At 72.1% G+C, this 57,671-nt stretch carries 49 protein-coding genes (1 of these 49 running past the window's edge); 16 read left to right on the top strand and 33 right to left on the bottom strand.

Annotated elements, in window-relative coordinates; translation table 11 throughout:
• Positions 1-451, top strand: the 3' portion of a protein-coding gene (locus ACFWYW_RS08465; protein ID WP_379613451.1) for an extradiol ring-cleavage dioxygenase. It extends 371 nt beyond the left edge of the window; 451 of the gene's 822 nt are visible here — the last part of the coding sequence; its start codon lies beyond the left edge, outside the window; the stop codon is at positions 449-451.
• The gene (locus ACFWYW_RS08460; protein ID WP_379613453.1) at positions 448-750 is read left to right on the top strand and encodes a hypothetical protein; all 303 of its coding nucleotides are present in this window, start codon (positions 448-450) and stop codon (positions 748-750) included. The genes ACFWYW_RS08465 and ACFWYW_RS08460 overlap by 4 nt, the downstream gene beginning before the upstream one ends.
• Here the strand turns inward: ACFWYW_RS08460 and ACFWYW_RS08455 are convergent.
• The 20 genes from ACFWYW_RS08455 to ACFWYW_RS08360 form a co-directional block, all read right to left on the bottom strand.
• Positions 747-1,685, bottom strand: a complete 939-nt coding sequence (locus tag ACFWYW_RS08455) for a winged helix DNA-binding domain-containing protein (protein WP_379613455.1) — start codon at positions 1,683-1,685, stop codon at positions 747-749. The two genes, ACFWYW_RS08460 and ACFWYW_RS08455, sit on opposite strands and share 4 nt — an antisense overlap.
• 317 nt (positions 1,686-2,002) lie before the next feature.
• Positions 2,003-4,108, bottom strand: a complete 2,106-nt coding sequence (locus tag ACFWYW_RS08450; RefSeq protein ID WP_379613457.1) for a DUF3488 and transglutaminase-like domain-containing protein — start codon at positions 4,106-4,108, stop codon at positions 2,003-2,005.
• A gap of 371 nt (positions 4,109-4,479) precedes the next feature.
• Positions 4,480-5,559, bottom strand: a complete 1,080-nt coding sequence (locus ACFWYW_RS08445; protein ID WP_379613459.1) for a DUF58 domain-containing protein — start codon at positions 5,557-5,559, stop codon at positions 4,480-4,482.
• 1 nt (position 5,560) lies between these two features.
• A complete protein-coding gene (locus ACFWYW_RS08440; RefSeq protein ID WP_379613461.1) occupies positions 5,561-6,556 on the bottom strand; it encodes an AAA family ATPase in 996 nt (331 codons plus the stop codon).
• Between the two features lie 16 nt (positions 6,557-6,572).
• Positions 6,573-8,744 carry a fibronectin type III domain-containing protein gene (locus ACFWYW_RS08435; RefSeq protein ID WP_379613463.1) on the bottom strand — a complete coding sequence of 724 codons (2,172 nt, stop codon included), beginning with the start codon at positions 8,742-8,744 and terminating at the stop codon, positions 6,573-6,575.
• Positions 8,745-8,839: 95 nt separating this feature from the next.
• Positions 8,840-9,367, bottom strand: coding sequence for a hypothetical protein (locus ACFWYW_RS08430; RefSeq protein ID WP_379613465.1), 528 nt, complete (start codon positions 9,365-9,367; stop codon positions 8,840-8,842).
• Positions 9,364-9,870 carry a hypothetical protein gene (locus ACFWYW_RS08425; protein WP_379613467.1) on the bottom strand — a complete coding sequence of 169 codons (507 nt, stop codon included), beginning with the start codon at positions 9,868-9,870 and terminating at the stop codon, positions 9,364-9,366. Before ACFWYW_RS08425 ends, ACFWYW_RS08430 begins: the two co-directional genes overlap by 4 nt.
• Positions 9,867-10,454: a hypothetical protein gene (locus ACFWYW_RS08420; RefSeq protein WP_379613469.1), complete on the bottom strand. Its 588-nt coding sequence runs from the start codon at positions 10,452-10,454 to the stop codon at positions 9,867-9,869. Before ACFWYW_RS08420 ends, ACFWYW_RS08425 begins: the two co-directional genes overlap by 4 nt.
• Positions 10,451-11,044, bottom strand: a complete 594-nt coding sequence (locus ACFWYW_RS08415) for a hypothetical protein (RefSeq protein ID WP_379613471.1) — start codon at positions 11,042-11,044, stop codon at positions 10,451-10,453. The genes ACFWYW_RS08420 and ACFWYW_RS08415 overlap by 4 nt, the downstream gene beginning before the upstream one ends.
• 13 nt (positions 11,045-11,057) lie before the next feature.
• On the bottom strand, positions 11,058-11,636 hold the full coding sequence (locus ACFWYW_RS08410; protein ID WP_379613473.1) for a hypothetical protein: 579 nt from the start codon (positions 11,634-11,636) through the stop codon (positions 11,058-11,060).
• Complete coding sequence (locus ACFWYW_RS08405) at positions 11,615-12,853, bottom strand: MlaD family protein (protein WP_379613475.1); 1,239 nt, start codon at positions 12,851-12,853, stop codon at positions 11,615-11,617. The genes ACFWYW_RS08410 and ACFWYW_RS08405 overlap by 22 nt, the downstream gene beginning before the upstream one ends.
• The gene (locus ACFWYW_RS08400) at positions 12,854-14,128 is read right to left on the bottom strand and encodes an MCE family protein (protein ID WP_379613477.1); all 1,275 of its coding nucleotides are present in this window, start codon (positions 14,126-14,128) and stop codon (positions 12,854-12,856) included.
• Positions 14,128-15,294 (bottom strand): MCE family protein, encoded by a 1,167-nt coding sequence (locus ACFWYW_RS08395; protein ID WP_379613479.1) that lies wholly within the window; start codon positions 15,292-15,294, stop codon positions 14,128-14,130. The genes ACFWYW_RS08400 and ACFWYW_RS08395 overlap by 1 nt, the downstream gene beginning before the upstream one ends.
• Positions 15,291-16,361, bottom strand: coding sequence for an MCE family protein (locus ACFWYW_RS08390; protein WP_379613481.1), 1,071 nt, complete (start codon positions 16,359-16,361; stop codon positions 15,291-15,293). The genes ACFWYW_RS08395 and ACFWYW_RS08390 overlap by 4 nt, the downstream gene beginning before the upstream one ends.
• Positions 16,349-17,374, bottom strand: a complete 1,026-nt coding sequence (locus ACFWYW_RS08385) for an MCE family protein (RefSeq protein WP_379613483.1) — start codon at positions 17,372-17,374, stop codon at positions 16,349-16,351. Before ACFWYW_RS08385 ends, ACFWYW_RS08390 begins: the two co-directional genes overlap by 13 nt.
• Positions 17,371-18,687: an MCE family protein gene (locus ACFWYW_RS08380; protein WP_379613485.1), complete on the bottom strand. Its 1,317-nt coding sequence runs from the start codon at positions 18,685-18,687 to the stop codon at positions 17,371-17,373. Before ACFWYW_RS08380 ends, ACFWYW_RS08385 begins: the two co-directional genes overlap by 4 nt.
• A 10-nt stretch (positions 18,688-18,697) precedes the next feature.
• Positions 18,698-19,507: an MlaE family ABC transporter permease gene (locus ACFWYW_RS08375; protein WP_379613487.1), complete on the bottom strand. Its 810-nt coding sequence runs from the start codon at positions 19,505-19,507 to the stop codon at positions 18,698-18,700.
• Positions 19,507-20,277 (bottom strand): MlaE family ABC transporter permease, encoded by a 771-nt coding sequence (locus ACFWYW_RS08370; protein WP_379613490.1) that lies wholly within the window; start codon positions 20,275-20,277, stop codon positions 19,507-19,509. Before ACFWYW_RS08370 ends, ACFWYW_RS08375 begins: the two co-directional genes overlap by 1 nt.
• Before the next feature lie 3 nt (positions 20,278-20,280).
• Positions 20,281-21,246, bottom strand: a complete 966-nt coding sequence (locus ACFWYW_RS08365; protein ID WP_379613492.1) for an ABC transporter ATP-binding protein — start codon at positions 21,244-21,246, stop codon at positions 20,281-20,283.
• 260 nt (positions 21,247-21,506) lie between these two features.
• Positions 21,507-22,901, bottom strand: a complete 1,395-nt coding sequence (locus ACFWYW_RS08360) for a hypothetical protein (protein ID WP_379613494.1) — start codon at positions 22,899-22,901, stop codon at positions 21,507-21,509.
• A 259-nt stretch (positions 22,902-23,160) separates the two neighbouring features.
• Between ACFWYW_RS08360 and ACFWYW_RS08355 the strand changes: the two genes are divergently transcribed.
• The 7 genes from ACFWYW_RS08355 (at position 23,161) to ACFWYW_RS08325 (ending at position 33,280) form a co-directional block, all read left to right on the top strand.
• Positions 23,161-23,916, top strand: a complete 756-nt coding sequence (locus tag ACFWYW_RS08355) for a hypothetical protein (RefSeq protein WP_379613496.1) — start codon at positions 23,161-23,163, stop codon at positions 23,914-23,916.
• Between the two features lie 8 nt (positions 23,917-23,924).
• Positions 23,925-24,683, top strand: coding sequence for a hypothetical protein (locus ACFWYW_RS08350; protein ID WP_379613498.1), 759 nt, complete (start codon positions 23,925-23,927; stop codon positions 24,681-24,683).
• A gap of 104 nt (positions 24,684-24,787) precedes the next feature.
• The gene (locus tag ACFWYW_RS08345) at positions 24,788-25,972 is read left to right on the top strand and encodes a helix-turn-helix domain-containing protein (RefSeq protein ID WP_379613500.1); all 1,185 of its coding nucleotides are present in this window, start codon (positions 24,788-24,790) and stop codon (positions 25,970-25,972) included.
• 95 nt (positions 25,973-26,067) lie between these two features.
• Positions 26,068-27,267 carry a hypothetical protein gene (locus tag ACFWYW_RS08340; RefSeq protein WP_379613503.1) on the top strand — a complete coding sequence of 400 codons (1,200 nt, stop codon included), beginning with the start codon at positions 26,068-26,070 and terminating at the stop codon, positions 27,265-27,267.
• Positions 27,268-27,305: 38 nt separating this feature from the next.
• Positions 27,306-28,616 carry a hypothetical protein gene (locus tag ACFWYW_RS08335; protein ID WP_379613505.1) on the top strand — a complete coding sequence of 437 codons (1,311 nt, stop codon included), beginning with the start codon at positions 27,306-27,308 and terminating at the stop codon, positions 28,614-28,616.
• A gap of 266 nt (positions 28,617-28,882) precedes the next feature.
• A complete protein-coding gene (locus ACFWYW_RS08330; protein WP_379613507.1) occupies positions 28,883-31,918 on the top strand; it encodes a chromosome partitioning protein ParA in 3,036 nt (1,011 codons plus the stop codon).
• A 66-nt stretch (positions 31,919-31,984) separates the two neighbouring features.
• Positions 31,985-33,280, top strand: a complete 1,296-nt coding sequence (locus ACFWYW_RS08325) for a threonine/serine exporter ThrE family protein (protein WP_379613509.1) — start codon at positions 31,985-31,987, stop codon at positions 33,278-33,280.
• A 441-nt stretch (positions 33,281-33,721) separates the two neighbouring features.
• On the opposite strand, the gene ACFWYW_RS08320 is transcribed toward ACFWYW_RS08325, so the two are convergent.
• Entirely contained in the window at positions 33,722-35,089 is a 1,368-nt protein-coding gene (locus tag ACFWYW_RS08320; protein WP_379613511.1) for a citrate synthase, read from the bottom strand.
• A gap of 71 nt (positions 35,090-35,160) precedes the next feature.
• Here ACFWYW_RS08320 and ACFWYW_RS08315 point away from each other — a divergent pair, with 71 nt between their 5' ends.
• Entirely contained in the window at positions 35,161-36,381 is a 1,221-nt protein-coding gene (locus ACFWYW_RS08315; protein ID WP_379613513.1) for a LeuA family protein, read from the top strand.
• A gap of 3 nt (positions 36,382-36,384) precedes the next feature.
• Here ACFWYW_RS08315 and ACFWYW_RS08310 read toward each other — a convergent pair whose 3' ends face one another.
• The 3 genes from ACFWYW_RS08310 to ACFWYW_RS08300 form a co-directional block, all read right to left on the bottom strand.
• Entirely contained in the window at positions 36,385-37,704 is a 1,320-nt protein-coding gene (locus ACFWYW_RS08310) for an NAD(P)/FAD-dependent oxidoreductase (RefSeq protein WP_379613514.1), read from the bottom strand.
• 89 nt (positions 37,705-37,793) lie between these two features.
• Positions 37,794-38,666, bottom strand: coding sequence for a 5'/3'-nucleotidase SurE (gene surE / locus ACFWYW_RS08305; RefSeq protein ID WP_379613516.1), 873 nt, complete (start codon positions 38,664-38,666; stop codon positions 37,794-37,796).
• A 163-nt stretch (positions 38,667-38,829) separates the two neighbouring features.
• Positions 38,830-40,101, bottom strand: coding sequence for an MFS transporter (locus ACFWYW_RS08300; protein ID WP_379613518.1), 1,272 nt, complete (start codon positions 40,099-40,101; stop codon positions 38,830-38,832).
• Between the two features lie 33 nt (positions 40,102-40,134).
• Between ACFWYW_RS08300 and ACFWYW_RS08295 the strand changes: the two genes are divergently transcribed.
• Entirely contained in the window at positions 40,135-40,257 is a 123-nt protein-coding gene (locus ACFWYW_RS08295) for a hypothetical protein (protein WP_379613520.1), read from the top strand.
• Here ACFWYW_RS08295 and ACFWYW_RS08290 read toward each other — a convergent pair.
• Together ACFWYW_RS08290 and ACFWYW_RS08285 are read right to left on the bottom strand one after the other, a co-directional pair.
• On the bottom strand, positions 40,247-44,494 hold the full coding sequence (locus ACFWYW_RS08290) for an AAA family ATPase (protein ID WP_379613522.1): 4,248 nt from the start codon (positions 44,492-44,494) through the stop codon (positions 40,247-40,249). The genes ACFWYW_RS08295 and ACFWYW_RS08290 overlap by 11 nt on opposite strands.
• Positions 44,495-45,604: an exonuclease SbcCD subunit D gene (locus ACFWYW_RS08285; RefSeq protein WP_379613524.1), complete on the bottom strand. Its 1,110-nt coding sequence runs from the start codon at positions 45,602-45,604 to the stop codon at positions 44,495-44,497.
• A 215-nt stretch (positions 45,605-45,819) separates the two neighbouring features.
• Between ACFWYW_RS08285 and ACFWYW_RS08280 the strand changes: the two genes are divergently transcribed.
• Positions 45,820-46,461: an alpha/beta hydrolase family protein gene (locus tag ACFWYW_RS08280; RefSeq protein ID WP_379640938.1), complete on the top strand. Its 642-nt coding sequence runs from the start codon at positions 45,820-45,822 to the stop codon at positions 46,459-46,461.
• A gap of 8 nt (positions 46,462-46,469) precedes the next feature.
• The gene (locus tag ACFWYW_RS08275) at positions 46,470-47,291 is read left to right on the top strand and encodes a hypothetical protein (RefSeq protein WP_379640334.1); all 822 of its coding nucleotides are present in this window, start codon (positions 46,470-46,472) and stop codon (positions 47,289-47,291) included.
• Between the two features lie 9 nt (positions 47,292-47,300).
• Here the strand turns inward: ACFWYW_RS08275 and ACFWYW_RS08270 are convergent, their stop codons facing one another.
• Together ACFWYW_RS08270 and ACFWYW_RS08265 are read right to left on the bottom strand one after the other, a co-directional pair.
• Positions 47,301-48,209 (bottom strand): alpha/beta hydrolase, encoded by a 909-nt coding sequence (locus ACFWYW_RS08270; protein ID WP_379613528.1) that lies wholly within the window; start codon positions 48,207-48,209, stop codon positions 47,301-47,303.
• Entirely contained in the window at positions 48,202-49,059 is an 858-nt protein-coding gene (locus ACFWYW_RS08265) for a crotonase/enoyl-CoA hydratase family protein (RefSeq protein ID WP_379613531.1), read from the bottom strand. The genes ACFWYW_RS08270 and ACFWYW_RS08265 overlap by 8 nt, the downstream gene beginning before the upstream one ends.
• 142 nt (positions 49,060-49,201) lie before the next feature.
• Between ACFWYW_RS08265 and ACFWYW_RS08260 the strand changes: the two genes are divergently transcribed.
• Complete coding sequence (locus ACFWYW_RS08260; protein WP_379640332.1) at positions 49,202-50,608, top strand: LCP family protein; 1,407 nt, start codon at positions 49,202-49,204, stop codon at positions 50,606-50,608.
• Positions 50,609-50,629: 21 nt separating this feature from the next.
• Here the strand turns inward: ACFWYW_RS08260 and ACFWYW_RS08255 are convergent, their stop codons facing one another.
• The 3 genes from ACFWYW_RS08255 to ACFWYW_RS08245 are packed head-to-tail and all read right to left on the bottom strand — an operon-like array spanning position 50,630 to position 53,520.
• On the bottom strand, positions 50,630-52,552 hold the full coding sequence (locus ACFWYW_RS08255) for a methyltransferase domain-containing protein (protein ID WP_379613535.1): 1,923 nt from the start codon (positions 52,550-52,552) through the stop codon (positions 50,630-50,632).
• 3 nt (positions 52,553-52,555) lie between these two features.
• Positions 52,556-53,011, bottom strand: a complete 456-nt coding sequence (locus tag ACFWYW_RS08250; protein ID WP_379613537.1) for a GNAT family N-acetyltransferase — start codon at positions 53,009-53,011, stop codon at positions 52,556-52,558.
• Positions 53,008-53,520, bottom strand: coding sequence for a hypothetical protein (locus ACFWYW_RS08245; protein ID WP_379613539.1), 513 nt, complete (start codon positions 53,518-53,520; stop codon positions 53,008-53,010). Before ACFWYW_RS08245 ends, ACFWYW_RS08250 begins: the two co-directional genes overlap by 4 nt.
• A gap of 162 nt (positions 53,521-53,682) precedes the next feature.
• Here ACFWYW_RS08245 and ACFWYW_RS08240 point away from each other — a divergent pair, with 162 nt between their 5' ends.
• Both ACFWYW_RS08240 and ACFWYW_RS08235 read left to right on the top strand, forming a co-directional pair.
• The gene (locus tag ACFWYW_RS08240) at positions 53,683-54,087 is read left to right on the top strand and encodes a hypothetical protein (RefSeq protein WP_379613542.1); all 405 of its coding nucleotides are present in this window, start codon (positions 53,683-53,685) and stop codon (positions 54,085-54,087) included.
• A 45-nt stretch (positions 54,088-54,132) separates the two neighbouring features.
• A complete protein-coding gene (locus ACFWYW_RS08235; RefSeq protein WP_379640936.1) occupies positions 54,133-56,052 on the top strand; it encodes a serine/threonine-protein kinase in 1,920 nt (639 codons plus the stop codon).
• A gap of 4 nt (positions 56,053-56,056) precedes the next feature.
• Here ACFWYW_RS08235 and ACFWYW_RS08230 read toward each other — a convergent pair whose 3' ends face one another.
• Both ACFWYW_RS08230 and ACFWYW_RS08225 read right to left on the bottom strand, forming a co-directional pair.
• Complete coding sequence (locus ACFWYW_RS08230; RefSeq protein ID WP_379618938.1) at positions 56,057-56,353, bottom strand: hypothetical protein; 297 nt, start codon at positions 56,351-56,353, stop codon at positions 56,057-56,059.
• A 157-nt stretch (positions 56,354-56,510) separates the two neighbouring features.
• Positions 56,511-57,671, bottom strand: a 1,161-nt coding sequence (locus tag ACFWYW_RS08225; RefSeq protein WP_379640935.1) for a DUF5937 family protein, incomplete at its 5' end; no start/stop codon positions are given.

Genomic DNA, 57,671 nt, shown 5'->3' with positions numbered 1-57,671 from the left:
GCTGCTGCCGCTGCTGTACCTGACGCCGGAGCTGGAGGTGCCCGTGGTGCCGGTGTTCACCAACTGCATGGCGCCGCCGCTGCCGTCCGCTGCCCGGTTCTTCCGGGTGGGCGAGGTGCTGCGGCAGGCGCTTGAGGACTCGCCGGTCGACCGGCGGGTGGCGGTGATCGCCAGCGGGCACCTGGCCACGGAGGTGGGCGGGCCCCGGCACTTCGCGGGCTCGCCGTCGCGGGCCTTCGATGAGAGGGCGGTGGAGTGGGTGGCCTCGGGCGACGTGGACGGGGCGCTGGGCGAGCTGACGTACGAGCGGCTGACCGAGGCGGGGAACGTGTCGCACCAGTTCCTGAACTTCCTGGTCGCGATGGGGGTGGCCGGAGGGAAGCCCGCGTTGTCCGCCGAAGGGGCGCTTTCGCGGTTCGCCACCTCGCCGTTCTTCGAGTGGGCGCCATGAGCCGGTACGGGGTCAACGCGTTCATGCGCGAGGTCAACATGTCGCCTGACTGTTTGGCGGCGTATGTCGGTGACCCGGTGGCGTACGCGCGGGAGTGGGCAGGCGGCCCGCTGACCGGCGAGGAGCGTAACGCGCTGGCCCGCCGGGACTACGGCGAGCTTTATGGGATGGGCGCGCATCCCTACTTGTTGTGGAGCTTCACGGAAGCGGTCTGGGTGCCGGAAATTTCACGACCTGAGCTGGTTGAGCGGTTTCGGCGGGCGGCCGCCGCACACGGTTATCCCGATATTTCAACCTAAGCCAGGAACCGACGGACATCCGCGATCTCGTCGTCCAGCGGCGGCAACTCGTCAAACGGCTCGACCGCGACGGCGCTGCCCTTTCGCGTCCAGGTCCCGCGAACCCGGCCGTCCACCAGCACGGACGGGCGCAGGATGCCGCCACCGGGGAAGACCTTGCGGGCGTGCTCCGGCGCCAGGATCGGATCGCGGGACTTCCACCCCATCAGAAGCTCATCGAACGCCGGAAGCAGCCTGACCACCCGTCCGGCCGTCTCCTCCCGGGCTGGAGCCGAAGTCGCCTTCCACCCCAGACGGGCCTCCCCCACCGCCACCCCCGCCCAGGCGGCCAGATCCTCTGGCTCGGCGGGGATGTGCGAGCGCCGATACCGGACAGCCAGCTCGGCCAGCGCCTTGTCCCGATCAGGCTCGAACACGATCGGCCCGCCCAGCCAGTCGGCAGCATGAACATACGTCGGCTTCCCACCACGCAACGGCCCAAGCACCGCGAGCCCATGCGAAGCGGCCAGCCCCACAAGATGAACGATGCCCTGCCCGCGCGCACGCCCACCCAGCCGCGTTTCCAGCTCGGCCTTGGTCAGCGGCCCCTGCCCGTAGAGCGCGCCCTCGATCAGCGGCAGCAGGTCGTCACCCCGCACGCCCTCCTGCGACAGCCGCAGCAGCGACCCCGTCCGGCGGCTGGTCAGCGCGAGCAGCCAGGCCAGGTCGTCATGATGGATGTAGTGGAGCGTCCCGCGCGGCCCCCACGCCCGCACGATCTCACGCCGCTCCACGGCCGCGTCGATCTCGGCCGGGGTGACGGTGGCGGACCGCGCCCGCAGAGCCAGCTGAGCAGCCCCCACATCCTGCGCCTGTACGGCCAGCAGATGCCGCACCACCTCCCCGGCACCCCGTCCGGCCGGCCGGTGAATCAGCTGCGCCTCAACACTTCGCACCCCGAAATCCTCCCAGACCCCCACACCCCACCACCCCTCACCCAACCGCCCACCCGGCCCCGCCGCGGGGGACCAAGCCCAGGGAGCGCCATCCCGGTGGGGCCAACTGGGGAAGCCTCCCGGAGGCAGCACCACGCCCGGGCAGCACCACCCCCGGGGAGCACCACCCCCGGGGAGCACCACCCCCGGGGAGCACGACGCCCGGGGAGCACGACGCCCGGGGAGGAGGGCTCCGTGGGGGCAGCCGCTCCGGAGGGCATGCCCGGCGAAGGTACCCACCCAAGGGCGCGTGACTCCCGGGGGTGACCGGGGAGGGGTCAGCGGAAGAGGAGGCGGCGGCGGAGGCGGTGTTTGAGGGGGGTGCTGCGGCGGACCTCGGCGCGGACGGCGTCGCTGCGGCGCCATGCCTCGTCGGCGGCCTGGTCGGCGATGGCGGCGCTGTCGGTGCTGCCAGTGCTGCCAGTGCTGCCAGTGCTGCCGGTGGGGGCGTAGCGGACGAAGTTGGAAATCTCGGCGAGAGGCCGGAGATGGTGGGAGATGGCCTCGGGATGACGGGCGACCACCTCCTCGGCCGTCAGCGCCTTGTCATCCTTGAGGCCCAGGTCGTCGCATGACTGGACCCAGGCGCCGAGTACCCGGCCCTCGGCTCCGGCCGCCCTACGCCTGCGACGCCGCCGCCACCACGGCAGCGCCATCGCCACCACCGCGTAGATCACGAGGACGCCCGCCCCGGCCGCCGGGATGATCACCCACAGCGGCGGCCCCTCGCCGGTCCTGCGCGACCCGCCCGTGGACGACTTGGCCGACGGCTTCGGCTTGTTCACCCCGCCCTGCGTGAACTCGCCCTCCAGCCGTTCACTCTCCTCGATCGCCGACGACACCACGTCGTGGTCGTCCTTGGAGCCGCTCTTGCCGGGTGTCGGGTAGAAGGGCAGCCACCCCAGCCCCTCGAACTTGACCTCCGCCCAAGCCACGACATCTCCGGACATGACCTGGTAGACGCCATTCGACTGCTGCCCCGGCCGGAACCCCACCACGACCCGCGTCGGCAGCCCCAGCGTCCGTGCCATCAGCGCGAACGTCGAGGCGAACTGCTCCGACGTCCCCCGATGCGTGGTCTCCAGGAAGAACTCCAGCCCCTTCAGCGAGTGCCCCGGCGGCGCCGTCGGGTCGTTGCTGGCGGTGGTCCGCAGGTACTTCTGCAGCCGGTACGCCTGCTTGATCGGCGCGTCCGCCCCCTTCGTCGCCTGCTGCGCCAGCTTCCGGAACTCCGCCTCCTGCGGCGCGTCAGGGAAGGCGGTCAGCGCCGGATCGTTCACCGGCACCGCCCCGACCAGGTCTTCCTTCGACGGCCTGGGCACCCGCGAGCTCACCTGGTACGTGAACCCCTTGTCAGGCTTGGGCGAGACCAGCAGCGCTCCGCTGCTCGGGTCCACGCCCAGGCCGGGCACGCCGGTGACCTCGGCGGGACGCTCGGCCGCGGGCAGCCAGCCGCCGGGCAGGCCGTCGATCGTGACGCTCTGCCGTACCGTGTCGACCGTGCCCGTCCACTCACCGGCGGGCACCCGCCCGCCGGTCGGCTGGAAGCGCGCGCCCGACGTCCAGCGCACGCCGTCATAACGATCCAGTACGGCCAGCCGCCAGTTGGCCGGTCGGTCGGCCTTGACGGTGAACAGCGGGCGGTCGGGAAACTGCAGCCACGCGGACACACGGTCGAGCGGGCTGACGCTGTCGACGCGGATGGGGGGCGGCAGTTCGGCGTTCCGCCGGGGGTTGTACGGCTCCGCCGCCACGGGCAGCAGTTGCCCCGCGACCAGCGCCGCGCCCGCCAGCAGCGCCGCCGCGGGCAACCCCGCCAGCAGCCAGCGCGCGGGACGTTCGTCGCGCACCATGGCCAGCGCGGCCGTGAGCACGACCAGCGCGGCGGCCACGGGCAGGTTCGAGCCGTCGCCGTCCACGCCGAGCAGCAGGGCCAGCCCGAACGCCGCCATCGCGGGCAACGCGGCGGCGATCCGGGTCGCGCTCCGCACCACGGTCTCGGCCCCGACCGTCGCGGCCACCCAGACGGCCGCGTGGACCAGGATGAGCAGGCGTGGTTCCGGCTGGGCGGGCAGGAGGGTGGTGAGCAGGGCCTGCCAGGAGTTGGCCAGGTCCTTGACCATCCCGGGCGCGACGCCCTTGTAGAGCGGGACGGTGGCCGCGAACCACAGGACCACGTTGAGCGCCAACGCCAGCCAGAGCGGCCGGTTCCTGGTGAGCAACGCCACCAGCGGCGGCACGAGGGCAGCGGGGGCCAGGGCCAGGAGCAGAGGCTGAGCGGGAAAGACCCGATGGAACCCCCAGCCCGCCACCCCGGCCAGCCCCGCGACCAGCAGCAGTGCCACGACCAGCCGCCACCCCAGCGCCCGGCCACCTGCCGCCACACCCCGCTCCCCGGCTACACCATGCTCCCCCGCCACACCCCGCTCCCCGACTACGCCACGTGCCCCCGCCACGGCACCGGCGCGCCGCCGCCCCCGCCGCCCGCCACCCTCCGGCGAGCCGCCCTCTGACGAGCCGACCGGGAACCCAGCCTCCTGGCCGGGCCCGGGTGAACCCGAAGTCTGGCCATAACCGGGCGCGGGCCGGCCATAGCCGGGTGAAGCCGAGGACTGGCCGGGGCCGGGCGAACCCGGGTGTTGGCCGGACAGATCCGGGTGCTGGCCGAAGCCGGGCAGGCCCGAAGGCTGGCCGGGGCCGGGCATGGCTGGGTGTTGGCCGGAGACGGGCGCACCCGGGGAGCGCGGGGTGGGGGTCATCGGGCGCTCCAGGCCAGGGAAAGGGCGTTGAGGTCGGACATCGGGACCAGCGTGACGCCCGGTGTGGCCGGACGGCCGTGGCCCAGGTACACGCAGATCACGCGGTCGAAGCGGCGCCGTACCCCGGCGCACCGCCCCACCTCGGCCGGGTCGGCGGTGACGACCACGAGCGAACCCCCGCCCCGCGCCAGCCGGACGGCCTCGGTGACGCCCGAGGTTCCGGGAGCGACCAGGGCGAGCCGGTCCAGCAGCATCTCGGCGTCGGACTTGGTCTCGGCCAGCGGGCCGTCGCCGGTCAGCACCCGTACGGGGAAGCCGGCGCGGGCGGCGGCCACGGCGGCGGAGGCGGCGGCGTCGACGGCGGGCTCGGTCAGGTCGCGGGTGTCCAGGACGACGGTCGTGGTGGGCAGGCTGGCGTCGATGAGCTGGCGGACCATCAGCGTCCCGGTGCGCGCGCTGGACTTCCAGTGGACGTGGCGCAGGTCGTCGCCGACCACGTACTCGCGCAGGGTGTGGAAGGTGGCGGTGCCGCTGGGGGCGTTGTCGCTGGTGGGGCCCTCCAGGTGGTGGGCGCGTCCGGACGGGGGCACGGGCAGTGCCACGGTGCGCGGGCGGACCAGGAGGGTGGCGGCGGCGCCGTACTCGCGGACTCTGCGGGTGAGCCCGAGCGGGTCGGCGCGCACGAGCCGCAACGGACCGACGGGGATCTCGCCGCGCACGGAGGTCGGCAGCGGGTAGGAGACCATGCGCGCGCCCTGACGGGGCAGGCGCGGCAGGTCGACGGTGTGCTCGGCGGCGCCGATGCGGTCGTGCGCGCGCAGGCCGGACAGCGCCCAGCGGCCGAGGTTGCGCACGTTGAGCACGGCCACGGCGGCGTCACCGCGCGGCACCTTCAGCGGCGTCACCTCGCGGCTGACCTCCAGCCGCGGCTTGGGCGCGGTCCAGGCGAGCGCGACGCCGAGCGCGAGCAGCCCGCCGGTGGCCAGCACGACGGGCTCGGTGTAGCCGAGCAGGAATCCGGCCGCGTACAGCACCAGGGACCCGCCCAGCGTCCCCCATCCGAGCGGTGTCAGCATCTCAGACCGCCTGCGGCACCGGCATCCCGGTGAGGATCTCGCCGAGCACCTGTCCCGCCGTCAGTTCGCGCAGCTCCGCGTCGGGCGTGCGGATCAGACGATGCGCCAGCACCGGTACGGCCAGCGCCTTCACATCCTCGGGCACCACGAAGTGCCGCCCGGCGGCGGCGGCCTTGACCCGGGCGGCGCGCAGCAGCGCGAGACTGCCTCGCGGGCTCGCCCCGAGCCGGAGCGCCGGATGGTTCCGGGTGGCGCCGCACAGCGCCACGATGTAGTCGTAGACCGGATCGGCCACGTGGATGCGGGTCGCGAAGTCGATCATCCCGGCCACGTCGGCGGCGCGGGCGACGACCGGCAGCCGTTCGACCTGGGGCCCGGACGGCCCGCCCTTGAGCACCTCGACCTCGGAGGCGTGGTCGGGGTAGCCGACGGAGATCTGCATGAGGAAGCGGTCGAGCTGCGCCTCGGGCAGCGGGTAGGTGCCGTCCATGTCGACGGGGTTCTGCGTGGCGACCACGAGGAAGGGCCGCGGCACCTGGTGTGGCTCGGAGTCGACGGTGACCCGCCGCTCCTCCATGACCTCCAGCAGCGCCGACTGCGTCTTGGGCGAGGCCCGGTTGATCTCGTCGGCGAGCACGATGTTGGCGAAGACCGGCCCCTTGTGGAACTCGAACTTCTGGTAGGCCTGGTTAAAGATCGACACGCCGGTGATGTCGCTGGGCAGCAGGTCGGGCGTGAACTGGATGCGCCGCCACTCGGCGTCCACGCTGGCCGCGATCGAGCGGGCCAGCGTGGTCTTGCCGGTGCCCGGCACGTCCTCGATGAGCAGGTGCCCCTCGGCGAACAGGCAGATCAGCGCCAGCTCGATCGCCTCGCGCTTGCCCCTGATGACGTGCTCGATGTTGCCCGCGAGCAGCTGGAAGCGCTGGGCGAACTGTCCCGCGAGCTGTTGCTGCTGGTACGGCTGCGCGGTCTCTTCCAGGTGGTGGTGGCTCACAGCTGAGTCCCCCTTCTCAGTCCGTGCATTCGAACAACGGCGCCGCCGGGAAGGCGCCACGCGGTGACTCCATCAGCGTCACGCTGAGGTAGGCCACACCGCCGTTCCACTCGATCCGGTTCCAGACGTCGCTGGTTTCCTTGGTCTCGTCCTCCGTGACGGAGGCCCCCTTGACCTGGCAGATCACCGTGATGCTGATGTACTGGCCCTTCGGGATCGTCCCGGCTTCCCCGCTCTTCGACGGCCCCGGCCGGACGAGCGTGTTGGTCTGGTTGTTGTTGGCGTTCCTGTAGGCGTGACGCGGATAGGCCAGGTCGGCGGTGGCACTGGCCACCTCCTGGCTCTCCCCCGCCGCGTTCTTGGCCTTCAGCTTGAACTCGTACTTCTTGTTGTTGTCCAGCCCGTCCACGTTGAACGAGGTGCCGCTGATGGAGCTGTCCGACTTGGCCCCGGACAGCTCGTACGTGGTGCCTTCCCCGGCGTTCGACGGGGCGCTCCAGCTCAGGTCGGCGCCGCGGTTCTTGGCCTTGGCGGCGAAGTTCGACGGCGCGCCGGGCGCCACGCAGGGCTTCACCCCGGCGCTCGGCGCGGACGGCACCTCCCCGCCCTTCCAGTGGGCGACGATCGTGAAGGAGTACTCCTTGGCGCAGTCCCCGCCGCTGAACTCGAACTGGAACGGCCCGTTCGCGTCCACCGACTGCGGCGACACGCGCCCGTCGCCGCCGTTGACCTGGACGGTGTAGCGGTCGGGCTTGCCACCGGTCGACGGGCTGAAGGTGATGTCGATCTTCCCTGGCCCGGACTTGGCGCTGACCGAGCCGGGCTTGGTCGGCGGGCTCGGCGTGGGCGTCGGGGTGGGCGTGCGGGTCGGGGTCGGAGTCGGAGTCGGCGTGCGGGTCGGGGTGGGCGTCTGCTCGGGCTCCTCGGTGGGCTTCTTCGAGGGCTTGTGCGTCGGCTCCGGCTCCTCGGTCTCCGTGGGCTCCGGGTCGGCCGTCCTGGTCGGGTCGGGCTGGCGGCCGGACGCGGTGGGCTCGGGCTTCGGCGTCTGCTTGGGCTTGGGCGTGTTGGTCGGGCCGGGGACGTCGCTGTCGTCCTTGTCGACCGGGTGCTTGCGGCCCTCGGGGTCGACGACGACGGCCTTGTCGCCGTTCTCGTCGTTGGCCCACAGCAGGCCGTCCTTGACGAACATCTCGATCGGGCCGGGCTGCTCGGCCACCTGGATCGTGGTCGGCCGGCCGCCCGCCGCGCTGTCCCAGACGATGAGGCCGCCGCTGGAGCTGTCGGGGACGTACACCTTGGAGCCGAGCACCTGCGGCACGCCCAGCGCGGTGGGTTCGTCGGACTCGAGCTTGGTGGTCTGGACGGCGTTGGACGCGGTGTCGATCACCACGAGCAGCCCGTCGGGGCCGGGCGCCAGGATCGGCACCAGCGAACCCTCGGTCGCCGGCGGGGTGAGCGCGCCGCCCTTGGCCGACTGGGCGACGCCCTTGGGCAGCAGGATCTCTCCGGCGCCGCCGTCCGAGCCGATCACCACGGCGGTGGAGGCGCGGGTGTTGACGATCACGGGCAGGCCACCGGCGATCGTGACGGCGAGTTCCTCGCCGGGCTCGCCCGCCTTGACCGCCTGCTCGGCGACGCCTGCCGTGACCGGGACGACCTCGCCCTTGGCGGGTACCGGGACCCACAGCTTGCCGCCGCCGTCGATGCGCGCGGCGCCCAGCGGTCCCTGCAGTTCGAGCGGGGCGCCGAGGGAGTTCAGCGTGGCCGGGTCGATGCGTTGCACCGTTCCCTTGGGGTTGACCGCGTAGGCGGACTTGCCGGTGACCACGAGCTGCATTCCGGCGGCGCCGAAGTCGCGGCTCTGTGCGACGCTGAGCTGGCTCGGCTCGATCCGGCTGACGACGCCGGTGCGGTCGTCGACGAGCAGGACCGTCTGCCCGTCCTGCACGATGCGCAGCGGCCGGCCCGCCTTGTCGTCGAGGTACCCGTCGACCTCTCCGGACAGGCCGTTGACGTGGACGATCTTCCCGCGGACCTTGGTCCAGAGCCAGGCGCCCACGTCGGCCAGCTTCGGATTGGCGCTCGACACGCCCACGCCGAACACCGCCGCCACGACGACGAGGCAACCGGCCACCACTGCGGCGATCACAGCGGTGGCACGGTCGCCCCGGAGAATGCGGACGCGCATGCGTCACTCACCCCGTATGTACGATTACTAAGCGTTTGCCCCCGTCTTACCGGGCATCACGATAGCGTGCAGCCGTACCAGGGCGCATGCCTTGCTCAGAACGTGTCGATGTTCTCGATTTTCCATCTGTCGCCGTCGAGCACCGCGCCCACCGCGAACATCGCCGGAGCGTAGGAGGCCTTGCCCGGCTCCGCCGCCGTGCTGTGCTGATCGGCGAAGATGAGCAGCCGCGCCCGGTCGCCTTCCAGCAGCGTCACGCCGCTGTCGGTGACCGTGGTCGTCAGCACCAGCTTGTCGCGCAGCGCCTGCTCGCGGACCAGGCCGAAGATGCCCTGGTACTGCTCCACGGCCTTGCCGGTCAGCAGGTCGCGGGCCGCCAGCTCGGTCTTGGCGACATCGGCGTGGTCGTAGGAGAAGACGGTGTTCACCGCATCGATGATCTGGCTCTTGACCTGGCCGGTCCGGGTTTGATCAGTCATGGCCGTGTTCCGGGTCGTGGTCGTGTCGCGGAGGTCGTGCGCTTTCGTCGCGGCCAGCCCGGCCACCCCGCCGAGGAGCACGGTGGCGAGGGCCAGCAGCGCGGGCAACCGGCGGGTACGGGCGGCGGCCCAGGTCGTGCTCATGGCGTGAGCCGCCGCAGCAGGCCCGCCGCCACCGAGCCGGCGACCAGCCAGACGGCGGCGGCCAGGCCGTGGTTGACCAGCGCCTCCCACCGGGCGTCGGCCAGATCGAACAGGCTCGTCAGGCCCAGCGACAGCGTGCCGGCCAGCGCGTCGACGACCTGGTACCAGGTGTTGGCCGCGTTCGCCTTGAAGATCGAGAACGCGGCGTGCAGGAGCAGCACCACCGCGATCAGCCGGGCGGCCACCTTCACCGCCCAGATGAGCAGTGCCGACACGCGCCGCCAGACCGATGCCGCGACGGACAGCACCGGCCTGGCCCGCGCCGCGAACGAGACCTTCTCCACCGGCGGCATCGGCGGGAACGGCGGCTCCACCGGCCCCGGCTGCGCGGGCACGAGCACGGGCACGGGCTCCACCGGTGGCGTGTACACCAGGCTGTCGCCCGGCTGGGGCTGCGGCTCGGGGTCGCGGATCATGGGGGGCTCCTTGTCGTCGCTGGTCATGAGGTGGTTCCGTCCGGAGCCTGGGTGAGGGCGGCGAGCTTCCAGCCGCCGGAGGTGCGGGTCAGCTCGCCCACGAGGCGGCTCTTCTTGACCACCGGCTCACCCTGGGGCGGGACCACGGTGATCCGTACCGCGGCGATGATCCGCGCGGTCCCCGCGGCCTCGTCGAGCTCGGTGAGCGCCGCCTCCAGGACCTTCGCGCTGGTGGCCGTGCCCGCCTTGGCGATCTCGGCGGTGAACGCCGCACGCCCCCGCACGATCTGCTGGTGCAGCCGCGCCGCCGTGGAGTCCTCCCACAGCGCGAGGTCGCGCTCGACGGTGCGGTGGCTGAGGGTGTTCAGATTCTGTACGGCCTGCGAACCGCTGCGCACCACCTCGTCCCGCAGCCGGGAGTAGCGCAGCCCGTCATCGCCCACGGCGCCGATCCACGCCCACCCCGACCAGGCGGCCCCGACCGCCGCGAGGGCGCAGAGCGCCACCGCCACGCGCGCGACCCACCCCGCCCTCTCCCCCGCCCCAGTCTGCTCCGGGTGGCCGGACTCCAGGTCCGTGGTTTCCTCGGTGACTTCCTGGATGCTCGTCATCGCTTCGCCTTGCTGGAGGTGATCTCGGTGATGCGCCAGCGGTCGTCCCGCAGGCGCGCGCTCACGGTGAGCTGGGCGGCCACGGCCGGTCCAGCGGGCTTGCCGGAGCGGGTGGCCGTCTGGTCCAGGAAGACCAGCAGCCGCGCGGTGTCCCCGGTCAGGGTGACGACCCCGGCGCGTACCACCCGGGTGGTGAGCGTGGCCTGCTGGGTCACCACGTCCCGCCGGATCTGGGTGATCAGCCGCGTGTACTCCTCGGCCGCCCGCCCGTCCAGCGAGTCCCGCGCGGCCAGCTCGGTCGCCTCGATCTCGGCAGGCGAGTACGTGAAGATCCTGGCCAGCGCGTTGCTGACGTCACCGGCCACGCGCGTGGTGCCCGCCTGGTCGAGCAGCGCCCGGTTCCCCGCGGCGACGTCCCGGGCGGGCGCCGCGGCCCGTACCGCCACCCCGGTCACGAGCAGCACGACCGCGACCGCCACGAGCACGGCGGGCCTGCCCACCCGTAGCCGCCGTCTTTTCTCCGGTACGGCGTGCCGTCCCCGCCGTCCGGCGGCCTCAGGCTCGGCGACCAGGGTCGACTCCGTTTCCACGCGGACCTCCTCGTCACCCGCCCACGGCGGGAATCGCGGTGAACGACTTGAGCTTCCAGCCGCCGTCCGTCCTGGCCAGCCCGGCCTGGAACCGTTTGCTCTCCACCGACGCCCGCCCGCCCCGCCCCGTGAGCTCGATCTCGACGGCGGCGATGATCTGCGCGTCACCGGCTTCGGCGTCGAGGGCGGTGACGGCGGCCTCGATCACGGTGGCGCGGGAGGTGGCGCCGGAACGTTCGACGGCCTGGCGGGTGCTCGCCCGCCCGGCGGCCAGCTCGTCGCGCAGTGCCCCGGTGGTGGCCTCCTGCCAGCGGGTGAGACCGGCGTCCACGGCGGCGGCGTCCATGGTGTTGAGCACGGCGAGATGCCGCCGTCCTGCCTCCAGCGCCCGGTCCCGCTCGGCCGCGAAGGCGGCGCCCGGGTCGCCAGCCGCCTGCCACGACACCCACCCGGACCATCCGCAGAACCCCGCGGCCAGGACCACCAGCACGACGGCGACCGGCCCCGCCCACCGCCGCACCGGCAACGAGCCCCGGCCAGGCGGCGGGTCGCGGTCGGACGCGGGCGGGGTCAGCGGTCGGGGTCGGGCCACAGGAGCTCCTCCATGTCGTTCTCGGGCCCGTCGGCGGGCGGATCGGGCAGGGTGTCGTGGCGGCCGGGCAGTTCGTCGAGGCTGAACGAGCCGGGCTTGGCCGCCTCGGGCACCCCGCCCTTGGGCGCGTTGGCCGAGCCGCGCACGCCGACTCCGGTGGAGGGCGGCGACAGGCAGCGGGCGCCGGTGTTCAGGGAGGTGCCGGGGCTGGTGTCGAGGCCGTTGCGGTAGGGCGTCCTGCCGTAGCCGCTCACGCAGGGCAGCGGGTTGAAGAAGGTGTTGGTCAGGCCGAAGGTGAACGTTCCCGACCTGGCGGCGGTGGTGCCCGCGGCGACGAGTTGCGGGAGCCGTACCAGAAGCTCCTCCATGCCGCGCCGGCGCGTGAGCGTGAGGTCGGACGTCGTGAGGAGGTTGGCGACCAGGACGCTGAAGCCGGGGTCGAGCTCGCGCACGAGCTGGGACAGCTCGCGGGTGGCGCCGGGTGCTTCGGTGATGAGCGTGCGCAGGTCGGCATCGGAGTCCTTGAGCTGCTTGGCGAGCAGGCGGGCGTTGCGGCCGAAGTCACGCAGGGCCTGGCCCTCCTCGTTCTGGGTGCGCAGGACGAAGGTGCCGTCGGTGAGCAGGCGCGTGGTGGGGACGAGGTTCTCGTCCGCGGCGGAGACGAAGCTGCTCTGGTAGTCGAGCAGGGCGCGCAGGTTGGGGCCCTGCCCCTGGAACGCCTTGCCCAGCTCGTCGACGAAGGTGCGCAGCGAGTCCAGCGGCACCGAGGCGGCGAGCGCGTTGACGTTGCCGAGGATCTCGGTGACCGGCGCGGGGGTGGCGCCCTTCGCGATGACCGAGCCCGCCCGCAGGAACGGGCCGTTTGCGGTGGAGGGGCGCAGGTCGACGTACTGCTCGCCGACCGCCGACAGGTTGGCGACGACGGCCTGCAGGCGGTCCGGGATGGGCGGGGCGGCGTCGTCGATGCGCAGGTCGGCGACCAGGCCGCGCTCGGTGAGCGTCATCTCGCCGACGCGGCCGACGGTGACGCCGCGGTAGGTGACGTTGGCGTCGGGGAACAGGCCGCCGGTCTCGGCCAGCTCCAGCTTGACCACGTAGTGGCCGGGGCGGCCGAACAGCCTGCCGAGCTTGGCGTACTCGATGCCGATGAAGCCGATCACGACGATCGCGATGGCCAGGAAGATCGCGACCCGGATGCGGGTGGCGCGGGTCAGCATCTACTCCTCCTGTCCGGGGGTGGGGGTCGGTGTCGGCTCGGGGGTCGGCGTCGGGGTGGGCTCGGGCTCGGGTTCCGGCGTGGGGGCCGGTGGCTTCGTCTTCGACGGCGAGGGCGTGGGCGAAGGGGTCTTGGACTTCGCCGGGGACGGCGTGGCCGTGGGCTGCTTGCCCGCCTTCTGCTTGACCATGTCGAACGGCAGTTCCGGCCAGTCGTCCTTCGGGCCGGCGTTGATCGAGATCGTCGGGACGATCGGCTCGACGTCGGGACCGGCGGCCATCGACAGGTAGGCGTTGAGGTAGTCGCCCTTGACCGCGTTCGTGATCTCGTCGGTGAACGGGTAGGTGAGCGCCACCTCCAGTGCCTTCGGCAGGTCGCGTCCGGCGGCGGTCAGGTTGCGCAGGATCGGCTCCAGCGCGCGCAGGTCGGCGACGACGTCGTCCTTGCTGCGGTCCACGACGTCCACGGCCACGCCGGAGAGCTTCTCCAGTTGCGCCAGCATGGTGACCAGCGCGCCCCGCTGCTCCTCCAGCACCTTCAGGCCGGGGCTCAGGTCGTCCAGGACGGTGTTGACGTCCTTCTTGCGCGAGTCGAGCGTCTTGGCGAGCCGGTTGAGGCCGTCGAGGGCGTCGATTATCTCCTGTTTGTGGCGGTTGAGGTTGCCGGTCAGCGTGGAGAGCTTCTTGAGCAGGTCGCGGATCTCGGCCTCGTTGCCGCCGAGCGCCTTGTTCAGCTCGCGGGAGATGGTCCTGATCTGGGCCAGGCCGCCGCCGTTGAGCAGCAGCGACAGCGCCCCGAACACCTCCTCGACCTCGGCGTTCCTGACGGTGCGCGGGAGCGGGATGTGCGCGCCCGCCGCCAGCGTCCCGCCCGTGCCGCCCCGGGCGGGCGCGGCCAGCTGCACGTACTTCTCGCCGAGCAGGCTGGTCTGCTCCAGCCTCGCCTCGGCGTCGGCGGGCAGCTTCACCGCGCCGTTGACCAGCATGGTGACGCGGGCCGTCCAGCTCTCCTCGGGCAGGCTGATCTCGGTGACCCGGCCGACCGCCACGTCGTTGACCCGCACCGCCGCCTGCGGGACCAGGTCCAGCACGGTCTCGAACTCCGCCGTCACCGTGTAGGGCCGCTCGCCCAGCTCGGCGCCGCCGGGCAGCGGCACGTCCCTGATCCCGCCGATCCCGCACCCGGCCAGCGTCCCGGCCACGACCACAACCGCGACCACCCGCCCTCTTCCGGTACGGCCCGCCGTACGTGACCCGGCTTCCCGGTGGATGGCCATCAGCGCTCCCCCTCACCAGGTAGCTCGTCGCCGGGCGTCGGCGTCGGGTCCTTCGTCTTGGCGGTGCCGCTCGGACTCGCCGTCGGGGCGGGCGTCGTCGGGCCGGGCGACTTCGACGGCGTCGGGCTCGGCGACTTCTCCGGTGTGGCGCCGGCCGTCGGGGTGGGAGCCGGGTCCACGATCTGCTGGGGGTCGAGCGCCCTGGCCGCCGGTCCGAACATCAGCTCCAGCAGATCCCCCCGCCCCATGACCGTCCGGGTCTCCGGGTCGTAGGCGTTGACCACGTTCGTGGCCGCCAGCGGCAGGTTGTCCAGGGCCTCGGCCAGCGAGCGCCGCTGGTTCACGAGCGTCTGGGTGAGGTCGGCGAGCTTGTCCACGTTCGCGGCCAGGAGGGTGCGGTTCTCCGCGACGAACGTCTTCACCTCGCCCAGCGCCCCGGCCAGCTCGTGCAGGGCGCCGCCGATCTCGTCGCGGTCCGCGGCCAGGAATCCGGTCACGTCGGCCAGCTGTTGTTCGGCCAGCCGTACCTGATCGTCGTTGTTGCGCAGCATGCGGGAGAAGTCGGCGAGGTGCCGCACGGTGGCGAACAGGTCGCCGCTGGAGCCGGCCAGCGTTCTGGAGGCTTTGCCGAACTCGGCGACCATGGTGTTGATGTCCCGGCCGTTGCCCTTGAGGTTGGCGGCGCCGACGTCGAGCACGCGGGAGAGCGAGCCCTCCTTGTTGGCGCCGGTCGGGCCGAGTGCCTCGGAGAAGTCGCTGAGCGTTTCGTACAGCTTGTCCAGCTCCATCGGCACCGCCGTGCGGTCGGCGGGCAGGACGGCGCCCGGCGCGAGCTTCGGCCCGCTCGTGTACGCCGGGCTGAGCTGGATGTAGCGCTCGGCCACCAGGGCGGGGGTGACCACGACGGCCGTGGCGGCGGCGGGCACGTCGACGCCGTCGTCCAGCGTCAGCACGGCCTTGACCTGTGTGCCCTCGGGCGTCACCGAGGCGATCTCGCCGACCTTGACGCCGAGCACCCGCACGTCGGAGCCGGGATACACGGCGACGGCGGAGTGGAAGTAGGCGGTGATCTGGTCGTCGGGGGCCCGCGGCGGCGCGGCGGCGCCGGTGAGCGCGACGACCAGCGCCGCGGCCAGGGCGAGAGAGCGCCTCCGGTGCGCGATCATCGGTCGTCTCCGGGAGTGGTGGGGCTACCGGTCGGGGTCGGCGTGGGCTTGTGGGGTCCTCCTGGTTTGGGGGGAAGGCAGCCCTTGTCGGGCACGCCGTCCGGCAGGTAGTGCTTCGGGACGACCCCGCACAGGTAACCGTCCAGCCATCGCCCGTTGCCGATCGTGTTGCCGACCAGTCGCGTGTACGGCCCCGCCAGCGCCAGCGCCCGGTCCAGATCGCGCTGGTTGCGCAGCAGCACGTCGCTCACCCGCGCCAGCGCCCGCAGGGTGGGCGCGAGCTGCTTCCTGTTGTCCCTGACCAGCCCGACGAGCTGCGCCGACAGCTCCCTGGTGCCGGTGAGCAGCGCGTGGATGGCGGCCCTGCGCTTGCGCAGCTCGTCCAGCAGCAGGTTGCCGCTTCTGAGGAGTTCGGCGAAGTTGTCGTTCTGGGCGGCCAGCGTGCCGCTGAGCTTCTTGGTCCCGGCCAGCAGCCGGGCCAGTTCCGCGTCCCTGGAGGAGATCGTCCTCGACAGCGCGGACAGGCCGGTCACGGCCTGCTTGACGTGCGGCGGCGTCCTGGAGAACGTGGCCGAGATCGTGTCCAGGCTCTCGGCGATCCGGTCGGTGTCCAGCCGGGCGACGGTGCGGCCGAGGTCGTCGAAGGCGGCGGTCACGTCGTAGGGGGCCAGCGTGCGGGTGACGGGGATGGCCTGCGCGGGGTTCTGCGCCTCGGGGCCGAGCGGGTCGAGGGCGAGGTACTTGGCGCCCAGCAACGTCCTGATCATGATGGCGGCGGTGGTGCGGTTGCCGACCCACGCGTCCTTGACCCGGAACTCCACCCTCACTCTGCCCCGGTCGAGGGCGACGTCACTGACTTTGCCGACCTTGACCCCGGCCACGCGTACCTCGTCACCCCGGGTGAGGCCGGCGGCCTCGGTGAAGTAGGCGGTGTAGTCAGTGCCGCCGCCGATGATCGGCAGGGCGTCGGCCCGGTAGGCGGCGGTGCCGATGCCGCCGATGAGCAGTAGACCGGCCAGGCCGACCAGGATGGGGTTGCGCTCGCGCAGCCGCTTCACTGCTTGCACCTGCCTTGGGTGTTCGGGATGCCCGTGGGCGCCGGCCGGCCGTCGGTGTAGGTGACCCCGCTGATCAGGGCCTCGCACAGGTAGAGGTTGAACCAGGAGCCATAGGAGGCGGCGCGGGTGATGACCTCGGCCTTGTCCGGCAGCCGTTGCAGGAACCGCTCCACGAGCGGAGCGTCGGCGTTCAGGTTGCCCGCCAGCCTGCCGAGCTGGTCGATGTCGCGGCGCAGCGGCTCGCGGCTGTCGGCCAGCAGGCCCGCGGTGCTCGTGGTGAGCTCGCCGAGCGCGCCGATCGCCTGCCCGATGGGCCTGCGGTCGGCGGCCAGGCCGCTCATGAGCCTGCGCAGGGTGACCACGAGCGTGGTCAGCTCCTTGTCGCGGGCGTTGACGGTGGCCACGACGGTGTCGAGGTTCTTGATCACCTCGCCGATGAGGTCGTCCTTGGCGGCCAGGGAACTGGTCAGCTCGCCGATCGTGCGCAGCAGGCCCTCGACCGTGGCGCCCTCGCCCTGGAGCACCTGGATGAGCTCGCCGGCGAGCTTGTTGACGTCGTCGGGCGACAGTGCCCGCATGAGCGGCTGGAAGCCGCGGAACAGCTCGGTCAGGTTGATGGCCGGGGTGGTGCGATCCAGCGGGATCGTGGCGCCGGCGGACAGGGTGCCGCCCGCCGTACCCTCGCCCTGGGCCATGTCGATGTAGCGCTGGCCGACGAGGTTGAGGTACTTGATCGTCGCGGTGGCGGAGGCGGGCAGGCGGCGGTCGCGTTCGACGGAGAACTCGACCTCGGCCACCCGCCGGTCCACGATGGCGATCGCCTCCACCTGGCCGACGCGTACGCCCGCGATGCGGATGCTGTCGCCGGTGTTGAGCCCGGCCACGTCGGTGAAGCGCGCCCGGTACGTGGTCCGCTCGCCCAGGTCGCTGTTGGCCACGCTGATGGCCAGGGCGAGCGTGGCCAGGACCGTGACGACCACGAAGGCGATCGACTTGATCAGCGGCGCGGTGACTTCCCTCATCGGATCCTCACCTCGGCGCCCCGGTAGAGCGGTCCGGCCAGCACGCTGCTCCAGTCGGGCAGGGTGCTCGGGTCGTCGCCGTACTCCAGGGCGAGCAGTTCGTTGACGAGGCGGCTCTCGGCTCCGGAGTTGGGCGGGCCGTAGGAGCCGCCGAAGGCTTCTGCGGGGCTGGTGGGCGACGGTGTCTCCGACGGTTGGGGCGTGCCTGAGGGCGTGCCCGAGGGCGTGCCCGAAGGGGTTGGCGTCGCCGAAGGCGGGCTTGTGGGGCGGGCGCCGTCGCCGGTGTAGGGGATGGTGTAGCAGCGCGGGCCCCCGGTCGCGCTGTAGACCGGGCGGTCCTTGCCCGGCAGGTAGCGGCCCTTGCTCTGTACCGCGATCACCTTCACGTGCAGGCCGGGTTCCTTGGTGCCCTTGCCGAGCACCTTGTCCATGAGCGGGACGAAGTCGGCGAGCATCTCCAGCGTGCACGGGAACTCCGGCGAGTAGCGCGCCAGCAGCTCCAGCGTCGGGCGGCTGTGGGCGGCCAGCCGGATGAGGTTGGCCGAGTTCGCCCGCAGGAACGTGGTGAGGTCCTGGGAGGCGGCGGTCACGCCGGCGTACAGCTCGCTGAGGTTCTCACGCTGGTCGGCGATGGTCTTGCTGGTGGTGGTGAAGTCGGCCAGCGCCCGCAGGATGTCGGGCGCGGCCTCGCTGTAGAGGTGGCTGAACTCGATCAGCTCGCGGACGTTGGCGTTCAGCTCGGGCAGGTGCGGGTTGAGCCTGGTGAGGTAGCGGTCGAGCTGGACCAGCGTCCGGCCGAGCTGCTCGCCCTTGCCCTCCAGGGCCTGGGCCATCGCGTTGAGCGTCGCCGACAGCTTGGCCGGCTTGACCGCGGTCAGCAGCCGGAGCAGGTTGTTCAGCACCACCTGCAGCTCGATGGCGTTGGCGGTGCGGTCCTCGGCGATCACCGCGCCGTCGGCGAGGCGGCGTACCGACGGCTTCGCGGGCGGGATCAGCGCGACGTACCGGGCCCCGAAGACGGTGGTGGGCAGCATCTGGGCGCGCACGTCGGCCGGGATGAGCCGCAGGTGCTCCGGTTCGATGGCCAGCGTCAGCCGGGCGCCGTCGCCGTCGGCGGCGATGGTCCTGACCTCGCCGACCACGACCCCGCGCACCTTGACGTCGGCCAGCGGGTGCATCTGGTGGCCGACCGCGCTTGCGCGCAGCGTGACGAGGGCGACCTCGGCGAACCGCTTGGTGTAGACGGCCACCGACAGCCACACCAGCAGCACCGGGACCATGAGGAACGCCACCCCTGCCAGCCGTCTTCTCATCCCGTGCTCCTCATCCGGTGATCTTCACGGTCGTGGTGGCGCCCCAGATGGCCAGGCTGAGGAAGAAGTCGGTGACGCTGATCAGCACGATCGAGGCCCGTACGGCCCGGCCGACCGCCACGCCCACCCCGGCGGGCCCGCCGGCGGCGCGGTAGCCGTAATAGCAGTGGGCCAGGATCACCATGACGCTGAAGATCAGCACCTTGAGGAAGGAGAGCAGGACGTCCGTCGGCGACAGGAACACGCCGAAGTAGTGGTCGTAGGTGCCTTCCGACTGCTGGTTGACCCAGATGGTGACCATGCGCGAGGACAGGTAGGAGCTGATCAGGCCGATGCCGTACAGGGGGATGATCGCGACGGTCCCGGCCACGATCCTGGTGGAGACCAGGTACGGCAGGCTCGGGATGCCCATCCCCTCCAGGGCGTCGACCTCCTCGTTGATGCGCATGGCGCCGAGTTGCGCGGTGAAGCCGGCGCCGATCGTGGCCGACAGGGCCAGGCCGGAGACGATGGGCGCGATCTCGCGGGTGTTGAAGTAGGCGGAGACGAAGCCGGTGAAGGAGGCGGTGCCGATCTGGTCGAGGGCGGCGTACCCCTGCAGACCGACGACGACGCCGGTGAACAGGGTCATGGCGACCATCACGCCGATGGTGCCGCCGATGACGGCCAGGCCGCCGCTGCCGAAGGCGACCTCGGCCAGAAGTCGCAGGATCTCCCTGAAGTAGCGGGTGAGCGCGGCCGGGATCCAGAGCAGCGCCCGGACGTAGACGCCGAGCTGGTCGCCGAGTTCGTCCAGCCAGGTGAGGACTCTGGTGTGCATCAGCCCACCTTCGAGGGGACGACCTGCAGGTAGATCGCCGTGAGCACGAGGTTCACGAAGAACAGCAGGAGGAAGGTGATGACGACGGACTGGTTGACCGCGTCGCCGACGCCCTTGGGCCCGCCGGCCGGGTTGAGCCCCCGGTAGGCGGCCACGACGCCGGCGATGAAGCCGAAGAGCAGTGCCTTGAACTCGCTGATGTACAGGTCGGGCAGCTGGGCCAGCGCGGAGAAGCTGGCCAGGTAGGCGCCGGGCGTACCGCCTTGCATGACGACGTTGAAGTAGTAGCCGCCCGCGACGCCGACGACCGAGACGAGGCCGTTGAGCAGCACCGCGACGCCCATGGCCGCCAGCACCCTGGGCACCACCAGCCGCTGGACGGGGTTGACGCTCATGACCTCCATGGCGGCCATCTCGTCGCGGATCGTGCGGGCGCCGAGGTCGGCGCAGATGGCCGAGCCGGCCGCGCCGGACACCAGCAGCGCCACGATCATCGGGCTGATCTGCTGGAGCATGCCGAGCACGCTGGCGGCTCCGGTGAACGACTGGGCGCCGATCTGCTGGGCCAGCGAGCCGACCTGCAGGGAGATGACCGCGCCGATCGGGATCGACACCAGCGCGGCGGGCAGGATCGTGACGCTGGTGATGAACCAGAACTGCTGGATGAACTCCGCGAACTGGAACGGCCGCCGGAACATCAGCCCCAGCACGGACCCGCCCAGGGCGAACATCCTGCCCGTCTGGCGTAAGCCGCCGGTGATCGAGGCCATCGTCTACTCCTTCACACCGGGCAGGTGCCGGGAGACGATCGCGTCCCTGGCGGCGGGGGCGAGTTCGGGCAGCATGCGCATGACCCGGTCCATGCGCCGCCAGACGGCCTGGCGCGGGGGCAGCCCCGGCGTGGGGGCGAGCTGCTCGGGGATCGTCTTCCCGCCGCCGTACGGCACGGCGCTCTCCATGGCCCGCAGGGCGGCGTCCTTCTCCTCCGACATGCCGATGGGCCCACGGACGTCTCCTTTGAGAAACTGCCGGACGACCTCGTCGTCGCTGGTCAGCAGGACCTCGCGGGGGCCGAAGGTGACCAGTTCGCGGCGGTAGAGCATGCCCAGGTTGTCCGGGACGGTCGAGGCGATGTCGATGTTGTGGGTGACGATCAGCATCGTGGTGTCGAACTGGGCGTTGAGGTCGATGAGCACCTGCGACAGGAACGCGGTGCGGACCGGGTCGAGGCCCGAGTCGGGCTCGTCGCACAGGATGATCTCGGGCTCCAGCACCAGCGCCCTGGCCAGGCCCGCGCGCTTGCGCATACCGCCGGAGATCTCGCCGGGCAGCTTCTTCCCGTCGCCGGCCAGGCCCACCATCTCCATGCTGTCCAGGACGATCCCGCGGATCTGCGCCTCGCTCTTCCTGGTGTGCTCGCGCAGCGGGAAGGCGATGTTGTCGTAGAGGTTCATGGAGCCGAACAGGGCGCCGTCCTGGAACATCAGGCCGAAGAGCTTGCGGGTCTCGTAGACCTGGCGGTCCGGGGAGTTGATCATGTCGACGCCGTTGACCACGACCTTCCCCCTTTCCGGCTTGATCAGGCCGATCAGGGATTTGAGAAACACCGTTTTACCGGTGCCTGAAGGACCGAGCATGACGCTGATTTCCCCGGCGGGGAGAATCAGCGAGACGTCTTCCCAAATGGTCTGCGCGCCGAAGGACTTCGACAGTCCCTGGACCACCACTTCGATTCCCATTACCTCGCCTGATCGGTCGCGGCATTGCGTGCGGGCAAGCTACTCATCGCGACGATCGAGAGGCAAGTGACTAAAGACACGATTCCGCATCGGTCAGGTCGTCTGTCAACGCCTGATTGTTTTTGATTCGCCTTTTGTCATCGGGTGCGGGTTTTCCTGGAGAACCTGATCCGCGTTTTGCCGCACCGCGCGCACGCCTGCGTCACCACCAGGCCGATCCGTTCGATCTCGACCCAGTGGCGATGGAGGTGCATGGGGGTTCAGCCCTTCCGCGAGCCCGCCTTCTTACCGTTGATGGTTACCTCGGGCGGGCACTGGGCGGAAGGGGCGCCGGCCGTTCCGCACAGGGCGCCCTGGTTGACCTGGATCTCGTTGGCCTTGCCGGAGACCGAGGCGGTCAGCAGGCGGCTGATGTCCTCGCCGACGCCGCAGCCGGCGAACGGCGGGATCTCCACCAGCCCGCGCAGCACGCCGCCGACCAGGAGGTTGTCCTGGTAGGGCGGGTCGTACATCTCGCCGCCCCGGAGTTTGAGATCGATCGGCCTGGCCGTCCGGCACTTCGGGCCGACGTCGATGGGCCGGCCGTTCACGCTGGCCTTGAGCACACGCATGGTGACGCGCGCGTTGACCGCCACCGCCAGGTCGTCTGAGCCGTCGGAGGTGGAGGAGTCGATGAGGTGCACGTTGGCCACGCCCACCTGGGTGAGCTCGACCGTCGTGGTGGTCGGCACGAAGCCGAAGGTCAGGAAGGTGCCGGTGGCGCGGACCGGCTGGTTCTCGCCGACGTAGTCCTGGCGCTGCCACGGCACCGTGCCCGGCGGCGGATCCCTCGGCACGAACCAGCGGAAGCCGCTGAGGCTCTTCACCGCCGACAGCGACTCGACCGAGACGCCGGCGTCGAGCTTCTTGATGTTGGAGAAGCCCTTGAGCTTGGCGCAGCCCATCGCGGGCGGGATGGGCCCCGGCACCGCGGTCGGCGGCACCTCTGGCACCTCGAAGTCGGGGTTGAGCACGGTGGCGGCCGGGTTCGGCGGGCAGTCCTCGCCGGTCTTCGGGCCGCGGAAGACCACCTTGGCCTGCACGGTCTCGGTCTCCGGCGTGCAGGTCGCGATCTTGGCGCCGCCGGCGGGCGGGGTCAGGATCATGGTCAGCGCCGAGGCGGTGAACGTCGCGACGCCGGGGACGGCCGCCTTGAAAGCGTCGCCGCGCTGGCCGGCGGTCCAGGTGGCGGCGGTCAGCCGTACCTCGCCGGAGGCGGCGACCGGGCTCTTCGCCGGGCTGCGCACCTGCCGCCAGGCGAGCACGCGCGGCTCCGGGCTCTCGCCCTCGTCCGCCTCGAAGGCGGCGCCGACCTTGGGGGTGATGGTGGCGCTCAGCGAGTCCACCGGCTGGTCGGAGAGGTCGGCGAGGATCGAGCGGGGCATGACGATCTTCATGCTGAGGCGTCCGGGGCGCACGTCCACACCCACGGCCTCGGGGCTCTTCATCGTGACCGTCAGGCGGATCCTGATCCGGTGGTTCGTGGCCGAGTCGCCGACCTTGCACCCGTACGCGGTGTCCGACACGGGGCCCCGCGTCCCGGTGGCGGCGCTTCCCCCGGACCCGAACATGGTCGCGAGAATTCCGGCGGCGATCCACGGCGCGGCTGAGCGCATGGCAGTCCCTTCAGCGGTGTCCGCGGCACGGTAGGGCACAACGCATTCGCTTTTCAAGCCTTTGTCATCGGCTGACAAACGCGCCGGGCGGCTTTGTCAGCGGATGAGCACACACCGCTTGGCAGCCGGTGACTAATTCACCGCGCATTGTTTGTCACTGGCTGAGCAATACATATTTCAGGGATTCGAATTGTTGACGCCAGAACTCTCTTCTGTTTCTGTGACGTTCGTCACCACTCACCTTTCATGGAGGCACACGATGAAATCCATCGCACGGGTGTCAGCGCCATTAGCCGCCGCTGCCGTCGCGCTGATTCTGCTGCCCGGCACGGCGGTGGCGGCCGAGTCCACCCCCGTCATCCGCGCCGGTACGGCCACCGCGGCCGCGTACTCCGGGAAGATCCAGGCCCTGAGCTTCGGCGAGGTGTACTTCTCCGGCAACGCCCCCTTCATCGGCCTCGTGGACACCACGTGCCAGTACGCCCAGTTGCGCGGCGGCGTCAACTCCGACGGCACCGGCGGCTACGTCAACTACGTCCAGATCGACAACAACGGCTCCGGCGGCGCCTGCCCGAACAACCAGGGCGGAACCACCACCATCACCACCGTGAACACCAACGGCAGCGGCACGATCTACTACGACGACGATCACCTCAACAACCGCGACACCTTCCTCAAGCTGCCCGGCAACCAGCCCGGCGTGAAGATCAAGGCCGTGATCGAGATGCCGGCCGTCACCACCGAGCCGCAGACCTGCTACTACGGCCTCACCGCCGACACGCCCACCCTGGAGATCGACCTCTACAACCCGGACAACCCCAACCGTCCCGACCCGTCGCTGGCCCAGGCCCAGGGCAGCGCGCAGGGGCAGCAGTTCTACCTGATGCCGACCGAGACCAACGACGTGTACTGCCCCGAGGCCGCCGCGGCCTTCGCCAACGTGGTGGTCAAGGGCGAGTCCGTGCCCAACTCCGGCACCTACGACCAGAAGCTTTACGCGACCAAGGCCCCGTGAGGAATCCCGTGAAGGTCGCCAAAGCCGCCCTGGCCGCGCTGCTCATGTTGGGGACGCCCGCCGCGATGGCCGCCCCCGCCCAGGCCGAGGACATCCCCGCGTTCGACTTCGCCGACTGCCCCGACCTGCCCGACCGCGCCGACCCGCGGTTCTGGACGTGCAACGTGATCATCGTCAACGGTGGGAAGTTCGTGCTCGGCAAGTTCGACCAGGTCATCAACAAGCCGATGAAGATCACCTACGCCACGGGCCTCGACCCCGACACCCGCAAGCAGGTCACCGTCTTCGGCCGGCTGCGCGCCGAGCGCATGACGGTCAGGAAGGGCATCTTCGGGGACCCCATCCTGACCGCCGTCTACGCCGAACCCCAGTACGCGGGCTCGTTCGACGTCGTGCCCGGCCCGATATGGAAGATGGCGCTGAAGGTCCGCATCATCAACCCGGTCCTCGGCCACAACTGCCGGCTCGGCTCCGACAGGAACCCCCTCCGGCTGAACCTCATCCTCGGCACGACCAACCCGCCACCGCCCAACACGCCCATCTCCGGCGTGAAGCCGGTCCTGGTGTCCACGAACCCGCCGATCCAGAAGGCCACGATCGTGGACAACGCCTTCGCGGTGCCCGGCGCGGAGAGCTGCGGACTCGGCCTGGGCCTGCTGAACGCGGTCGTGAACTCCCAGGCTGGGACCCCTGCCGCCGCCGGTCGCAACACCGCGATCTTCCAGCAGTACGGATCCTTCAAGAAGTACACCGACATCGTGCCCTGACCGGTTCGATGATCAAGGAAGTGCCTGGTCTCTTGTCGGAGGCCGGGCTCTTCCCTATGTTCGTTGTGTCACATGTCACAAGGCGGATGAGGGAGGTGTGACTGTTGACGCAAACCGTTGAACAGGGTGACTTACCCGGCCCCATCCCGCCGCACTTCGCCGAGATCATGTGGCCGGAGGTGCCCAGCATCGTGGACGAGGTCCTCCTGGCGATCGGCGAGTCGATCCCCGAGTTCGCCCACCGCACCACCGGAAAGCACGGCCAGCTGCTGAGACGCGGCGTCGACTGCATCCTCACCTCGTTCATCCAGCGGGTCGCCGACCCCAGCGCCTCCTTCGAGGCCCGCGACGCCGTCTGCCGCCAGCTCGGCCGCTTCGAAGCCCGCGAGGGCCGCAGCCTCGACAGCCTCCAGGCCGCCTACCGGCTCGGCCTGCGCCTGGTCTGGCGGCGCAGCGTCGAGGTCGGCAACCGGCACGGCGTCGACCCCTCGCTCGTGGCCACGATGGGCGACTCGATCATCGCCTTCATCGGCGACCTCGCCGAGCAGTCCGTACGCGGCCACCAGGAAGAGCTGGCCCGGGCCAGCAAGGACCTGCGTGAACGCCGGGCCAGGCTGCTGCGCCACATACTCGACGGGGGCGGGGCCGTACCCGAGCGTGCCGCCCGCGCCGCCTGGACGCCCGCCGAGCAGATCACGCTGGTCGCGCTGCGGGCCGGCGCCACCGACCCCGGCGGCCCGCTCGAACCCGGCGTCCTGGCCGACTGGGCCAGCGCCGAGCCCTGCCTGCTGTATCCGGGCGAGATCGCCGGCGAGCGGCTGCGGCGCCTGGAATCCCTGCTGAGCGGCATGTCCGCCGTCATCTCCGTCACCGTGCCGCTGGCCGCCGCGCCCTCGGCCATGCGGTGGGCGCGGCGCGTCTTCGCCCTGGCCGACGAGGGGATCATCGCGGGCGCGCCGCTGCTGCGCTGCGAGGACCACCTGGTCACGCTGTGGCTGCTGGCCGACCACGAGCTCACCGAGCAGATAGCGCGCCGCGAGTTCACGGCGCTCGGCTCGTTCACGACCGGGCGGCGCGAACGGCTGCTGGAGACGCTCGGCGTGTGGCTGGCCACCCGCGGCACCGCGGCCGACATCGGCGAGCAGCTCAAGGTACATCCGCAGACCGTGCGCTACCGGATGCGGCAGCTGGAGAGCGCACTCGGCGACGCCCTGACCGAGCCGGACCGGCGCTTCGCCATCGACCTGGTCCTGCGGGCGCGCGCCGCGAAAGGCTCGTTCGGCATCTGACGCGTGGCGTCGCGCGGGCTTCGGCGTCGGTGTCTTCGGTACGGCGCGCCGCGTCCGGTGCCAGAGTGTCGGTGCGAAGCCGTACCTTAGTTCGCGTGCCTGAGCAGCCCCTGACCCTCGACGCCGCGCTCTCCGAGGAGGCGGTGCTGTCGACCTACCGCCGGATGTTCGCCGCGCTGGCCCGCGACAGCGGGGCCGTGGTCGACGACCCGGCCCTGGTCGACATCGCCGAGACGCTGTTCGGCGCCTTCGCCGAGGCGGGCGAGGAGTGGCTGACGCACGAGCAGATGCGCCATGTGTGCCGCGCCTATCCGGCCGATCAGTTCGACAACCGGCTGCGGGTGCTCAAGGGGCTGGGCGCCGTCCGCGAGGTCTTCCCCAAACCCAACCAGCTGCGCTATCGGGCCTCGTTCACCAGCGTGGTCGGGCTGATGTTCATCCGCCGCATGATGGACGACGGCGGCCAGTCCGAGATGCACCGCCTGCTGGCACTCGAAGACCTCAACGTCGCCGACCCGCGCACCACCATGGAGGAGGCCAGGCAGAGCGCCGCCAACCTCGCGCGCGCCTTCCGCCTGTGGGCCCTGGAGCTGATCACCCTCACCACCGGCACCATCGAGGAACTGCGCGAGCAGGCGCCCAAACTCTGGGGCACCGAGGAGATCGCCCGCCGCGCGCAGAGCCTGCACGGCACCATCCTCACCCGCTGGCCCGATCTCGACCGCACCTGCACCGACCTGCGCGCCGCCATCTACTCCTACAGCGACGCCAGCCGCCGCGCCGCCGGGCGCCTGGCCGACTCCGCCGGCACCACCCGCAACCTGACGCTGCTGCCCACCGAAACGTGGCGCACGTTCTCCCAGACCGCCTCCCGCGAACGCCTGGCCGCCGTCCTCGACGGGTTCGTCTTCGACGCGCCCGCGCCGTGGCACGACCCGGCCGCGATCGCCCGCGCCGTCGACGAGGCCCCGCGCCCGGTGCCCGCCCAGCCCACTCCCCCACGCTCCGACCTGCCTGACCCCGGCCCCGCCGACTCCCTCGACGGCCCGGCCGACGCCGTCGTCCAACGGCTGACGGAGGTCGCCGAGTCCCTCCTGGCCGGGGCCGCCCGCGTGCGCCTGGCCGACGCGGTCGGCGCCGACTGGTCCTCGGTACGCCGCCTGCTGGCCGACCTCACCAGCATCGACCTGCGCCCCGAGCTGCCCTACCGCCTGACCTGGTCCGACGAGCTCTCGGTCGACCCGGACCGCGAACCCGCCTGGCTCTCGCACGGCTTCCTGGAGCGCACCCCATGACAACAGACAGCGTCACACCTTCGACCGGAGCAGGGCCCGTGAGCGCCAACCCGCAGGCCAAGGCGGGGCAGGCGAGCGAGGCGCCGCAGCCGGAGGCAGCGCCCACGAGCGGCGCACGGCAAGCGGCGGCAGGGCGCGTGAGTGGCGGGTCCGCGGCGGTGGCGCATGTGCGGGCTCGCTCTGGTGGGCCGCTGCGGCTCGGGGCCGGGGCTCCGGCGCCGGTGGGCATGGTGCGGCTGACGCACCACGACACCACCGGGCTGGCGGTGCCCGTCTGGCCGGACGGGGCGACGCCGTCCCTGCTGGAGGAGCATCAGGTGGCGCCGATGCCGGTCGAGCGGGCCGGTGAGGCGCGCCGCGTGCTGGCGGCCTGCCTGAAGTGCTGCTGGAACGACCTGGCCGCCGACCCGTGGCCAGGCGTCGCGGCCCCGGCCGAGCAGGTGCTCGACACCTACCGGGCGCTGATCGGACGTTCCGACGACCTGATGCGCAACTGGGCCGTCGGCGCGCTGCGCCGCCTGCACGACTCCTCGTGGATCGTCCTTTCCGACGGCGTGGTACGTCTGGGACCCCGCTGCGCCCTCTGGCCGGTCGAGTCGTTCGCCCAGCTCAAGGAGCTCGTCCGCAGGCTGCCCGAGCCGGAGCGCGACGAGCTGACCGTGGTCGCCGACGAGGACCTGGTGGCCGGAATGCCCGCCGCCGAGCCGGGCGGGGTGGTCGAGGGCGGGGAGGCCGAGTTCGACGACCTGCTGTCCAGCTATGACGAACGACGCAGGGCCGAGCTGGTCGGCGCCTACATGGTGCTGGAGCATGCGGCGGAACCGGTCCAGGAGGCCAGGTTCGCCGCGTTGCGCGACCCCGCCATGCGGCACACGCTGGGCGAGATGCTGGGGCGGCGCGGCCGTACCCTCATCCAGCAGCACGAGCGCTGGACCTCCGGCTACGACGACACGACGGCGGCCGAGGCGGCGCGGGCCGAGGGCGGGCTGGGCGAGAGCGAGCGGGCGGTGCTGACGCTGGTGCTGGTGCACTCGGTGGCGATCCCGCGCGCGGAGGGGGCACTGCCCGAGGACACGTGGCTGTCGCCGTTCCCGACGCCGGTGGACGAGCTGCGCCGCCACACCCAGCTCCCGATCGGCGAGCTGGAGTCGGCGCTGCGCGCGTTGCGGCACGCCGGGCTGCTGGGGCAGGTGAAGGCCGGTGAGGAGGCGGGCGGGTACGTGCCGGGCCCCCAGTTCCACCGGCTCACGCCGTCGGCCAGGCGGCGGCTGCAGGAGGAGCTGATCCTGGCGGCCGGGCCGCACACGCCGCTGGCGGGAGCCGTACGGGCAAGAAGGTCCGCGTCATGACCGCGAACGCGCATCGCCCCGCAAACGCGCGCCACCACCCGGGCGAACCCCGCCACACGGACGCGCGCCGCCACGCGGATGCGCGTCACCACGCGGATGGGCATCGCCACGCGGACGGACACCGCCACGCGGATGGGCGTCGCCACGCGGATGCGCGTCGCCGCGCGGGTAGGCAGCGCCGCGTGAGCGGGCATCGCCACGTGGGTTGGGGTGTGGGTGGGTTGGGTTGGTTGTTGGATGAATCTCGGGGGTTGAGGGTGTCGCAGGTGGAGAACGTCGTCGGGGACCGGGTCCTGATCGCTGTGCAGGCGGTCAACATCTCCCGGCTTTCGACGCACCCCGTGCCGACCGTGCCGGGGACGCTGATCGTGGTGGCGGGGGCCGGGCCGAAGGATTCCAACGGGGCGGGCAAGTCTTCGTTCATCGCCTCGATCACGGCGTTGCTCGGCGATGAGCAGTGGCGGTTCGCCTCGGGGGCGAAGGCGGTGTCGGAGCTGCTGTTCAATGCCGAGCTGGCCAGCGGGGCGGGCGGCAAGCAGTGGGCCAGCGCCGACCACGGCTACATCGTCGGCGTCTTCGGCCCGCCCGGGGCCGACGCCGATCTCGCCGCGCTCGACCCCGGCGCGCCTGCCGTCAGCGACGACGAGGGCGTCTCGGGTGAGCTGATCTCGGCGGAGATGGAGACCGGGGAACTGTTCCAGGTGCCGACCGGGGGCGCGGTGACGGTGTGGCTGCGGGTCAACCAGGAGGCGCCGCACCTGGAGGTCCGCTGGCGGGAAGGGGTGCACCTGGCCGCGGCCGCGTCCGAGGCGGAGCGGGTGGCCAGGGCCGACGACATGTGGAACGCGCTGCCGAAGTCGGCCGGACGCCGCGACGTGGTGGCCCGCGACCTCACCAAGGTCCTTTACGGCGACCGGGTGCGCTGTGTGTCGTTCCTGTCGACGTCGGTGCGGAGCAAGGTCGCGACGAACCTGCTGTCGCAGCCGCTCAACGAGATCACCCCCGAGCGCGTCTTCGAGGCGATCGCCGCCCTCACCGGCCTGGACACCGAGCTGGAGCAGGAGCGCGAGGCCCGGCGCGACGAGCACGCCAAGCGGGTGCGCGCGGCCCAGGCGGGCGAACGGCTGGCCGAGTTCGAGGCCGAGTCGAAGGCGTTGCTGACCACGTTCGACCGCAGGGACCAGGCCCGGGTACGGCTCGCGGAGGCGCTGCGCTGCTGGCGGGGCCGCCAGGCCAGGAAGCTGGCCGACGCCGCGGCCAAGGACGAACTGCTGGCGGCGGAGTCGGCCCGGCACCAGGAGGCGGCCGAGAAGGCCATAGCAGCCATCTCGATGGTCAAGGCGGAGATCGCGACGCTCAAGGACGACACGCTCGACAGGAAGATGAGCGAGGCGCGCAAGGAGCTGGCCGCGCTGCAGGCCAGGGCGGCCAAGCTCGACACCGACCGGGCGGTGGCCGCCAACTCCGCCGACGAGCTGCGCGGTCAGATCCCGGCGCTGGAGGAGACGCGGCGCTTCGCCGACGGCAGGGACGTTCCGGCCGCCGAGCGGGAGGTGGGCGAGGCCAGACTGCGGCTGAACGAGGCGCTGAAGGGCCTGGGCGTCGCCGACCGCGAGGTCGCCTCCGCCCAGGCGGCGCTGGACGATGCCGAAGGCGGCCCGGCGGCGGCCCAGCTCAACGCCCTGTCGGCCGCCGGTCTCGACGCCACCGGCCTGCTCGACGCCCTCGACGTCGCCGAGCAGGCGCGCGACCACGCCCACGACCCGGGGCCTGAGGGGCTGGTTCTGGCCGGGTTGCGCGGGTGGCCGAACGAGCACGCGGTGATCGTGGACGCCGACCGGCTGGAGGCCGCGGCCGCCGCGCTGGCGGGGCTGCCGGGGTCGGTGCTGGTCTCCTCGGCCGGGGTGAGCGTGGTCGGCGCCTTCGACGGGGTCGCCACCGGGCGCGAGGCGCGGATCAAGGCCGCCGAGCATCGGCTCAACCGGGCCAAGGACACGCAGGAGTCGGCGACGCAGGCCGTACACGATGCCGAGGGGTCGGTGGCGCAGGCGCAGCGGCGACTCGAAGGCGCCAGGGCGGCGGTGCGGCTGGCCGAGATCGAGGCGCGGCTGGCCGAACGGCGCGCCAAGCTGGCCGAGCTCACGGCGGCGGTAGAGGAGGTCACGCCGAAGGTGGCCGAGACCGAGCGGCTGGCCGGATCGCTCGACTTCCGCGCGCGCACCCGCGACATGGAGATCGAGCGGATGGAGGGGCGCAGGCAGCGGCACGAGGGCGAGCGCGACCAGGCGAACGAGCAGGACCGGCGGGTGGCCGCCGACCGCGAGGCGCTGAAACTCGGCGCGCTGGCCGCCGACTGGGGCGGCACCGCCGACGGCGCGCGCGAGTGGATCGAGGCGCTGCCGGAGGAGGAGCGCCCGCGCGGCGCCGACGAGTGGTGGCGGATGGCCGAGCGCCACTTCGACCAGGCGCAGCGGGACACGTTCCCGGAGGAGGACGCCGAGGTCCCGGAGGAGCTGGCCTTCCTGCTGGCCGAACGGGCGGGCAGCACGGCGCGCGAGCAGGCGACGTTCGCCGCGGTGTGCGGCGCGCTGGCCTCCTACCTGCGCGGGCAGGAGGAGTACGAGAAGCACCAGCGCCGCCAGATCGAGGCGCAGGTCGACTCCCGGCAGCGCGACCTGGCCGCGGCCGACAAGGGCGCGGAGGAGGCGGCGCAGTCGACGGCCGTGCACCGGGCGGCGCTGACGGCGGCGATCAAGGCGCGGCTGACGCGGGTGGCGGAGGAGTTCGACAAGCTCGACACCGGCTACGGCGGTTACGGGGCGACGCTGGAGTTCCCGGTGCCGCCGCCACCCGCCGACCCGGAGCAGCGCTGGCAGTGGCGGGTCACGCCGAAGTGGCGGCGGGGCGACGGGCAGGGGTTCGTGCCGTACAACCGGCGGGCCAACACCGCGCTCATGGACGAGAAGGCGGTCAAGCTGGTGTGCGCGGCGGCGATCGCCTCCTCCGGGGGCGGGCACCTGTGCCTGGTGCTCGACGAGCTCGGCCGCAACCTGGGCAAGGAACACCGGCGGGAGGCGGTGGCGCTGTTCCGGCGGATCGGCGAGACGTACGGGATCACGGTGATCGGCGCGCTTCAGGATGACATGGAGCCTTATGCGATCGACGCGTGCGGGCAGTACATCAAGCTGCGGCGGTCGTCGGACGCCATGCCGTACAACGAACCGCCGGTGATCATCGGGCACGACCAGCACGCGGAACGCGTGCGCGCGCTCGCCTCCTACGTGGAGCGGCCCGCCTCATAAAGATCCGGCGGCCCCACGGTGTGGCGGCGGGGCGGTGGCGTGGCGGGCGGCTAGCGTCCGAGTCCGATGACGTACACCGCCTCCGATGCCGACGGGCATCGGGCCATGGCTCTGGCGCTCCGCGTCGGCGAGCTGCTGCTCGGCAGCGGCGAGGCGACCGAGAACGTCGGCGGCGCCATGCGCAGGATCCTGGAGTCCTACGGCCTGCGCAACGTGGAGGCCGACGTCAACCTGTCGGCGATCACGTTGTCGCACGTGCCCGAGGACGGCCGCGCCGCCGCCACGGCCGAGCGCAGGGTACGCCGCCGCCAGCCCGACTACGACCGGCTCATCGCCGTCCACGTGCTGGTCGGCGAGATCACGTCCGAGGGGTTGTCGCTGGCCGAGACGGAGGGACGGCTGCGGGAGATCACCCGGCGGGTCAAGGTGTACCCGGAATGGGCGGTGGTCTGCTCGCTCGCGCTCATCTCGGCGTCGGCGGCGGTGCTGATCGGCGGCGGGCCGATCGTCGCGGCGGCGGCGTTCGCGGCCACGATCCTCGGCGACCGGGCGGGCGCGTGGCTGGGGCGGCGCGGGGTGGCGGAGTTCTTCCAGCTCGCGGTCGCGGCCAGCTTCGGCGCGTTCATCGCGGTGCTGCTGATCTGGGGCGAGGTGCCGGTGCAGTCGTCGGCGGTCGTCGTCGGCGCGGTGATCGCGCTGCTGCCGGGGCGGCCGCTGGTGGCGTGCGTGCAGGACGGCATCGCCGGCGAGTACGTCACGGCGACCGCCCGGCTCACCGAGGTCGTGTTCATCGTGGCGGCGGTGATCTCGGGCATCAGCTCGGTGCTGGCGTTCGCGCTGCAGCTCGGGGTGCCGATCAGCGTGGACAACGTCCCGACGGCGCCGCTGTCGCTGGACACGCCGCAGTTGCTGGGGGCGTTCGGGGTGAGCCTGACGTTCGCGGTCGCGTTGCTCGTGCCGCCGCGGTACCTGGTGCAGGGAGCGTTGGGCGGGTTGCTGATCTGGGTGACGTTCGTGTTCCTGACGTGGCGGGGACTGTCCGCGGTGGTGGCCACGACGGTGGCGGCGGCGGTGATCGGACTGCTGGGGACGGCGTTCGCGCGCCGGGTGAAGGTGCCGTCGATGGTGTTCGTGATCCCGGCCATCGGGCCGTTGCTGCCGGGGTCGGTGCTGTACAAGGGGATGCTGGAGATGAGCCTGGGCGAGTTGTCGCGGGGGACGCTGCACCTGATCGAGGCGCTGTCGATCGCGCTGGGGATCGGCGCGGGCGTCATCATGGGCGCGGAGATCCTCCGCGCCTTCCGCGGCCGCGACCTGGCCCGCCGCATCCGCCCCGCCTCCCGCCGCACCCGGGGATATTGATCGCGATTCATCGGCCTTCTCGCGCCTTCACCCCCACGCCCGCACTAACCACTCGCCGCACCTCTATCGGGTCCGCGCGTCCGGCTCTCACCGCGCGTGCGACCACCACCATCCGTTACGGCAAGCCGCCCCCACGCCTCCCGCCGACGTCGGCGGGCGCCGATCGTCGGGCGCTTCTCACGTCGGACAACACCCCACCGCCACGACGCCCCCTTGGCCGGACCCCTGGTGTGACATGCCCCGGATCGGCGCGCTGCTCTGATCGCCCGGAGCTTTCCGCGAACCCGGGCGGTCTCCGTCGGGGCGCTGCATGGGCCCGATCGGCACGTGTTCGAAAGGTTGCGGCGGGTTTCCCCTACCGGCCCCTATCGGCGCGTTCGGGAAGTTTCCGCGCCATCACGTCAGGCGGGATCAGCGCGTTTAGTGTGGTTGGCCGGGTCTTCAGGTGGGTTGGGTTGGGGGGATTGGGGGTGGGCCGGTGTAGGAGGCTCGGAGGCGGAGGAGGGTGCCCTTGCCGTACTCCTCCATCGCGTGGGCCAGCCAGCCCGCCGTTCTCGCGATCGCGAACACCGCCTCCCCCGCCCCGGGGACCATGCCCGCCACCGCCGCCAGCGTGGCCAAGGCCATGTCGATGTTGTGTTCCGGGAGGCGTCGGCGGCGGGTCTCGGACAGGATGGCTCGGGCGGCGGCCACCCGGTCGTGGCCGGGGGCGGCGGATTCCACCAGGTCCAGGAGGGCCGCGCCTCTGGCGTCGCCGTTCTTGTACACGCTGTGGCCGAAGCCGGGGATGCGTTCGCCCCGCCGTACCCGCTCGCCGATCACGCGCGGCGCCAGGCCGGGGTCGGTGACCTCGGCCAGCATGCGTTCGGCCCCGTAGGAGGCGCCGCCGTGGAGCGGACCGCCCAGAACGCCCAGCCCGGTGAGAACCACCGCGTACGGGTCGGCCTTCGCTGAGGCGGCGACCCGGGCGGCCAGGGTGGAGGCGGCCAGTTCGTGGTCGGCGAGCAGGACCATGGCCGCGCGCAGGGCGTCCACGAGGGCGGGGGCGGGTTCGCGGGCGGTCAGCCGTGGCCACAACCGCTCAGCGATCGTCCCCGTCGTGCCCTCCCCTACCAGGGGTAGCGCGTCGACCAGGCCGGAGATGAGGCGGCGTCCGGTGGCCGCCACGGAGGCGGGGTCGAGCTGGTGCCGCAGGCTGTCCGAGGCGCCGAGCACGGTGACGATCACCTGCAGCCGGTCCAGCGGCAGAAGCTCGACCGGCAGACCCCGCTGAGCGGCCACCGCCGCCCGCAACGCCCCCGCCTCTCCTGCCCAAAACCCACCAGGCTCCGCCGCCGCCTCACCCTGCGCAACGCCCCGCCCGGCCGACTCGCTCAGACTCACGACCCGCCCAACCGGGTACGCCCCCGCACCTCGCGAAAGCGCCTCGCCCCCCGGGTCCGCTGCTTCGTGGAGGTCCCGGCCGCCCCGTGAGGCGGACGGGTCGGCGGGCCACGTACCTGGGGAGTCGGTCCAGAGGAGTTCGGCTACCGATTCGAAGGGGTGGGTGCGGGCCAGGGAAAGGGCGTCGTGGCCTCGGTAGTACGGGCGGTCCAGGCCCAGGGCGGTGATGGAGGACTCGATCACCAGTTCCGGCGGCTGGCCGCGGGGACGGCCGCGGCGGGCCAGTTGCTCGACCTCGGCGGCGTCGAACATGCTGCGCCTGCCGTCATGCCGGCGCTTCAGGACGCCCCTGCTGACATACGCGTAGAGCGTCGCGGGCTTGACGCCGAGGCGGTCGGCCGCTGTGGCGGCGTCTATCCAGTCCATGGCCGAACCCCCTCAATGTTGATGAAAATCAATATTGATCCATGTTGAGGGAGCGTGTCAACGTTGAGGACATGCCAAAGGTTCATTTCCTCGACGTCACCAACCGGGACGGCGTGCAGACCGCGCGCACGGGCCTGTCGAAGTTCGGCAAGACCATGGTCAACTTCTACCTGGGCAAGCTCGGGGTGGCGCAGTCGGAGATCGGGTTCCCCTTTCTGTTCCACGAGGTGCCCTATGTGCGGGCGCAGGTGGCGCTCGCGCAGGCCGGCGCGTTCGGGGCGCTGCGGCTGTCGGGCTGGTGCCGGGGAGTCGCGCAGGACGTGGAGAAGGCGGCGCCGCTCGGGCTGACGCACTACAACCTGTCCATCTCCACCTCGGACTACATGATCCAGAACAAGTTCCAGGGGCGCCTCGACCGGGAGGCGATCATCCGGGAGATGACGGCGGCCGTGCGTGCGGCCAAGAGCGCCGGGGCCGAGACCGTCGGGGTCAACGCAGAGGACGGCTCGCGCACCGACGACGGGTTCCTGCTGGAGTTCGCGCTGGCGGCGAAGGAGGCCGGGGCGGATCGGGTGCGGTACTGCGACACGATCGGCGGCGACACCCCCGGCCGGATCCGCGAGCGGTTCGCCCGCCTGGCCGGCGCCACCGGCATGCCCGTCGAGACCCACTGCCACAACGACCTCGGGATGGCCGTGGCCAACTCCGTCTCCGGCGCGCTCGGGGATCTGGAGGCGGGGCAGGACGCGTGGATCAACACGTGCGTGAACGGCATCGGCGAACGTTCGGGAAACGCCGACCTGCTCTCGACGATCCTGGCGTTCCGGCACGGGTTCGGGCTGGAGAAGGCGGAGATCGGCGACGAGCTCGATCTGTCGTGGGCCAGGAGGTTCGGGTTGTGGGCGGCCTACGCCTTCGGGCAGGCGCTGCCGTACAACCAGGTGGGGGTGGGGCGTAACGCGTTCGCGCACGAGAGCGGCATCCACGCGGACGGCGCGCTCAAGGATCACGGCAACTACGAGCTCTACGACGAGGCGTCGCTCGGTCCCTTCCCCGCGGACTGGCACGCGCGGGACGGGCGGGTCGTGCTGACCGGCGAGTACGGCGGCAAGGCCGGGTTCCGGCACGTCATGGAGGGGCTCGGTGCCGAGGTGGCCGAGGAGGACCTGGCGTTCCGGGTGGTGCAGCTCTGCAACGCGATGACGGGCAGGCCGCTCACCGACGACGAACTGCGCCTGATCGCGACCTACCCGCGTGAACTGTCCCTGTTGTTCCCCGGCTACACCGGTTAGCGCTCACGCCGCCCGGTCCACCTGGGCCTGGGTGGCCAGGGCCTCGTGGAAGTCCTTCTCCGGGTGCTCAAGACCGCCCAGCTGAACGGCTTCGCGGCGGAAGAACATCGCGAGCGTCCAGTCGGCCAGCACCTTCGCCTTGTGGTTGAAGGTCGGCACCCACGCCAGGTGGTACGCCCGGTGCGCCACCCAGCCGAGGAACCCGGTGAGCCTGAGCCGGTAGACCTGGGCGACGCCCTGGTGGTGGCCGAGTCCGGCGACCGAGCCGAGGTAGGCGTGCTTGTAGGCCTTCAGCTTGCGGCCCCTGACGTAGGCGACGATGTTGCGGCCGAGGAGCTTGGCCTGCCGTACCGCGTGCTGGGCGTTGGGCGCGGTGAAGGCGCCCGGGTTGGTGAGGTCGGGCACCGCCGCGCCGTCGCCGGCCGCGAACGCGTCGGCCAGGCCCTCCACGGCCAGGTACTCCGTGGCGAGGATCCGGCCGGTCCGGTCGACGGGCAGGCCGCTGGTGGCGGCGAGCGGGTTCGGGCGGCCGCCGGCGGCCCAGACGATCGTGCCGGCGTCCAGGGCGGTGCCGTCGCTCATGGTGGCGACGCCGTTCTCCGCCGAGGTGAGCCGCGTGTCGAGGCGCACGTCCACGCCGCGTTCCCGCAGCGCCTTCGCCGTCCAGACGCCGAGGTCCTCGTGGATCTCGGGCAGGATGCGGCCGGTGGCCTCGACCAGCGTCCAGCTGAGCTCCTCGCGCCGGACCTGCGGGTGGTAGCGCAGCGCGTCGTCGGCCAGCCCTTGCATCTCGGCCAGCGCCTCCACGCCCGCGAACCCGCCGCCGACCACCACGAACGTCAGCGCCCTGCGGCGCACGCCGGGGTCGTCGGTCGAGGCGGCGGCGGCCAGCTGGGCGAGCACGTGGTTGCGCAGGTGGACGGCCTCGCCGACCGTCTTGAAGCCGACGGCGTGCTCGGCCAGGCCCTTGATCGGCAGCCCTCTGGTGATCGAACCCGTGGCCATGACCACGATGTCGTAGGCGATCTCATAGGGGCGGCCCTGGGCGGGCTGGAAGGTGGCGACACGCTCGTTGTGGTCGACGTTGGTGATCTTGCCGGTCAGCACCCTCATGCGGGGCAGCACCCGGTTGAGCGGCGCCACCACGTGCCTGGGCTCGATCTGGCCACCGGCCGCCTCGGCCAGGAACGGCTGGTAGGTCATGTAGCCGCGAGGGTCGACGATCGTCACTTCCGCCTCGCCGGTACGCACCAGCTTGCGCAACCCCAGAGCGGTGTACAAGCCGACATATCCGCCGCCGACGATCAGGATCTGCTTCCTCATGACGTCCACGTCCTTCTTGAGTGGTTGTTCACCCACATAGACGGGACAGCCCTCGCGGTTGTGACACCTCCTTCCAAGATCTTTTCCCGTTACGGAGTGAGGCCGTCGAGACGGTCGGTCAGGCGCGAGGTGACCACGGGACCGGCCTCCCAGGAGGAGGTCAGCGGGGTGACGGTGACGTCGCCGCCCGACAGGAGCGTGCGGTCGGCGTCCGGGACCGGGTCGGGGGCGGTGGCCGCCAGCGGCGCGAGGCGGTAGCAGCGCGGGCACGCGTCGGTCGCGGGCAGGTAGTCGACGGTGATGGGTAGCATCCTGCCCAGGCGGGCCATCTTGACCTCGCCCGTCGGGACCGCCGGGTAGTTGACGTTCAGGGCGGTGTACGCGGGCAGCAGGCGGCCGTTGCGCGCGGTGGTGGCCAGGCGGTTGACGAGCTTGACGCCGAAGGCGATCGAAGCGCCCGCGCTGGGGAAGGCCGAGCCGGCGCGGGCCGTACTCAGGGCGACGGAGGGGACGCCCACCTCCAGCGCGGTGATCGCGGCGCCGACGGTGCCGGAGTGGTTGACGGCGGCCGCGACGTTCTCGCCCTGGTTGGGGCCGGAGACGACCAGGTCGGGCGGGTCACCGGCGAAGACCGTGCGGATGCCGAAGGAGACGGCGTCGGCGGGACTGCCGGCGATCGCCCACACCCCGGGCGACATCTCGGCCGCCTCCACGGTGGTGCCGAACCTGATGTTGATCGAGGTGCCGACGCCGCTGGAGTCGCCGGCCGGGGCGACGATCGTGACCTCGTGACCGGCGGCGACGAGGGCCTGGCGGAGCTGAAGGGTGAACGGAGCCTGGTAACCGTCGTCGTTCGTGAGCAGGATGCGCAACGACGGCGGCGGCGTGGCGGCGGTCTGTGCCTGAGCAGGGGTGGCCAGGACGGATAACAGGGCCGGTACGAGGAGGATGCGCCTGATCATGGGGGTCTCCGTTCATGGTCGTTCACCGGGGATTCACCTGCTGAGTGACTGCTCCGGATCGGGCCTTCTGAACTGCGAGCCTGCTACGCGGCACGGGGACGGGCACACCCCTAAACGGGCAGGGGTGACCGCGATTGTGCGCGCGAATTCCTGACTGCCGGGTTCACATCGTGTCGCCGGCGGTCTCCGGCAGCGCGGCCAGGCACAGGAGGCTGAGCACGGCCATCGCGCTGACGTAGCCGCCGACCGCCATCGTGCCGAACCCGCCGCCCTGCAGCGCGGTCGCGACGAGCGGAGGTACGGCCCCGCCCAGCACCCCGCCGAGGCTGTAGGCGACCGAGGCCCCGCTGTAGCGGTACTCGGTATGGAACAACTCCGGCAGGTACGCCCCCATCGGCCCGAAGATGAGCCCCATGATCCCGAGCGCCCCGGCCAGCGAGACACCGGCCGGCAGCACCGACCCGGTCTCCATCAGCGGGAACATCACCAGGCCCCACCCGATCGCGACCGCCGTACCGGCCATGAGCGTACGGCGCCGGCCCAGGCGGTCGGAGACCAGGGCGGACACGACGGTGCCCGCGCCCATGAAGACGACGCCGATCATGGTCAGCGCGAGCATCGTGGTCTTGGGGATGCCGAGGGTGGCGGTGCCGTACGCGAGGCAGTAGGTCGTGGCGGTGTAGAAGAGCGTGTACGTCACGGTCATCGCACCGGCGCCGAGCAGCACCCGCCGCCACTGGTGCCGGATGAGCCCCGCGAACGGCACGCGGGCGATCCTGCGCTGGTCCATGGCCTGCCGGAAGACCGGCGTCTCGGCGATCCTGACCCGCACGTACAGCCCGACGAGCACCAGCAGCAGGCTCGCCACGAACGGCAGCCGCCACCCCCAGCTCCCGAACTGCGCGTCCGTGAGCGTCGCGCCCAGGATGAGGAAGAGCCCGTTGGCGGCGATGAACCCGACCGCCGGCCCGAGCTGCGGGAACATCGCATACAGCCCGCGCCTGCCCGGCGGCGCGTGCTCAGTGGCCAGCAGCGCGGCCCCGCCCCACTCCCCGCCCAGCCCGATGCCCTGCGTGAACCTGAGCAGCACCAGCAGCACCGGCGCCGCCACCCCGATCGCCGCGTACCCCGGCAGCAGCCCGATCGCCACCGTGGACAACCCCATGAGCAGGAGCGAGACGACCAGCATCGACTTGCGCCCGATCCGGTCACCCCAGTGCCCGAACACCGCCGAGCCCAGCGGCCGCGACAGGAACGCCACCGCGAACGTCGAGAACGCCGCCAGGTTGCCCGCCGTCTCGTCCAGCTCGGGGAAGAAGGCGGCGTTCAGCACCAGAGCGGCGGCGGTGCCGTAGATGTAGAAGTCGTAGAACTCGATCGCCGTGCCGACGAGGCTGGCGACGGCGATCCTGGTCCTGCTGGGGGCATCTGTCACAACATCTCCCCGATTCCTTGACACACTGGGTCGATGACCGCAGACCGCCACCGCCCCGGCTACGTCCGCCACCGCCTCGGCCGGGCTCTCCTGCTGTACGCCGTCGCCCTCGTGATCGGCGCCGTCGTCGTGGCCGTCTGGTGGTTCACCCGCTGACCCCGGCCACCGACAACGTCGAGCCGGTACGCGTCTTGGTCACCCTGAGCTGCGCCGGAATCCGGGTGCGCAGTTCGGCGACGTGACTGACGATCCCGACCGCGCGGCCGCCGTTCCGCAGGCCGTCCAGGATGTCCAGAACGCCGTCCAGGGTGTCCTCGTCAAGCGTGCCGAACCCCTCGTCCACGAACAGCGTCCCGATCTCGGCGCCGCCCGCCTCCGCGGTCACCACGTCGGCCAGCCCGAGCGCCAGCGCCAGCGAGGTGATGAAGCTCTCGCCGCCGGACAACGTGGCCGGATCCCGGTCGACGCCGGTCCAGCCGTCGGCCACCCGCAGCCCCAGCCCGCCACCCGACCGGCCACGCGCCCCGGCCGTCTTGCGCAGGTCGTGCTGGAGCTGGTAGCGCCCGCCCGACATGTGATCCAGCCGGTCGTTGGCCGCCGCCACGACCTGCCGCAGCCGCTCGCCCAGCACGAACGACGACAGGCTCATGTTCCACTGGTTGTCCCCGGAGGTGCCCGAGGCCAGCGACGCCATCCGCTCGGCCAGCCGATGCGCCGCCGCGGCCGGCTCCCACCGCTCCAGGCACCCGCGCAACTCCCCGCACAGCTCGTCGAGCCGCCGGGCCCTGGCCTGAGCCTGATCCCGCGAGGAGACCAGCGCCGCGTACTCCTCCTCGGCCCGCCCCCGCCCCGCCTCCAGCTCCGCCAGATCAGGCGCCGCCTCGCCGGCCGCCGCGACCAGCGCGGGATCGGCCAGCGTGCTCGTCACCGCCGCGTACTGCGCGTCCAGCTCCCGCAGCAGCTCCGCCTTACGCTCGCGCTCCTCGTCCGGGCGCGCCGCCGCGAGCGCCTCGTCCACATCGGCGAACTCCGCCTCGGCCGCCGCCCGCTCCGCCTCCTGCCGCGCCGCATCCCGTTCCTGCGCCGCCCGCACCGCGCGCGCCGTCGCCTCAAGCGCCTCACGCAGCAACTCGGCCTCGTCCCCCAGCCGTGACAACCGCGCCGCCAGCGTGGGGTCGTCGCCGCGCGCACCGTCCAGCCGCGCCGCCAGCCGTCCCGCGTCACCGCTCAGCTCTTCTTGCCGGGTACGGCAGGCCGCCACCCGAGCGGTCACCCGCCGCAACCGTTCTTCCAGCTCGGCCCGCTCCCGGTGCAACCGCTCCACCTGCCCGGCCAGCACCGCCTCCCGCCCGGCCGACCGCCGCAACCGATCCACCTCGGCCACGGCCTCCCGCAACATGGCCACCCCGACCGCGGGCTCCCCATCGACAGCCACCGAACCCCCGCCCCCGGAGACACACGCACCCGAGGCAACACCCCCCGAGGCAGTGTCACCAGCGGCGGTGCCGTCCGAGACAGCACCCCCAGAGGCGACGCCAGCCGCGGCCCATCCGCCCGAACCCTCGGCCTCCGCGACATCGTCGCCTGGTGCGACATCCGCACGGGCGACAACCCTGGGGCTTTCCGAGGCCTCGCTCGTGCGAGCGGTATGCCCGGAAACGGTGTTGCCGGGTGTGGTGTCCGTGTCGGGAGCGGGGAGGCGGTTGATGAGGCGGGCGCGTTCTGCGGCCAGCTGGGTGTGGTGGGTGCGCTGCGCGGCGATAGCCTCGCCGACCTCGCGGGCCTGCTCCGCCGCGTGCCGCTGCTGCCCCTCGATCCGCTCGACCTCGGCGGCCAGTCCCGGCTCACGCCCGGCGACCGCACGCAGCCGGTCCACCTCCTGCTCGGCCTCCCGGAGCGCCCGCCGGGCGTCCTCCACGCTCAGCCCACGACCCTGCTCGGCGCCCCCACCAGCCGAGACGCCCTCGGCCGCCATGACGGCCCGCACGACCGGGACGTCACCGGACATCCCATCGACAGCCGCACCGGCACGCGCGGAACCACCCCCGGAAACCGGTGAGCCTCCGGAAACCGGCGAACCTTCGGAAACCGGTGAGCCTTGAGCGCCGGAGTGTCCCGCGTCGGGCGACTGAGTGTCGAGGTGCCGCCCGTCGGAGGGGCGTGGCGGAGCCCAGGGGTGGGGGTGTGCCGGGTGGGCGGCTTCTGTGGCGGTGGCCAGGCGGGTTTCGAGGGTGGCGATGGTGAGTTCGGCGGCCTCCCGGCGGCCCAGCGCGGCCTCGTGGGCGGACTCGGCGGCGAGTTCGTCGTCCGGGGAGGGAGCCGTAGGGGCCGGGGAGGCGGGGTTCGGATGGTGCGGGGAGCCGCAGACCGCGCACGGCGCGCCCGAGGACAGGTCGCGGGCCAGTTCGGCGGCCATCCCGTCCAGGCGGGCCTGGCGGAGGTCGAGCCAGCGTTCGCGTAGCCGCTGGGCTTCGTCCACCAGGCGCTGGAGGGCTTCGGTGGCGGTGTGGAGTTCGCCGGTCAGGGCGTCGCGGCGGCGGGCGGCCTCCAGGACGGCGCGCGCCGCGTCCCTCGCGGCGATGGCGGCGGGGACGGTGGCGGCCTCCGTGCGTACCCGGGCCAGCGCGTCCTTCGCCTCGGCCAGCTTTCCTGGCAGGTCGGCGGCGGCCGCCGACAGGTCGTTCTGGCGGCGGGTCAGGGTGTCGAGCTGGGCGGCCAGCCGTACCAGCTCACGGTCGGTGTCGAGAATGTCGGACACGGCGGCCCGCACGGCCTCGGCGGCGGGAACCCGCGCGGCGTCCACCCGCGACTGGGCCAGCAGCCCTTCGGCCTGTTCGATCAGGGCGGGCAGCCCGGCGAGGCGGGCGGTGGTGCTCTCGTCGTCGGTGACCAGGGCGGTGAGCTCGTCCTCGACCCGGGCCAGGTCGCGGCGGATCACCGACAGCCTCGCCTCCTCGGTCAGCAGCTCCGACAGGCGCGCCGACTCGTCATGCCGCTCCCGCTCCAGCGCCGCCAGCCGGCCGGGCAGTTCAGGATCGTCAACCCCGACCGCCCGTCGTCCCTGCTGCCCATGCCGACCGGGCAACCGCGCCTCGACCGTGCGCCCCTCCACCGCGCGGGCCTCTGACGTGCGGGCTTCTGTCGGGTGGGCGTCATCGGAGAGAAGGAGGGGACGGGCGCGGGCGAGGGCGTCGGCGGCGAGTGTGCGGGTCTTGGCGGCGGCCTCCGCGCGCTGGCGGGCCGCCGTCACCAGCGGGAGCACCCGATCGGCCCGGGTCGCGTCGTCGAGCAGCGCCTGCAGGTCGGCGCGCTCTTCCGCGCGCTCGTCAAGGGTACGGCGGAGCGCGACGGCCGCCGCGTGCCGCCGCTGCCGCTCGGCCAGTGCGGTGGCCATCTCATAGGCGTTCCTGGCCCGGCGCAGCGCCGACTCCGCCCCGGCCTGCCGATCGGCGGACCCCGCCACCACGGCCCGCGCCGCCGCCAGCAGTCCACCGGCCCATGCGAGCGGATCGTCCTCAGCGGTGAGCGGCCCGACGGCGGTGGGCGCTTCGCCAGTCGTCGGCTGCCCCACAGCCGTGGACGGCCCGACAGCGGTGGGCGCTTCAACGGCCGTTGGAGGTTCGACGGTCGCGGGCTGCTCGGTCAGTTCGAACAACGCGTCCTGTTCTCCGCCGGGCACCTCGACGGGCGCACTGGCCGGGAGCAGGAGCGGGGTCAGGTCGTCGCCCGCAGCCTCCTCGATCCGCTGGATGGCGAAGTCGACCTGCTGGCGTAGTTCCTGCTGCTCCCGCCACGCCTGCTTGCGCCGCTCGGCCAGCCACGACTCCGCCTGCGTGTAGACCTTGACGGTGAACAGCCGCTCCAGCAGCCGCCGCCGGTCGTCGCCGTCGGAGCGCAGGAAGCGCGCGAAGTCGCCCTGGGGCAGCATGGCCACCTGGCAGAACTGGTCGGCGTTCATGCCGAGCAGCCCGCCGATCAGGTCGCCCGCCTCGTCGGCCCGCGTGGTCAGCCCCGTCCAGGTGGAGCCCGACCGCTCCTGGACGATGACCTTGGCCTTCTCCTCGGTGAACCCCGAGCCGCGCCGCTTGGGCCGCTGCCAGGCCGGCGAGCGTTCGACGCGCAGCAGGCGGCCCCTGAGCGTCGCCTCCAGCGTCACCGACGGGCCGACGTCCGGCGGCGCGTGGTCGCAGCGCAGACTTCTGGCGCTGTCGCGCTGGGCGTTGGCGACCTTGCCGAACAGCGCGAAGCACAACGCGTCGAGGACGGTGGTCTTGCCCGCGCCGGTGGGGCCGTGGACGAGGAAGAGACCGGCTTCGGTCAGCGCGTCGAAGGAGACCGTCTCGGTGCCCGGGAACGATCCGAACGCGGTGAGCGTCAGCAGGTGCGGCCGCATCTAGGCCATCGCCTCCTTGATCCTCGATGCCTCGATGGCCAGCCTGAGCAGGTCTTCCTCGTCGCCGGACGCGGGCTCGCCGCGTACCTCACGGACGAAGTCGAGCGCCACCTCGGCCTCCGCGCGGCCGTTGATGGGGGCGACCGGGGTGGCCTCGGCGGCGCCGGCGGGCTCGAAGGAGAGGGCGAGCGTGTGCGGGAAGCGGGCGCGCAGCCGGTCCATGGCGGACTTGGGGCGGACCGCGTCGGTCAGCACGATCTGGAGCCAGTGGTCCTCGTAGGCGGCGTGGCGGGGCGAGGCCAGCAGGTCTTCGAGCTCGCCCCTGAGCCGGCCGATCGGGCGCGGGACCGGCGCGGGCACGAACTCCGGCTCCTCGCCCAGCGTCACCAGCCAGCTGCCCTTGACCTGGTTGACCTCGGAGAAGGAGTAGGCCAGCGGCGAACCCGAATAGCGCACGGTCTCCGACATGCGCTGGCGGCCGTGCAGGTGGCCGAGGGCGACGTAGTCGAGTCCGGCGAAGGCCGACAGCGGCACATGCGCCACCCCGCCCACGCTGATGTCGCGCTCGCTGTCGCTGGCCTCTCCCCCGGTCACGAACACGTGGGCCAGGGCCACGGAGCGCGCGTGGCGGGCGGCCGAGGCGCGGATGCGCTCCGTCGCGTGGGCCAGCGCCGCGGTGTGGCTGCGCTCGGCCAGCTCCCAGGGGCCGCGCACCAGCTCGGGCTCCAGGTAGGGGATGCCGTAGAAGGCCACATCGTCGAGGACGACGGGCTCCCAGGCGAGGTCGGGGTCGGTGCGCAGGTGCACACCGGCACGATCCAGCAACGAGGCCCCGACGCCAAGGCGACGCGCCGAGTCGTGGTTACCGCTGATCATCACAATCCGGGCACCGGCGTCGACGATCCTGCTCAGCGCCTCGTCGAACAGGGCCACGGCGTCGACCGGCGGCAACGCCCGGTCGTAGACGTCACCCGCGACTGCCACCACGTCGACCCGCTCCGCCATTATGGTCTCGACCAGGTGATCGATGAAGGCCGCCTGGCCCTCCAGCAGGCTCTCGCGGTGAAAGGCGCGGCCGAGATGCCAGTCGGAGGTGTGCAGGATCCGCATGTCGCAGGAAGCTAACAGGTCTCACCGACAAATGCGGTCCCCTGCGCCACATGAGCCGGGAGTAGGGTGGAAGATCAGTGGGCAAACCAGCGCACATGGGGAGGCCGATGCGCACAGGCCGTGGCACCTTGAGTGTTGCCGCAGGTTTGGTGCTGGTGGCTTTGGCGACCGTCGGATACGCATTGCCGCCGGCGTTCGATCCGCCGCCTTTGCAGGTGGATCAGGCGTTCCGTTCCCTCGCGCCGCAGCCGGCCGAGGAGGTCAGGCCCGTGGTGGCGGCGGGGCCGGTACGCACGACCGAGGTGACGATCTCCGCCGAGCGCCAGACGCTCTCAGGAACGGTCCGTTTTCCGCTCACCCCCGGTCTCCACCCGGGGATGGTGTTCGTGTCGGGCTCGGGCAACGGCTCGCGGGAGGAGTTCACCCCGCAGGCGGAGTTCCTGGCCAGGGCGGGCGTGGCGACGATCGCGTTCGACAAGCGGACGATCGGCTACACCTTCCGCGAGCGCGACTTCGGCCTGCTCGCCGACGACGCTCTGCGATGGGTGCGGTGGCTGCGCGACCAGCCGGGCGTCGACAAGTCGCGGGTGGGGCTCTGGGGCGTGAGCGAGGGCGGCTGGGTGGTGCCGATCGCCGCGGCCAAGAGCCTTGATGTGGGCTTCGCCGTACTCGTGTCCTCGCCGAACGTCTCGCCGCTGCGGCAGGTCGCCTGGGCGCTGAACGAGCAGTTGCTACGGCTGCGGGGGGCCCCGGGGGGGCGCGGCCCGCGGTGCCCGGCCCGGGGGGGGGGGGGGGGGGGGCGCAGAGCGCTCTGGGGCTCGGGGGGCGCGCCGGGGGGGCCCCCCGCGACCTGCTGACCAGGGCCATGGGCGGGGTCGGATTCAACTTCCTGCGCTACGACGCGATGCCCGCGCTGCGGCAGATCAAGCAGCCCGTCCTGGCCCTGTACGGCACGACGGACCCGTCGATCCCGTTCGTGGAGTCCACGCAGGCGCTGACGAAGGCGCTGACCGAGTCGGGCAACGACCAGTACACGATCCGCTTCATGGACAAGGGCGACCACGCGCTGCGGATGTCGGGCGGGCCGTTCACCAAGGGGTATCTGGAGACGCTGGCCAACTGGCTCAAGGGCCTGCCGCACACCGCCCGGCCACAGGTGCACATGGCGGGCGCGACGCCCGTGCAGCGCTTCGAGGCCGCCGACGTGCCCGCCGCGCCGTGGTACGCGGGCGGGACGATGCTGGGGCTGACGATCTGCCTGGCCGCCGTCGGCTACGTGGCCGGTCCCGTCGCCTCCATGGTGGTACGGCTGCGCGGCCACAAGCGCGCCACGGCCGAGACGAACGCCAGGCTGTGGCCCCCGATCCGGCGCCGCCTGCACCGTATGGCCTGGACGGGCCTGGCGCTGCTGATCTCGGTGGGCGGGTTCATCGGACTGCTGGTGATGTTCTCGATCAACCAGGCGGGCGCCTGGCCCGCGGTGCTGGCCGGGTGGCTGCTGGTGCGGGCGCTGGCCGTGCTGCTGCTCATCCAGGAGGTCACCGCGGTCGCCGCGGTGGTGTCGGGGCTGCGCGAGGGCTGGCAGCCGAGCCGCTGGCAGCACGTGGCGATCGCCGGGGTGGCCGGCGGGACCGGGCTGCTGCTCGTGGCCGCCGCCTACTACGGCCTGTTCTCCTTCCCCTGGTAGCCGTCCCGTTCAGTTGATGAAGGCGGCGCTCCAGCGGTCGATCTCGGCGAAGACCTGCTTGCGGGCGGGTTCGGCGGACAGCACCAGGTCGTGGATGCCGTCGGTGATGCGCACGCAGGTGACGTGGGGGCCGATCGCGGTGGCCCAGCGGGCGATCTGCCGCGGGTCCAGGACGATGTCGGCGGAGCGGGCCTCGGGTACGAAGTCGCGTACGCGCAGCCCGTTGCTCGCGGCCAGGACCAGCACCGGGACGTCGACGTCGAGTCCCTTGTGCAGGCGGCGCTGGGCGCGGCGGATGGCGGCCAGCCAGGAGGCGTGCACGGAGAAGCCGCCGAGCGGCTTGAGCTCCAGGTCGTAGTCCCATTCGCCGCCGGACGAGCGGTGCAGGCTCTGGCCGTAGGCGGTGCTGACACCGAGGGGCAGCGCCCGGTTGGAGTAGGAGAGCGGGGTCTTGAGGAGGTCCGCGGCCAGGCGGACCGGGGCCGGCACGTTGAGGTCGAGGAACGGGCTGTTGAGCACCAGCCCCTGGGTGAGGCCGCGGCCGCGTACCCGGTCGGCCCACAGGGCGGCGACCAGGCCGCCGGTGGAGTGGGCGTTGAGCGTGAGCGAGTCGTGGTCGCGCCGGATGATGCGGACCGACTCGTCGATCTCCGGGAAGTAGTCGGTGACGCTCCTGATCAGGCCGCGGGTCTGGTGCGGGAGCAGGGACCGGCCGTACTTGCGCAGGTCGAGGGCGTAGAAGTCGACGCCCTGGGCCAGGTAGTGGTCGGCGAGGTGGTCCTGGAAGAAGTAGTCGGTGAAGCCGTGGATGTAGAGAACGGCCCGGCCGGTGGGGGCCTGCGCCCTCCTGGTCAGAAGGGTCGCGATGACCTCGCCCTCGGCGTCGGGCGGGAGCGGGAGGACAGTGCTCTCATACATGTTCATCACGATACGGCCATTCCGGCAGCCCCTCGGGCAGGTCTGTGCTCACCTTCATCGGGAAGGCGGCGGGGCGTTTCTCCAGGAACGCGGTGACGCCTTCGACCGCGTCGGGGGCGCCGCCCAGCTCGGCCATGAGGCGGGAGTCGGCGGCGTGCGCCTGCCAGGGACTGTCCGCCGACAGGCCGGACCACATGAGCCTGCGGATGGCGGCGACGGAGACGGCCGAGGTGTTGCCGGCGATCTCGCGGGCCAGGGCGTGGGCGGCGGGCAGAAGGTCGGCGGCCGGGTAGAGGCGGGAGACGAGCCGTCCGCCGAGCGCCTCGGCGGCGTCGAAGATCCGGCCGGTGGCCGACCATTCCATGGCCTGGGCGATGCCGACGATCCTCGGCAGGAACCAGCTCGACGCGGCCTCGGTGACGATGCCCCGGCGGGCGAAGACGAAGCCGAAGCGGGCGGTGTCGGCGGCCAGCCGTACGTCCATGGGGAGGGTCATCGTGGCGCCCACGCCGACGGCGGGGCCGTTGACGGCGGCGATGACCGGTTTGAGGCTCGCGGCGATGCGCAGCGCGACCGTGCCGCCGCCGTCGCGCGGGTAGCCGTCGATCAGTTCCCCTTTGCCGTGGCCGAAGGTCTTGCCCCCGCCGGACAGGTCGGCACCGGCGCAGAACGCCCGGCCGGCGCCGGTGACGACGACCGCGCGTACCTCGTCGTCGGCGTCGCTCCTGTCGAAAGCGTCGATCAACTCACCGCGCATCGTAAAGGTGAAGGCGTTCAGGCGTTCGGGACGCTTCAATGTGACGGTGGCGACACCGTCCGTCACGGTGTAGTCGATCTCGGAGAATGCCATGGACCGAATCTTATTCGGTTACTGATGTTCACTCTCCACTAACGTCATATTTCGCATTCCATCCGTATGCTGCCGCCCCAAAGCGGCCTACGGTGGACTGCGCGGGGAAGCGGGGATGGGTGTGTCACGGAGCAAGGTACCGGTGAGCACCGGCGCGGTCCTGGGATGGACCTTGTTGTCGGCGCTCGTGCCAGGGGCGGGCCATCTGCGGGCCGGCTGGCGTAGGACCGGCCTGGCGTTGCTCGGCTGTTACGCGGCCGGGCTCCTCGCTCTGCTCCTCGTCGCCCTGACCGCCGACGGCGACCTGTTCGGAACGGCCGTCAACTGGCTGCGGACGATCGCGATCGGCTCGCTCGTGCTCGGGCTGGCCTGGTTCGCGCTGGTCGTGCACACGTTCATCGTGCTCAGCCCCGGGCGGCTGCCGCAGAACGCGCAGATCCTCACCGGAACGCTCGCCGGGCTGCTCGCGGTGGCGGTCATCACGCCCTTCGCCTACGCCGCCCAGACCGTCTGGACCATCCACAGCACGATCGGCAACATCTTCGCCCCCGACGAGCCCCAGGCGGACCGGCCGCAACAGCAGGGCCGCCCGGTCGACCCGTGGGCGGGACGCGAACGCGTCAACATCCTGCTGCTCGGCGGCGACGCCGACACCCACAGGACCGGCGTGCGCACCGACAGCATGAACCTCGCCAGCATCGACGTCGCCTCCGGCAACACCGTGCTGATGAGCCTGCCGCGCAACCTGGAGAACGTGCGCTTCCGTCCCGGCACGCCGATGGCCGAGCGTTTCCCGAACGGCTTCCGCCTGCCCGCCGACCCCGGCGGCGGCCGCAGCGACCTGCTCAACAGCGTCTGGGAGTACGCCGACGCGCACCCGGAGATCTTCGGCGGCCGCACCCACCAGGGCGCCAAGGTCCTCATGGACACGATCGGCCACACCCTAGGCGTCAAGGTCGACTGGTACGCCCTGGTCAACATGTGGGGCTTCGCCAAGCTGATCGACGCCATCGGCGGCGTGACGATCAGCGTGGAGAAGGACGTCGTGTTCGGCAAGTACAACGAGGGCCTGGTCAAGGCGGGCACGCGCAAGCTCAACGGCGGCGACGCCATGTGGTACGCCCGCTCGCGCACCTACTCCGACGACTACACCCGGATGCGCCGCCAGCGCTGCGTCATCGCCGCCCTGCTCGACCAGTCCGACCCGGCGACGGTTCTGACCCGGTTCAACAAGATCGCGCTGGCCACCAAGGAACTCATCAGGACCGACATCCCCCGCAACATGCTCGCCCACCTGGTGCCGCTGGCCCTGAAGGTCAAGAACGCGAAGGTGTCCAGCATCCAGTTCGTCCCGCCGCTGATCAGCACCGGCTACCCCGACTGGGACAAGATCCGCCAGATCTCCACCAAGGCCATCCGCGACTCGGCGGAGCGCCGCCCGGCCGCCGCCGCGAGCGCCACGCCGTCCGGCTCCAGCACCCCGAAACCCCGCAAAACCACCTCACTAGACCCCACAAAGAGCCTCGGCGACGGCTGCGGCGTCCTCTGACCCCCCTTTCTCCGGTACGGCTCAGCCCCTGCGGAAGGCGGCGCGCCAGCGGCGGCGTTCCCCGTCTCCGATCTCCTCGATCGCGGCGGCGAACCCGCCCTCGCCGAAGGCCGCGACCTCTGCCGGGGTCAGCGGCCACGGCGGCGCGTACACGGGCCCGCCCTCGTCCCTGGCCGAGGCGATGACCAGCAGCGTGCCGCCCGGCGCCACCAGTTCCCGCACGGCGGCGATGGCCGGCGGGTGCAGGTCCTCGGGCAGCGCCTGCACCGTCATGATCTCCACGACCAGGTCGAACGCCCCGCGCCACTCCCCCGGCAGATCCAGCAGGTCAGCAGCGGAATAATCGACGGCCGACTCGGGGAAGCGGGTCCTGGCGCCCCTGACGGCCGATTCGGAGACGTCGAAGGCGGTCGTGGCGTAGCCGAGCCCGGCCACGTACTCGGCGTCGTCTCCGAGCCCGCACCCGACCACCATGGCCCGCCGTCCGTCCCCCTGCGACCCTTGCGACCACTCGACGAGCAGCGGGTGCGGGGTGCCGGAGTCCCAGGGCACGACGGCCGCGCCGGAGGCGGCCTCGGCGTAGAGCCTCTCGAACCAGCCGGTGGCGTCGCCGCCGGCCAGGGATTCGGCCGCCAGCCGCCGGGCGTCCTCGTCGGGGTCGCGCATGTCTCCTCCGTCGCGTGCGAGCTCCACGACGTCTATCAGATGGCCGTCCGGCCCGGCCAGCTCCCGCTGCCGGTAGGGATGCTTCGCGACATATCCCAGCTTCAAGGCTTTCACCTGAAGAATCGGGAGCAGCGTGCAGACGTCGCGGTTGGGGTGAGGGCACGGAAACTGCGTGTGCCACCACCGCAGGTCCGCCGCCTTGCCCTCGCGGACCAGCGCGATCACATCGTCGTCGTCGGCGTCCCTGCCGAGCAACGTGCCGGCCGCCTCGATCACCGTCCGGCGAAGCTCGTTCGCGTTGGCGAGCCATTGGTCCCGGCCGAGGCCGGCGAGGTTCGGGGTCGCGCCGGTCCCGCGGCTGATCCCCGCGAGGAGGCGGTCGACGAACCGCCGCGGCACCTCGGTCACGACGGGAGCGTCCGCCGGTTCCGGGGCGGGCCCGTCGCTCCAGCCCAGGTCGTCCATGGCGCGGCCCTCGGCGCACGCCGAGTTGGCCCGCATCCAGTACCAGACGTTGGGCCCGATCCGCCCGGCCAGCCGGTCGTGGCGGAGCTTCCAGGAAAAGGCCTCGTAGACGTCGCCGGGTGTGCCCGGGGCATGGGCCATGAACCAGTCGAAGGCCCAGATGCTCACCAGAAACCGCCGCAGCACCGCCGCGACCGGCTCCTGCCCGGCCAGTTCGGCCCCGGCCAGCCAGTCGGTCCGGCGGATCTCCCGGACGGCCGCGACGATCTCCGCCTGCCACGGGGTCGGCTTCAGGAGTTCGTCCCCGTACAGATCCATGAGCAGGTGCTTGCGGTACGTGCCGTTCTTGAGCCGGGTCAGCTCGATGATCAGCAGGGCGCGCAGTTCGTCCTCGGGCAACTGCAGGAGCAGCGGCAGCCCGATCCGCAACCGGGGCTTGCCGTGCCAGTTCCTGGCGACGCCGGTCAATACGAAGGCGCTGATCCGGATCTGGGGTATGCGGCGGAACCCGGCCGTCCGGGCCGCGTCCTTCACCACGGCGGCCAGCCGCGGCTGCCTCCGCAGCGACAGCCGCGGGTTCTGCCAGGAGTAGCTCCTGACGCCGGCGACGCACGCGCAGAGCCCCATGGTCACCGCGAAGAGCAACGTCCACGGCCAGACCCCGGCTCCGCCGAGCCGCAGGAAGAACCAGCACCCGCCCGCACCCACGGCGACGCACGTCCACAACAGCCAGGGAATGCTGAACAGCCAGTAAGGGATCAGCGCGGAGGGTTGCGTCCTGAGCACGATCTTGAGTAATCGCCAGTTCGACACGGCTCAGACGTCCAGGGTGTAGCGGTGTTTCTCCAGCGAGCGGGCGCCCAGGCGATCGTAGAAGCGGATGGCGCCCTCGTTCCAGACCGGCGTCTGCCACTGCACATACGGCAGGCCCAGCTCCCGCGCCAGCTCCACCACCGCCGCCATGAGCAGCCGCCCGAGGCCGTGGCCCCGGCTGGCCTCGTTCAGGAACAGGCAGTCCATGTGCAGGTACTCCGACCCGGCCCACGTGGACACCTCGGCCGCGCAGGTGGCGTAGCCGACCACCTCGCCGGACGGCGTCTCGGCCACCAGGCAGCGCAGCCGGGGAACCGCGGCGCCGAACAGCAGGGCCGACAGCCGCCCGGCCAGGTCGGGCGGGGGTGGCGGGGCCTTCTCGTAGGCGGTGTGCTCGGTGGCCAGCTCGGCGACGCGGGGCAGGTCGGCGGGTACGGCCGGCCGTACACGAGCATTCAACGGACCTCCCCGGAGATCACGTCGGCGCTCCACGCGGACACCCGTCGCCCGATCGGCCCGTCACCGTCGAGCACGTGGCGCACGAACGCCTCCCGCTCGTGCGCCAGGATCGCGGCCTCCCACACGCACGGCGCCAGCCCCGCCCGGCCCGGCCGCAGCCCGGCGGGGTCGCCCGCGGGGCCGACGAAGATCGCGAGGTCGGACATGTGGCCCTCGATCCAGGTATGGATGATGACGTAGTCGCCGTCGCCTCCGGCATGCAGGATCAGCACCGACAACCCCAGGGAACCGCGCAGGGCGCCAAGCGCGAGGTGCCCGCCGGCGAGGTCCAGGCCGGTCTGCGTGTCGATGGCGCTCCGGCCCGGCTTCTCCAGCGCGTACACCTTCACCAGGTGACCGCCGGCCGCACGGACGCCGAGCGCGCGGACGGCGCGGGCGTGGTGCTCATCGGACAGGGACAGCAGAGCGGCGGCGTCCACCGCGCCGGGCAAGGTCAACGTCTCACTCATGAGCACATCATGCCGTCCGCCCCCGACAGGAAACCATCGGCGGCGGTGCCGTGTCAGGCGCCGTATCAGGACGGCGACGGCCCGGGATCAGGACGCTCGGCGAAGGTTGGGCTCATGAACGGGTCAGCGAGACCCGGCGACAGACTCGAAGGAGCACCCACCATGTCCATCACCCTCACCGACCAGGACACGCTCACCCTCCGCCTCGCCGCCTGGGGCGCCGTCTCCCTGATGTCCGCCGCGGGCGCGGCCGTCTCGGCCCACAAGGCCGCCACCCACGGCTCGCTCGCCCTGACCTCGGCGACCGGCCCGGTCGGCCACGTGATCACCAAGGCGCCCAAGGGCGTGAAGTACGGCAAGTCCGTCGCCGAACTCGCCGACCAGGTGCTACCGGCCCTGACCACGGCCGTGAACCTGCTCAAGCAGCAGGATCCGGCCGAGGCGGACAACTTCCGCCGCACCGTCGTCGTCGCCGTCGAGGCCGCCGCCCGGAGCCACCAGGGCGAGCCCGGCCCCACCATGACCGAGATGGCGCGCAAGATCACCGAAGCCCTCGACGCCGCCTGACGGATGCGCCTTCCCCTCTCTCCCGGCGGCTTGTACCGTTCGCCTGTGGGGCCGGGAGAGGGAAACTTCACGTCCGAACCGCACCCGCTGGCCGAAGGCGATCCGCTCCGGATCGCGGACTACCCGCTGACCGGCGTCCTGGGCAGCGGCGGCCAGGGGGTGGTCTACCTGAGCCGGACCCCGCAGGGGCGCCCGGTGGCCGTCAAGACGCTGCACGCCCGCATGGCCGGCGACGACCGGGCCCAGGAGCGCTTCCTGCGCGAGACCGAGATCGCCCGCCGCGTGGCCGCCTTCTGCACCGCGCGCGTGCTGGACGCGGGGATCGCGGGCGGGCGACCGTACCTGGTCAGTGAGTACGTCCAGGGCCCGTCCCTGGAGCGGCTCGTGAAGCGGGACGGGCCGCGCACCGGCGGCGGCCTGGACCGGCTGGCGATCACCACCCTGATGGCGCTGCAGGCGATCCACCGGGCCGGCGTCGTGCACCGGGACTTCAAACCCGGCAACGTGATCATGGGCCAGGAGGGGCCGGTGGTCATCGACTTCGGCATCGCCCGCGCACTCGAACACTCCACCACCGCCTCCGGCCTGGTGGGCACGCCCGCGTACATGTCCCCCGAGTTACTCGGCGGCGCCGTCGCCAGTGTGGCGTCGGACGTGTTCGCCTGGGCCGCGACCATGGTGTACGCCGCCTCCGGACACCGGGCCTTCCCCGGCTCGACCCCCGGTGCGATCCTCAACGCGATCATGACCCGCGAGCCCGACCTCACCGGCGTACCCGGCCGTCTGCGCCCGCTGCTGACCTCCTGCCTGGCCAAGGACCCCGCCTCCCGGCCCGCGGTCGCCGACCTCCTGACCGCCCTGACGCATGAGCGCCCGCTGGCGGCTCCGCGCGTGGCCGTGGGCCGCCGCCGCATGATGCGGGTGCTGGCGGCGGGCGTCCTGGTCGCCGCGGTGCCCGCGGTCTACGGCCTGTTCTCCACCACCCCGGGCCTGCCGTTCGGCAGCCTGGTCCGCCGGCCGGTCACGGGCCGCCAGCAGTGGATGCTGTCGCTCGCGCTGAGCCAGGTGAACGGCCGCCCGGTCGTGGTCAGCGGCGGCTACGACGGGACCATCGCCGTGGCGGACCTGGCCACCGGCGCCCCCGTGGGCGCGCCTCTGCAGGGCCATGAAGGACCGATCTGGTCGGTGGCGACGGGCCTGCTGCGCGACGCCCCCGTCGTGGTGTCCGGCGGCCTCGACGGCACGGTACGCCTGTGGGACCTGGCGACCGGCGCACCGATCCACGAACCGTTCGCGGGCCACCGGGGCTCGGTCGAGTCGGTGTCCGTCGGCCTGCTGGACGGCCGTCCCGTGGCCGTCTCCGGCGGTCAGGATCACACGGTACGCCGGTGGGACCTGACCGGCGGCGCACCCATAGGCGGACCCATCGAAGGCCATCCGGCCTGGGTGCTGGCCGTCGCGGCAGGAGAGTCCGTCGTGGCCTCCGGCGGCCACGACGGCAGGATCCTCATCTCCGACCTGGCCACCGGCGCGAAGGTGGCCGAACGCGCGGCAGGCCACAGCGGGCCCGTGGAGTCGATGACGGTGGGACGGCTCGGCGACCGCCAGGTGGCGATCTCCGGCGGCGGCGACGGCGACCACTCGGTACGCGTCTGGGACCTGGTGACCGGGGCGCCGATCGGCCGGCCGTTCACCGGTCACCGGAGCTGGGCCCTGGGGCTGGCGGCGGGCGAACTGGACGACGGCCGCGCCGTGGTGGTGTCCGGCGGGTACAGGGACGAGACCGTACGGGTGTGGGACCTGGCCACCGGGGCGCCGATCGGCGCGCCGTTCCTCGGCCACCGGGGGCTGATCGAGGCGGTGGCGATCGGGGTGCTGGACGATCGGCGGGTGGCGGTGTCGGCGGGGGACGACGGCGGGGTGCGGGTATGGAGCCTCGGCCCGCCGTACCCGCCGGGCTCTTGAACGGCTACGCGCGCTGACGGCCCGCTTCGACAACCCACAGGACGGTCGCGCCCATGGCGGCCATGAACTGTACCGCGATCAACGAGATCTCCACCCCGTACGGCATTTCGGCGTTCTGGACGATCACCAGCAGGGCCACGAACGCGGCCATCAGGAGATTGCCCCAGCCGCCGAGACGACTGTGGCGCCGCCTGTTCAGCCAGAAGGCCCAGGACGGCGCCCGGTCGATGATCACGCTGTGGACGCCCAGCGCGGCGTTGAGCGAGGCCAGGACGAGCAGAATCCACGCGAAGGTGATCACCCACCCATTGTCACTCACCCGCTGGGTCGCGCCAATCCCGCCGGACGTCCCACCAGGTCGCGCGAGGCTGCCCGAACGCGCCCCTGACCTGCGATCGCACGGGTTCCAGAGGCGCATCGAGCCGTTCCCCCAGCCACGGCACGTGTGCCGAGCCTGCTCAGCGCAGTACGGCCGTCAGCAGGTCGGCGCCCAGCGCCGTCAGGTCGGGGAGATTGACGGTGTAGCGGACGTACCGACCGTGCCGCCGGGCGGTGAGCAGGCCCGCGCGGCGCAGGACAGCCAGGTGGCGGGACACCTCCGGGGGTGAAAGTTCCCAGGCGTGGGCCAGCTCACCGGTGGTGTGCGGGCCGCGGGCGAGGGTGCGCAGCAGGCGCAGCCGTACCGGATGGGCGAGGGCCTCCAGCCGGAGCGTGACGGTTTCCAGCGACACCGGCTTCGATGGGCTCGCCTCGGCCACGGGGTACTGCACCACCGGCTGCCACCCGGGCGCGTGGACCGTCACCAGGTGCGGGCGGCCGAAGACGCTGGGCAGGAAGGTGACCCCGGTGGCGGTGGTCGCCTTGTCCTGCAGCTTGTCCACGACGATGCTGTCGCCGTCCGGCGACAGGGTGACGGCGCCGGAGACCGACGCGAGCGCCGCCCCGATGCCCTTGCGTTTCAGCAGGTCGTTCTTCAGGCGCAGGTCGGCGGCGAGCGGTGCGGCGACGCCCGTCCAGGCGGCGTCGAAGAAGGCCTCGGCGCACTGTTCGAGGGTGTGGCGCACCCGTGCCCGCACGGCGGCAGGGTCGGCGAGCAGCCGTTCCGCGAAGGCCTCCTGGAGCGCGCCGCGGGCCTGGGCCAGGTCCAGGGCCCGCTCGCGCGCCGTCGCGTCGGCGAGCGGCGACGGCGCGGCGAAGTGGACCCGGTTGCTGCCGCACGTGGTGACGAGCGCGGCGGTCACGTAGGTTTCGTCGTCGATCCGGTCCACGTCGTCCAGTTCCTCGGCGAGGGTCGGCCGGGGACGAGCGGGCACCAGGAAGTCGGCTCGTGAGGAACGCCAGAGGAACTCCGCCTCCCTGAGCCGCTCGGCCAGCTCCGGCCGCAGCCCGGCCCAGACGTCCCCGGCCCAGCCGGCGAGCTGCGGGTGGTGCCCGGGTTCCGCCAGCACGTGCAGCATCGCCGTCAGCTCGGCCAGCGGGGAGGCGGCGAACCGCAGCCGCCCGGACGGCAGGCCGCCGATGTCGATCCTCAACGTCATCCCCTCATCATCGCCGGTCGGATGGCCGGCGACGGCGTCGGGTGTCGGTGGGCGTGACCCGGCGGCGCGGGCCCGGCGGGC

Origin of the sequence: Nonomuraea sp. NPDC059023 (genome assembly GCF_042740095.1) — a bacterium.
Lineage (GTDB): Bacteria > Actinomycetota > Actinomycetes > Streptosporangiales > Streptosporangiaceae > Nonomuraea.
The sequence above is the reverse complement of the archived record's forward strand: the minus strand, read 5'-3'. Positions and strand labels throughout refer to the sequence as shown.

Bases quoted from the DNA above. Each gene is read 5' to 3' on its own strand.
- ACFWYW_RS08460 (WP_379613453.1), top strand. From the start codon at position 448: ATGAGCCGGTACGGGGTCAACGCGTTCATGCGCGAGGTCAACATGTCG.
- ACFWYW_RS08445 (WP_379613459.1), bottom strand. From the start codon at position 5,559: ATGCTGACACCGCTCGGATGGGGGACGCTGGGCGGGTCCCTGGTGCTG.
- ACFWYW_RS08435 (WP_379613463.1), bottom strand. From the start codon at position 8,744: ATGCGCGTCCGCATTCTCCGGGGCGACCGTGCCACCGCTGTGATCGCC.
- ACFWYW_RS08430 (WP_379613465.1), bottom strand. From the start codon at position 9,367: ATGAGCACGACCTGGGCCGCCGCCCGTACCCGCCGGTTGCCCGCGCTG.
- ACFWYW_RS08425 (WP_379613467.1), bottom strand. From the start codon at position 9,870: ATGACCAGCGACGACAAGGAGCCCCCCATGATCCGCGACCCCGAGCCG.
- ACFWYW_RS08420 (WP_379613469.1), bottom strand. From the start codon at position 10,454: ATGACGAGCATCCAGGAAGTCACCGAGGAAACCACGGACCTGGAGTCC.
- ACFWYW_RS08405 (WP_379613475.1), bottom strand. From the start codon at position 12,853: ATGCTGACCCGCGCCACCCGCATCCGGGTCGCGATCTTCCTGGCCATC.
- ACFWYW_RS08400 (WP_379613477.1), bottom strand. From the start codon at position 14,128: ATGGCCATCCACCGGGAAGCCGGGTCACGTACGGCGGGCCGTACCGGA.
- ACFWYW_RS08395 (WP_379613479.1), bottom strand. From the start codon at position 15,294: ATGATCGCGCACCGGAGGCGCTCTCTCGCCCTGGCCGCGGCGCTGGTC.
- ACFWYW_RS08385 (WP_379613483.1), bottom strand. From the start codon at position 17,374: ATGAGGGAAGTCACCGCGCCGCTGATCAAGTCGATCGCCTTCGTGGTC.
- ACFWYW_RS08380 (WP_379613485.1), bottom strand. From the start codon at position 18,687: ATGAGAAGACGGCTGGCAGGGGTGGCGTTCCTCATGGTCCCGGTGCTG.
- ACFWYW_RS08375 (WP_379613487.1), bottom strand. From the start codon at position 19,507: ATGCACACCAGAGTCCTCACCTGGCTGGACGAACTCGGCGACCAGCTC.
- ACFWYW_RS08370 (WP_379613490.1), bottom strand. From the start codon at position 20,277: ATGGCCTCGATCACCGGCGGCTTACGCCAGACGGGCAGGATGTTCGCC.
- ACFWYW_RS08365 (WP_379613492.1), bottom strand. From the start codon at position 21,246: ATGGGAATCGAAGTGGTGGTCCAGGGACTGTCGAAGTCCTTCGGCGCG.
- ACFWYW_RS08360 (WP_379613494.1), bottom strand. From the start codon at position 22,901: ATGCGCTCAGCCGCGCCGTGGATCGCCGCCGGAATTCTCGCGACCATG.
- ACFWYW_RS08355 (WP_379613496.1), top strand. From the start codon at position 23,161: ATGAAATCCATCGCACGGGTGTCAGCGCCATTAGCCGCCGCTGCCGTC.
- ACFWYW_RS08325 (WP_379613509.1), top strand. From the start codon at position 31,985: ATGACGTACACCGCCTCCGATGCCGACGGGCATCGGGCCATGGCTCTG.
- ACFWYW_RS08320 (WP_379613511.1), bottom strand. From the start codon at position 35,089: ATGGACTGGATAGACGCCGCCACAGCGGCCGACCGCCTCGGCGTCAAG.
- ACFWYW_RS08315 (WP_379613513.1), top strand. From the start codon at position 35,161: ATGCCAAAGGTTCATTTCCTCGACGTCACCAACCGGGACGGCGTGCAG.
- ACFWYW_RS08310 (WP_379613514.1), bottom strand. From the start codon at position 37,704: ATGAGGAAGCAGATCCTGATCGTCGGCGGCGGATATGTCGGCTTGTAC.
- surE (WP_379613516.1), bottom strand. From the start codon at position 38,666: ATGATCAGGCGCATCCTCCTCGTACCGGCCCTGTTATCCGTCCTGGCC.
- ACFWYW_RS08295 (WP_379613520.1), top strand. From the start codon at position 40,135: ATGACCGCAGACCGCCACCGCCCCGGCTACGTCCGCCACCGCCTCGGC.
- ACFWYW_RS08290 (WP_379613522.1), bottom strand. From the start codon at position 44,494: ATGCGGCCGCACCTGCTGACGCTCACCGCGTTCGGATCGTTCCCGGGC.
- ACFWYW_RS08285 (WP_379613524.1), bottom strand. From the start codon at position 45,604: ATGCGGATCCTGCACACCTCCGACTGGCATCTCGGCCGCGCCTTTCAC.
- ACFWYW_RS08275 (WP_379640334.1), top strand. From the start codon at position 46,470: ATGGGCGGGGTCGGATTCAACTTCCTGCGCTACGACGCGATGCCCGCG.
- ACFWYW_RS08270 (WP_379613528.1), bottom strand. From the start codon at position 48,209: ATGTATGAGAGCACTGTCCTCCCGCTCCCGCCCGACGCCGAGGGCGAG.
- ACFWYW_RS08265 (WP_379613531.1), bottom strand. From the start codon at position 49,059: ATGGCATTCTCCGAGATCGACTACACCGTGACGGACGGTGTCGCCACC.
- ACFWYW_RS08245 (WP_379613539.1), bottom strand. From the start codon at position 53,520: ATGAGTGAGACGTTGACCTTGCCCGGCGCGGTGGACGCCGCCGCTCTG.
- ACFWYW_RS08240 (WP_379613542.1), top strand. From the start codon at position 53,683: ATGTCCATCACCCTCACCGACCAGGACACGCTCACCCTCCGCCTCGCC.